34 protein-coding genes and 3 pseudogenes are annotated in these 40,600 nt (G+C 63.1%); 19 read left to right on the top strand and 18 right to left on the bottom strand.

Translation table 11 applies throughout. From position 1 onward, the window contains the following. Both LQR33_RS01255 and LQR33_RS01260 read right to left on the bottom strand, forming a co-directional pair. Positions 1-6,099: non-ribosomal peptide synthetase (locus LQR33_RS01255; protein ID WP_231467090.1), on the bottom strand; the 6,099-nt coding region annotated here is incomplete at its 3' end. A 123-nt stretch (positions 6,100-6,222) separates the two neighbouring features. Beyond that, complete coding sequence (locus tag LQR33_RS01260; protein WP_166438367.1) at positions 6,223-7,503, bottom strand: aspartate aminotransferase family protein; 1,281 nt, start codon at positions 7,501-7,503, stop codon at positions 6,223-6,225. 392 nt (positions 7,504-7,895) lie between these two features. On the opposite strand from LQR33_RS01260, the pseudogene LQR33_RS24355 reads away from it, so the two are divergent. The 4 genes and pseudogenes from LQR33_RS24355 to ampH form a co-directional block, all read left to right on the top strand. Next, positions 7,896-8,174, top strand: a pseudogene (locus LQR33_RS24355) (transposase); the annotation flags it as partial. Between the two features lie 117 nt (positions 8,175-8,291). Then, positions 8,292-8,405: pseudogene (locus tag LQR33_RS24360) on the top strand (IS3 family transposase); the annotation flags it as partial. 17 nt (positions 8,406-8,422) lie between these two features. Beyond that, positions 8,423-8,506, top strand: a pseudogene (locus LQR33_RS24365) (integrase core domain-containing protein); the annotation flags it as partial. A gap of 254 nt (positions 8,507-8,760) precedes the next feature. After that, positions 8,761-10,077 (top strand): D-alanyl-D-alanine-carboxypeptidase/endopeptidase AmpH, encoded by a 1,317-nt coding sequence (gene ampH / locus LQR33_RS01270; protein ID WP_166438366.1) that lies wholly within the window; start codon positions 8,761-8,763, stop codon positions 10,075-10,077. On the opposite strand, the gene LQR33_RS01275 is transcribed toward ampH, so the two are convergent. The 4 genes from LQR33_RS01275 to LQR33_RS01290 all read right to left on the bottom strand — a co-directional run bounded on the left by LQR33_RS01275 (position 10,049) and on the right by LQR33_RS01290 (position 12,699). Then, a complete protein-coding gene (locus tag LQR33_RS01275) occupies positions 10,049-11,023 on the bottom strand; it encodes a polysaccharide deacetylase family protein (protein WP_231467094.1) in 975 nt (324 codons plus the stop codon). The two genes, ampH and LQR33_RS01275, sit on opposite strands and share 29 nt — an antisense overlap. Before the next feature lie 12 nt (positions 11,024-11,035). Then, entirely contained in the window at positions 11,036-11,743 is a 708-nt protein-coding gene (locus LQR33_RS01280) for an SDR family oxidoreductase (protein WP_231467096.1), read from the bottom strand. After that, positions 11,740-12,267 carry an ester cyclase gene (locus LQR33_RS01285; RefSeq protein WP_221667787.1) on the bottom strand — a complete coding sequence of 176 codons (528 nt, stop codon included), beginning with the start codon at positions 12,265-12,267 and terminating at the stop codon, positions 11,740-11,742. The genes LQR33_RS01280 and LQR33_RS01285 overlap by 4 nt, the downstream gene beginning before the upstream one ends. A 264-nt stretch (positions 12,268-12,531) precedes the next feature. Next, a complete protein-coding gene (locus tag LQR33_RS01290; protein WP_021475965.1) occupies positions 12,532-12,699 on the bottom strand; it encodes a putative motility protein in 168 nt (55 codons plus the stop codon). Between the two features lie 141 nt (positions 12,700-12,840). Between LQR33_RS01290 and trxB the strand changes: the two genes are divergently transcribed. The 4 genes from trxB (at position 12,841) to LQR33_RS01310 (ending at position 16,437) form a co-directional block, all read left to right on the top strand. Beyond that, complete coding sequence (gene trxB, locus LQR33_RS01295) at positions 12,841-13,794, top strand: thioredoxin-disulfide reductase (RefSeq protein WP_104947403.1); 954 nt, start codon at positions 12,841-12,843, stop codon at positions 13,792-13,794. An 18-nt stretch (positions 13,795-13,812) separates the two neighbouring features. Further along, positions 13,813-14,448, top strand: coding sequence for a Smr/MutS family protein (locus LQR33_RS01300; RefSeq protein ID WP_166438361.1), 636 nt, complete (start codon positions 13,813-13,815; stop codon positions 14,446-14,448). Between the two features lie 71 nt (positions 14,449-14,519). After that, positions 14,520-14,975: a peroxiredoxin gene (locus tag LQR33_RS01305; RefSeq protein WP_221667788.1), complete on the top strand. Its 456-nt coding sequence runs from the start codon at positions 14,520-14,522 to the stop codon at positions 14,973-14,975. A gap of 58 nt (positions 14,976-15,033) precedes the next feature. Continuing rightward, positions 15,034-16,437, top strand: coding sequence for a PhoH family protein (locus LQR33_RS01310; protein ID WP_166438359.1), 1,404 nt, complete (start codon positions 15,034-15,036; stop codon positions 16,435-16,437). Positions 16,438-16,528: 91 nt separating this feature from the next. Here LQR33_RS01310 and LQR33_RS01315 read toward each other — a convergent pair whose 3' ends face one another. From LQR33_RS01315 to LQR33_RS01330, 4 genes are all read right to left on the bottom strand, one after another. Beyond that, the gene (locus tag LQR33_RS01315) at positions 16,529-16,837 is read right to left on the bottom strand and encodes a hypothetical protein (protein ID WP_221666467.1); all 309 of its coding nucleotides are present in this window, start codon (positions 16,835-16,837) and stop codon (positions 16,529-16,531) included. Between the two features lie 239 nt (positions 16,838-17,076). Beyond that, positions 17,077-17,937 carry a methionyl-tRNA formyltransferase gene (locus LQR33_RS01320; protein WP_231467098.1) on the bottom strand — a complete coding sequence of 287 codons (861 nt, stop codon included), beginning with the start codon at positions 17,935-17,937 and terminating at the stop codon, positions 17,077-17,079. Between the two features lie 118 nt (positions 17,938-18,055). After that, positions 18,056-19,417 carry an aspartate aminotransferase family protein gene (locus LQR33_RS01325; RefSeq protein WP_231467100.1) on the bottom strand — a complete coding sequence of 454 codons (1,362 nt, stop codon included), beginning with the start codon at positions 19,415-19,417 and terminating at the stop codon, positions 18,056-18,058. A gap of 121 nt (positions 19,418-19,538) precedes the next feature. Next, positions 19,539-19,754 carry a sigma factor-like helix-turn-helix DNA-binding protein gene (locus LQR33_RS01330; RefSeq protein WP_021475958.1) on the bottom strand — a complete coding sequence of 72 codons (216 nt, stop codon included), beginning with the start codon at positions 19,752-19,754 and terminating at the stop codon, positions 19,539-19,541. 414 nt (positions 19,755-20,168) lie between these two features. Between LQR33_RS01330 and LQR33_RS01335 the strand changes: the two genes are divergently transcribed. Continuing rightward, the gene (locus tag LQR33_RS01335) at positions 20,169-21,836 is read left to right on the top strand and encodes an ABC-F family ATP-binding cassette domain-containing protein (RefSeq protein WP_166438355.1); all 1,668 of its coding nucleotides are present in this window, start codon (positions 20,169-20,171) and stop codon (positions 21,834-21,836) included. A 103-nt stretch (positions 21,837-21,939) separates the two neighbouring features. On the opposite strand, the gene LQR33_RS01340 is transcribed toward LQR33_RS01335, so the two are convergent. Next, complete coding sequence (locus LQR33_RS01340; protein WP_231467101.1) at positions 21,940-23,376, bottom strand: nucleotide pyrophosphatase/phosphodiesterase family protein; 1,437 nt, start codon at positions 23,374-23,376, stop codon at positions 21,940-21,942. A gap of 300 nt (positions 23,377-23,676) precedes the next feature. On the opposite strand from LQR33_RS01340, the gene LQR33_RS01345 reads away from it, so the two are divergent. The 8 genes from LQR33_RS01345 (at position 23,677) to LQR33_RS01380 (ending at position 33,441) form a co-directional block, all read left to right on the top strand. After that, entirely contained in the window at positions 23,677-25,836 is a 2,160-nt protein-coding gene (locus LQR33_RS01345; RefSeq protein ID WP_231467103.1) for a hypothetical protein, read from the top strand. A 29-nt stretch (positions 25,837-25,865) separates the two neighbouring features. After that, entirely contained in the window at positions 25,866-27,077 is a 1,212-nt protein-coding gene (locus tag LQR33_RS01350) for a ferritin-like domain-containing protein (RefSeq protein ID WP_231467105.1), read from the top strand. A 65-nt stretch (positions 27,078-27,142) separates the two neighbouring features. After that, complete coding sequence (locus tag LQR33_RS01355; protein ID WP_269326172.1) at positions 27,143-28,426, top strand: 3-dehydroquinate synthase; 1,284 nt, start codon at positions 27,143-27,145, stop codon at positions 28,424-28,426. After that, a complete protein-coding gene (eboE, locus tag LQR33_RS01360; RefSeq protein ID WP_231467109.1) occupies positions 28,423-29,652 on the top strand; it encodes a metabolite traffic protein EboE in 1,230 nt (409 codons plus the stop codon). Before LQR33_RS01355 ends, eboE begins: the two co-directional genes overlap by 4 nt. Then, positions 29,642-30,583 (top strand): UbiA family prenyltransferase, encoded by a 942-nt coding sequence (locus LQR33_RS01365; protein WP_231467111.1) that lies wholly within the window; start codon positions 29,642-29,644, stop codon positions 30,581-30,583. Before eboE ends, LQR33_RS01365 begins: the two co-directional genes overlap by 11 nt. 83 nt (positions 30,584-30,666) lie before the next feature. Next, a complete protein-coding gene (locus LQR33_RS01370; protein WP_231467113.1) occupies positions 30,667-31,539 on the top strand; it encodes an EboA domain-containing protein in 873 nt (290 codons plus the stop codon). A gap of 21 nt (positions 31,540-31,560) precedes the next feature. Next, positions 31,561-32,634, top strand: a complete 1,074-nt coding sequence (locus LQR33_RS01375) for a TatD family hydrolase (RefSeq protein WP_231467115.1) — start codon at positions 31,561-31,563, stop codon at positions 32,632-32,634. A gap of 27 nt (positions 32,635-32,661) precedes the next feature. After that, complete coding sequence (locus tag LQR33_RS01380; protein ID WP_231467117.1) at positions 32,662-33,441, top strand: VOC family protein; 780 nt, start codon at positions 32,662-32,664, stop codon at positions 33,439-33,441. A 103-nt stretch (positions 33,442-33,544) separates the two neighbouring features. Here LQR33_RS01380 and LQR33_RS01385 read toward each other — a convergent pair whose 3' ends face one another. After that, positions 33,545-34,036, bottom strand: a complete 492-nt coding sequence (locus LQR33_RS01385) for an Lrp/AsnC family transcriptional regulator (protein WP_231467119.1) — start codon at positions 34,034-34,036, stop codon at positions 33,545-33,547. A gap of 125 nt (positions 34,037-34,161) precedes the next feature. Between LQR33_RS01385 and LQR33_RS01390 the strand changes: the two genes are divergently transcribed. Further along, a complete protein-coding gene (locus LQR33_RS01390; protein ID WP_231467121.1) occupies positions 34,162-34,779 on the top strand; it encodes a LysE family translocator in 618 nt (205 codons plus the stop codon). A gap of 70 nt (positions 34,780-34,849) precedes the next feature. Here the strand turns inward: LQR33_RS01390 and LQR33_RS01395 are convergent, their stop codons facing one another. From LQR33_RS01395 to LQR33_RS01405, 3 genes are all read right to left on the bottom strand, one after another. After that, entirely contained in the window at positions 34,850-35,965 is a 1,116-nt protein-coding gene (locus LQR33_RS01395) for an alkene reductase (protein WP_231467123.1), read from the bottom strand. A 68-nt stretch (positions 35,966-36,033) separates the two neighbouring features. Beyond that, positions 36,034-36,840, bottom strand: a complete 807-nt coding sequence (gene dkgB, locus LQR33_RS01400) for a 2,5-didehydrogluconate reductase DkgB (RefSeq protein WP_231467125.1) — start codon at positions 36,838-36,840, stop codon at positions 36,034-36,036. Between the two features lie 105 nt (positions 36,841-36,945). After that, positions 36,946-38,148 (bottom strand): MFS transporter, encoded by a 1,203-nt coding sequence (locus LQR33_RS01405; RefSeq protein WP_231467127.1) that lies wholly within the window; start codon positions 38,146-38,148, stop codon positions 36,946-36,948. A gap of 102 nt (positions 38,149-38,250) precedes the next feature. Here LQR33_RS01405 and LQR33_RS01410 point away from each other — a divergent pair, with 102 nt between their 5' ends. Beyond that, on the top strand, positions 38,251-39,183 hold the full coding sequence (locus tag LQR33_RS01410; RefSeq protein WP_231467129.1) for a LysR family transcriptional regulator: 933 nt from the start codon (positions 38,251-38,253) through the stop codon (positions 39,181-39,183). A gap of 66 nt (positions 39,184-39,249) precedes the next feature. On the opposite strand, the gene LQR33_RS01415 is transcribed toward LQR33_RS01410, so the two are convergent. The 3 genes from LQR33_RS01415 to LQR33_RS01425 form a co-directional block, all read right to left on the bottom strand. Continuing rightward, positions 39,250-39,696 (bottom strand): hypothetical protein, encoded by a 447-nt coding sequence (locus LQR33_RS01415; RefSeq protein ID WP_231467131.1) that lies wholly within the window; start codon positions 39,694-39,696, stop codon positions 39,250-39,252. Between the two features lie 292 nt (positions 39,697-39,988). Continuing rightward, positions 39,989-40,213: a hypothetical protein gene (locus LQR33_RS01420; protein WP_231467133.1), complete on the bottom strand. Its 225-nt coding sequence runs from the start codon at positions 40,211-40,213 to the stop codon at positions 39,989-39,991. After that, a partial coding sequence (locus tag LQR33_RS01425) for a hypothetical protein (RefSeq protein ID WP_231467135.1) occupies positions 40,210-40,600 on the bottom strand: 391 nt, incomplete at its 5' end. The genes LQR33_RS01420 and LQR33_RS01425, both read right to left, overlap by 4 nt.

The following is a 40,600-nucleotide window of genomic DNA, read 5'->3' on the forward strand; positions in this document are numbered from 1 at the left end:
CGGCACCATGTACTCCGCCAGGCTGGCCGACAGCTGCGCCCGCAGCGATGATGGCTCTAATTCAGCGCCCGGCTGCGCCGTCAAATAGGCCACCAGCCGCTTGTCGCCCGGCGCGTCTTCCCGCGCCAGCACCACCGCCTCCTTCACCCCGGCGCAGGCCGCCAGCTTGGCTTCGATTTCACCGAGCTCGATCCGGAAACCGCGGATCTTGACCTGGAAGTCGTTGCGGCCCAGGTATTCGATGCTGCCGTCCGGCAGCCAGCGCCCCAGGTCGCCGGTCTTGTACAGCCGCGCCTGCGGATCGGCGCTATACGGGTCGGCGAGGAAGCGTTCCGCCGTCAGTTCCGGACGGTTCAGGTAGCCGCGCGCCACGCCGACACCGCCAATATGGATTTCCCCCGCCACCCCGAGCGGCGCCAGCTGGCCATCGCCGTCCAGGATGTGGATTTGGATATTGGAGATCGGCTTGCCGATCGGCACGAAACTGCTCGGCCCCGTAGCGCTACACGGCCAGGCCGTCACATCGATCGCGGCCTCCGTCGGACCGTACAGATTGTGCAACTCGCTGTGCGGGAAGTGGCTCAGGCATTGCGTCTGCAAGGCGTGCGGCAGCGCTTCGCCGCTGCACAGAATGCGCTTGAGCGTCGGGCAGCTGCCGCGCGGCACCAGGCTGACAAAGCTTTGCAGCATCGACGGCACAAAGTGCAGCGTGGTGATGCCGGCCGCCTCGATCAATTGCCTCAAGTAATGCGGATCCTTATGTCCTTCCGGATCGGCCATCACCAACCGCGCCCCCGCCAGCAACGGCAGGAAGAATTCCCAGACCGAGACGTCGAAACCGAACGGCGTCTTTTGCAGCACGCGGTCAGCCGTCGTCAAACGATAGGTCTCTTGCGCCCACCAGAGTCGGTTAACCACGCCCTCGTGTTCGTTGACCACGCCCTTGGGTCGGCCGGTCGAGCCCGAGGTGTAGATCACGTACGCCGCCTTGCCGCTGTCCAGCCCCGTTACCGCCGGATTCGCCTCGCGCTGCGCCGCTTGCTTCGCTCGCTCTTCCAGCGCGTCCAGCAATAGCCGCGGGGTCGAACCCGACAGTTTCTCCGCCAGGCTCGCTTGCGTCAGCACCACGACCGGCGCGCTGTCTTCCAACATGTAGCTCAGCCGCTCCGCTGGATAGCTCGGGTCCAGCGGCACATACGCGCCGCCTGCCTTCAAGATGCCCAGCAAGCCCACCACCATGTCCAGCCCGCGCTCCACGCAAATGCCTACCCGCGCTTCCGGCCCCACCCCCAAGCCGATCAGACGATGCGCCAGCTGGTTGGCCCGCCGGTTCAAGTCGCCGTAACTCAGGCTCGCCTCGCCGTGACGCAACGCTTCCGCTTCCGGCCGCGACGCCGCCTGCGCTTCGAACAAGCGATGGATCAGTTCGCCGCGCGGGTAGTCCGCCGCCGTGTCGTTGAACGTCTCCAACAGTTGCCGGCGCTCCGCCGCCGGCAGCACGTCCAGCCGGCGCACCGCCTCGCCGCTGTCCGACTCCAGCGCCGCCGCCAGCGACGCCAGCGCCGTCTCCATCATCGCGCACACCCGCGCCGCCCCCACGCTCGCCAGCGTCTGCGCCGTCAGCGCCAAGCCGATGCCCAGGTCATCCACCGACAGCGTCAGCGGGTAATGCGTGCTGTCCTGACTGGAAACAATTTCAATGCCATCCCAAACTGTTTCCATCACATCGTCATCGGTGCTGCGGCGGTAGTTCAGCAAGGCGCTGAACAGAGGCTGCGGCGCCGCCACCCCGCTGCAGCGCTGCGCCAGCGCCAGCGACGCGTGTTCGTGCCGCAGCAGCGAAGTCAGCGCCTGCTGCGTCTGCTTCACCGCCTCCCGCGCCGTCGCCGCGCCGATCTCCAGCTTCAGCGGCAGCGTGTTGATGAACAGTCCCAGCGCCCGATCCGCCCCCGCCCCGCCTTGCAGCCGACCGAACAGCACCGTGCCGAACACCACTTGCGTCCGCCCCGACGCCCGCGCCAGCACCTGGCCCCAGGCCAGGTGGGCCAGGCAGGCCACGCTGACCCCCAGACGCCGCGCTTGCCGCCGCAATTGCTCCGCCAGCGTTGGCGACAGGCTGAGCCGCGCCTCTTCGAGCTCGCCGACCTCTCCCCGGTTGCCTTGCAGGCCGAACGGCAGCGTCGGTTCGTCCACCTCGCCCAGTTGCGCGCGGAAGTAGGCTTCGTGCTCGGCCGCGCCCACGCCCAGCCGCGCCTGCGCCACGAACTGCCGGAACGGCAGCGGTGATGGCAACGCTTCGCCTTGCCCCTGCTGTAGTTGCCGGATTTCGGACACCAACAAGGCCAAACCAACGTTGTCCATGATCAGGTGATGAACCAGCAGCAGCATCCAGCACTCGCCTGTGCCGGACTCGGCGATGATCGCCTTGATCAACGGCGCCTGGCGCACGTCGATCCGGTAGCGCCGCGGGTGGTAGCGCGCTTCCAGCTGTTGCGCCAGCGGGCCGTCCGCCGGGTCCAGCGCCACCGTCTCCACCTGCACCGGCGCCTGCCGCCACACCACTTGCACCGGCTCCGGCAGGCCTTGCCACAGCACCCCGGTGCGCAGGATGTCGTGCCGGTCCACCGCTTGCTGCACATTCGCGATGAAATGCCGCGCCTTTTCTCTGTCAGCCAAGCGAATCAAAGTCGGGACCAAATAGGCATCGCCTTCGCCGCCCAGCAGGTGGTGGAACAGGATGCCTTCCTGCAACGGCGCCAGTGGGTAGATGTCCTGGATATTGGCCATCCCGCCCGGCACCTGCGCGGCGATCGCGTCGATCTGCGCCTGGCTCAAGGCCGTCAGCGTCACCATCTCCGGCGTGATCGCCTCGCAGCCCTCGGCCGGGATGCCGTTGGCCGGCGCCGCCACCAGCGCCGCGTCGCCGCTCAGGCTGGCCGCCAACGCCGCCAGGTCGGCCGCGCCGAACAGTTGCCGGATGTCGCTGTGCCAACCCGCCTGCCGCATCCGCTCCACCAGCGTCACCGCCAGCAGCGAATGTCCGCCCAGTTCGAAGAAGTTGTCGTGGCGGCCTACTTGCTCCACCCCCAGCAGCTCGCGCCAGATCGCCGCCAGCGCCGTCTCCGCCTCGCCTTCCGGCGCCGCGTACGCCCGGCTCGACAGCTGCGAGCCGTCCGGCGCCGGCAGCGCCTTGCGGTCCAGCTTGCCGTTCGGCGTCAACGGGAAGGCCTCCAGCACCACGAAGCCGCTCGGCACCATGTACTCCGCCAGGCTGGCCGACAGCTGCGCCCGCAGCGATGATGGCTCTAATTCAGCTCCCGGCTGCGCCGTCAGGTAAGCCACCAGCCGCTTGTCGCCCGGCGCGTCTTCCCGCGCCAGCACCACCGCTTCCTTCACGCCGGCGCAGGCCGCCAGCTTGGCTTCGATTTCACCGAGCTCGATCCGGAAACCGCGGATCTTCACCTGGAAGTCGTTTCGGCCCAGGTATTCGATGCTGCCGTCCGGCAGCCAGCGCCCCAGGTCGCCGGTCTTGTACAGCCGCGCCTGCGGATCGGCGCTGAAAGGATCGGAGATGAAGCGTTCCGCCGTCAGCTCCGAACGGTTCAGGTAGCCGCGGCCCACCTGGACGCCTGCAATGTACAGCTCTCCGCTCACGCCTATGGGCACCGGTTGCAACTTGCCATCCAGGATATACATGCCGGTATTGGCGAATGGTTTGCCTATCGTGACATTGACGCCCTCCGGCTCGCCTGCCAATCGCGTCGCCGTGCAGGAAACCGTGGCTTCCGTCGGTCCGTAGGTATTGATCAAGCCGGTAGACTCTGGACGAATGCTTTCCCAAGCGCGCACTTTTTGCGCGGATAGCGCGTCGCCGGTGACATTGACCAAGCGCACGCCTTGCAAATATTGCAAAGCTTGCAAGGGCGCATCGCTCCATTGTCCAACGAGGGTGTGCCAATGGGCGGCCGTCATATGCACGAAACTGAGGCCCAGCTTTCGATGCTCGGACAACGGCGCGGAACCAAACAGCTCGGTCGCCAGGACCAGGCATGCGCCAGAGAGCAGCGCCGGCAGCATTTCTTCCAGCGAGAGGTCGAAATTCAGCGAGTTCTGCTGCAAGACGCGATCGGAAGGCGTCAATTCGAACCAGCGAATCGCGTCCAATACGTAGTTGACCAGGCTGCGATGCTCGATCATCACGCCCTTGGGATGACCGGTAGACCCGGAGGTGTAAATCACATAGGCGAGATCGCTGGAATTCAGATGCAGGCAAGCTGGCGCCTCTGCCGACAGCGCCGCCCAAGCCTCGCCCTGCCGCTCAAGATTGATCAGCCGGGTCGCGAGCTGCAAGGGCTCCAGAATGGCCTGCCCGGCGTCGTCCGCCAGGATGAGCAAAGGCTGGCTGTCTCCCAGAATATAGGCCAGCCGGTCCTCGGGATAGGCGGTGTCCAGCGGGATATAGGCGCCGCCGGCCTTCAGGATCGCCAGCAGTCCCACCACCATGTCCAGGCTGCGCTGCGCGCACAGCGCCACGAATTCGCCGGCTTGCACGCCTTGCACGCGCAAGTGCCGAGCCAAACGATTGGCTCGGCAATTCAACTCGTGGTAGCTCAGCGTGACACCCTTGTGCTCAACCGCCGGCGCGTCAGGCGTGCGTGCGGCCTGAGCCTCGAATAATTGATGGATCAGGGCCTCGCGCGGAAAATCCCTGGCGGTGGCATTAAAGCCATTCAGCACTTGTTCGCGCTCAGCCGGCGACAGCAGCTGTAACTCGCCCACCGTTTGCGAGTCGTCATCCGCAAATGCCTCCAGCAATGTGAAATAGTGCCGAATCATTTGCTGCATCAAGGCTTCATCCACTTGCGCGGTATCGAAGCGGAAAGGGCAGCGCATGCGGTCGCCGATCACCAGCACATCCAGGGTGAAAGCCACGGAGGAATCGCCGATCAGCGGATAGGGGAAGCGCCGAAGCTCTCCGCCCCCCCAGGAAACGGCTTCTTCGTCATTCTCAGCCACCCACAGCTTGTCCAGCCCGCCCTCCATACGGGTATTCTGAAACGTCATCATGGCCTGGAAAACAGGCGACACTTCCGGATTGCGTGCCACGCCGAGGCTTTCCAGCACTTTGGCGAAGGGATATTTTTGGTTTTCGATGCCTTGCCGAATCAGCTTTTGGGTATGGCGAATGTGTTCGCGTATGGTCAGCGCACCGTCAATCTGACATCTCAGCGCCACCGAGTTCACGAACTCCCCGACCACGCGCCCCCATTTGCTGCGCGTTCGTCCCGGCAAACTGGAACCAATGATGATGTCGTCCAGACCGCTGTATCGATGCAATAAGACTTGATAGGCGGACAACATGATGGCGAATAAACCGCTGCCTTGCCTGTCCGCCAAGTCGTTCAACCTTCTGGCCAAGGACTCGGGCACGACAGGATCGATCACTTGGCTACCCTTGGCGCCCCTCTTGCCGACAGGAAACTGCAAAACCGGCAATTCGCCGGATAAAACCTCTTGCCAATGCCTGCGCTGGGCCTGCGCAACCGGGCCTTCCAGCCACTTCTGCTGCCACTGGACATAGTGCGCGAAATCCTGCGGCGGCAACGCTTCCAGCGGCTCCCCCGCCAGCACAAAGCCCAACTCATCCAACACCACCCAATATGACCAGCCATCCACCGCCAAATGTTCGCAAAAGATCAACATTACGGGGTCTTGGCCCGCGCGCACATACCAATAGGCCGCGAGCAAGGGCGGACGGGTCACATCGAAGGCGCGCTCGCAATCTCGCACCACGCGATGCCGAAGCGCCTCGTCGCTTTCCGCGCCGACATCCACCACCGTCACCCTGACCGAGACATCTTCTAGAATCCGATAAGCCAACTCCCCCTGATGAATTTCGAATGCCGCGCGTAACATTGGGTGTCTGCGAACTAGAAGATTCAACGCCTCCTCCAGACGGTCCGGCGTCAGACCGCGCACACGCGCGCAAAATGGCGTATTGGATTCCCCGGCGGATTCCGGTTTCAACTGATACTGCAGCCAACGACTTTTTTGTGTTTCCGAAAGAGGATAGATTGTGAGCGATTGGGGCTGATGCATTTTTCTCTTCGTTCTTAATAAAGTGATATGCCATCAAGGGAACGGCTAACTGTGTGAAGCAGCCGTGACGACAGAGGGGCCGTCGCGTCGCGCGGGCCCTCGTCAAATTTAATAGGTGGAGAATCAGGCCGTTTCTGATTCGATCGAGCGGCTTAGCAAAGCCTGGGCGCAGGCAGCGATGCGCGATGCCGCCGCTAACATAGCTTGCCTATCCATGGTCAAGACAGGCATCAACTTGAGCACCTCATTGCGAGGACCGCATACCTCAATCAGCAAGCCCGATTCGAATAAACGGCGCGAGGCTTCGCGGGCGTGCTCGGCATGTTGGAAACGCAAGCCTATCATCAGCCCCTTGCCGACTACGCGAACCTGGCCATCAAAGGCTTGCAGCTCATTTTTCAAGCAAGCGGCCACGGCCAAGCCCTTTTCTTCGACCTCATGGGCAAAGTGCGGGGTCGCCCAATATTTCCGCAGCGCGGCGGTCGCCATGACCATGGCAAGATTGTTGCCGCGGAAGGTCCCATTGTGCTCACCCGGATTCCAGATATCGATCTCAGGCTTGATGAGATTGAGCGAGAACGGCAATCCGCCGCCACCCAAGGATTTAGACAAGCAAATGATGTCCGGCTCGATGCAGGCGTGCTCGAAACTGAAAAAGCGCCCGGTGCGGCCGCAGCCGGTCTGAATTTCGTCCACGATCAACAAGGCGCCTAGCTTGCGGGCGAGCGCTGCCACCCCCTGCAGCCACTCTGCCGACGCGCAATTCACTCCGCCCTCGCCTTGCACGCATTCCAGCAGGAACGCGGCCGGCGGATCGATGCCGAAGCCGGGACGGCACAGCATGTCTTGCAAAACTTTCAGCTGGCTGGCGACGCTGCCCTCAATCGCCCCCTCGTACGGCAAACGCACCACCCCAGGCACCTGCACTACCAGCGAAGCCCGTTTGACGGCATTAGCCGTCACCGACAACGCCCCCAGTGACATGCCGTGGTAGCCGCCCGAGAAGCAGGCGATATCGGGTCGTTGCGTGACTTTCCTGGCCAGTTTCATGGCCGCTTCCACCGCGTTCGCGCCCGTCGGCCCGGTGAATTGAAGCTTATAATTTAGATCACGAGGCTGCAGCACCAAGGTGCAGAATGTTTCGATGAACTCCGCTTTAGCCGAAGTATTTAAGTCCAAACCATTGAGAACGCCATCTTTACGCATATAGGATATGGCGGCCTCAATCATATCGTCATCATTGTGGCCGTAGTTGAGCGATCCCGCGCCAGCAAAGAAGTCCAAAAACTTCCGCCCATCTTCAGCAAGCAGATACTCTCCTTTGGCGCGCGAAAACACTGCGGGGAACGCTCGGCAATAACTACGCACTTCCGATTCAAACTCACTGAAGATTGTTACAGACATGGCTCATACCCTTAAGAATATACTTATCATTAAATATTTACTCAAAGACAAAAACGATTATCACATAGAAAATCAATCCGACAAAGAAATATTAATGACAAATGGATTTAAATGATTATACAAATACCCGATTAGAATTTATTCTTGATGACTTTCTGAACTGAAATTATTTTCATAGGAATAATTTAAGAACAGATATCTCAAAACACACAACTTGTTGATTTTATTTAGATTAATTGCAAACACGCCACTCAAAACAAATAATCATTCAAACAAAAAATAGACACAGCTCAATTAATAAAATCGGCCAAGCAAATAAAAAATTTATACTAATTATGAAAATCACTATTAATTATTTAACACCACCAAAAACGTAGCGATAAAAAGTAGAGATTTCTGGTAAATCAAGCCCATCCGGGCAGAAGGTTTGTCATGAAAAATCGAAGTTTACGGAAGAGCAGATCGCCTTCGCCTTGCGCCAGGCGGAGTCCGGCACCACAATCGCCGAGGTCTGCCGCAAGATGGGCATTTCAGAGGCTACAACTGGAAGAAAAAATACAGTGGCCTGGGTGTCAGCGAACTGCGCCGCCTGAAGCAATAGGAAGAAGAGAGTGCTCATCTCAAGCGCATGGCCGCCGACCTGAGCCAGGACAAGCAAATGCTGCTGGAAGCCATCCCAAAAAGCTGTGACGCCGGCTCGCAAACGCGAGCTGGCCGACTTCCGGATCGACGCACACCGCGTCAGCATTCGGTGCGCTACCGCAGTGATCCAACTGTGGCAAGGCCCCTATTTTTATCGGCTCCACCCTTGTGACGATCATGCGGAGCGGCAGCAAATCCGTGAAATCGCCGCCACGCGCATTCGCCATGGCGCGCGCCGCATCCATGTTCTGCTGCGGCGCGGAAGATCCAACATTGACGGCAGGATTACAATGAATTCAGGCCGCACAGTTCGCTCGGCGACCGGACCCCGAGCGAGTTCCGACTTGCTCACCTTGAATGACCTCCTCCCGCAACACGCCTAATCCCGGCCGCCAGGCTTCGCAGCCTGTCCGCGCACGCGGCGTCCGGCCTGGGTTTGTATCTCGCGGCGCAGCCTTTGGCGATCTTGCGTTTTTGACGCCGAAAAAATCGCTCCTCGACCTCCGGTTAGCAGGTATTAGCAATCTTTCCGTACCGTTCGAGCCAAAGCGGCAATACAATGCAGCGCAAAGATTCATCGGCGCCGCTCGCGCCCAACAGCAACACGGAACAATAATGAGAATTATCCCCCTGCTAAGCCTCGGCCTGCCTCTGTTTTCCACCCTGGCCCAGGCCGCCGCGCAACCAGCCGAATCCCCGATAGACCGTTACGGCCAGCAGATTTTCAAGAACAGCAGGGCCATCGGCATGACCATGGTGGTCATCGACAAGAATCAAACCCAGATGCGCTTCTACGGCGAGACTCGGTCCGGCAGCCGCCAGACGCCGGATGCGGACTCTCTGCTCCGCATCGCCAGCATCAGCAAGGCCATGACCGGCGAAGTGTTGAGCGCGCTGACGCTGGACAAAAAAGTGAAGCTGGACGACCCGCTGCAGAAATACGCGCCGGCCGGCGTGGCGCTGCCGCCGGCGGGACAATCGATCACCCTGCTCAACCTCGCCACCCACACCAGCGGCGTGCCGCGCGAAATGCCGGGCGAAAAGCCCAAGGACACGCCGGTTTTCGTCTGGCCCAATGTCCAGCAACGCTGGAGCTGGCTGTCCGGCACCAAGAACAAACTTGCGCCCGGACAGCGCGCCCAATACTCCAACCTTGGCTTCGACCTGCTGGCCGACGCGCTGTCCCGCGCCTCCGGCAAGCCCTATCCGGTCCTGTTCCGGGAAAAAATCACTGTCCCGCTGGGTATGAAGGACACCACCTTCAGCCCCAGTCCCGCCCAGTGCGCGCGGCTGATGGAAGGCTACGGCTCCAGCCCCTGCGTGGACACCACGGCAGCGATAGGCAGCGGCGGTATTTATTCCACTCCCCGCGACATGCAGCGCTGGCTGCAGGAGCTGCTCCACCCGCAGAACGAGGCCCGCCGCCAGCTGCGCGACCAGACGCTGCGCATGCATTTGCAACGCGCCGACCTGAGCAGCCTGCGCGGCATGGACGTGGCCGGCCAGGCGGACCAGTTGGGCCTGGCGTGGATACGGATGGAGCCCAGCCCCAACTCGCCGGAAATCATCCAGAAAACGGCGGGCGGCGGCGGCTTCCTGGGCTACGCGGCGCTGGCGCCGCGCAACGACGTGGCGGTATGGGTCGGCCTCACCCGCAGCGGCGGCACCCGCTACCAGCACCTGAGCAACGGCGTGAACAAGCTGGTGGCCGAGCTGAGCGGCTACAAGCCGGTTGCCGCGCCGATGCCCAAACCCACCCTGGCCAAAGGCAAGGCCGCCCGCGGCAAGGCGGCGATCGCCCAGGCGGCTCCGGCCAAGCCGCGCGCGAAAAAGGCCGCGCGGAAAGCCGCCGGCCCCAAGGCTGCCGTCGCGAAGAACGGCGCCAAGAAGAAAACCCACTTGGTCAAGACATCGGCACACCGGGCGCAGTGAGTGCGAAGCGCGCGATCTCGTCCTTACGCATGAAGCGCACGCCAGAATGGCCCTGCGCGTAGCGGATGAAGGTCTCCAGCGCCTTCACCCGCGCCGGCGTGCCGGAGATGCGGTCGTGGGTGCTGATCGACATCATCCTGCGGCGATGGCCAGCCTCCTGGTACAGCAGGTCGAACTCGGCTTTCAGGTCGGCCAGATAGCCGTCAACAGTCAGCGCCGGCGAGTCGTAACGGACGATGTCATTATTGCGCAGCGTGTACGGCACCACCATGAACGGCTTGCCGTTCACCGGCACCGTGAACGGCTCGTCGCGGCTGATGTCGTCGATGTGGTAGACGAAGCCCAGCTCTTGCAGGATGCCCAGCGTGCTGGGCGTGCCGCGCAGCCAGAAGGCGTTGAAGCCGATCGGCTGCGTGCCGGTGGCGCGCTCGATGCTGGCGATGCTGGCCAGGTAGCCCGCGCGCTCCTGCGCCGGCGTCATCGAGTACTGCGGCTCCCAGGTCTGGCCGTGGCCGGCCGCCTCGTGGCCGCGCTCGACGATTTCCCGCGCCAGATGCGGATTGCGGTCAACCGCCTGCCCCACCATGTGCGAGGTCACTTTCACGCCGGTGCGGTCCCACAGGTCCAGCATGCGCGGGATGCCCTCCTTCACGCCATAGTCGTACCAGGTCTGCATCGGCAGATCTGGATACTTCGGATCCAGCGGCGGAAACGGCCCGCCGGCGCCCCGCTCCGGCTGCGCGCCGGCCTCGAACTGCATCGAGATCGAAATCACCAGCCGGGTGTCTCCCGGCCAGAACCCGGTTTGCTCATGCTTGCTTTGCGTCATTTTTCCTGCCCTTCCCGTTGCCGCCCAGGCCTGCCCTTGTCCCATGGCCAGGCTCGCGCCTCCGGCCGTGGCGCTGGCCAGAAACTGGCGGCGGTTGATTGCTAGCGTTCTTTTCATCGCGTCCTCCGGCTACAGCAAACCGCCGCCATCCACATCCAGCACCGCGCCGGTGAGAAAGACGTTGCCCATCGCGAACAGATAGGCCTGAGCCAGATCCTGCGGCCTGCCCACCCTGCCCAGCGGCAGGCCGGACGCGATCCGCGCCATCTCCGCCCCGCGCCCTTCCGCGCCGGCTTCGCCCCACAGCTCGGTGTCCACCACGCCGGGACTCACCGCGTTTACCCGGCGCGGAGCCAGCTCCTTGGCCAGATTCCTGGCCGCCGCCTCCAGCGCCGCGTTGACCGTACTCTTGAGCAAGCCGCCGGCGCCGTATTTGCGCGACAGCAGGCCTGACGTGAAAGTGATGGAGGCATCCGCGGCCAGATAGGGCAAAGCCTGCTGCGCCGCCAGAAGATTGCCGAACAACTTCACCTCGAAGGTCTGGCGCAGATCATCGCCCGTCATGTCCTCCAACCTCGGCGAGCCGACCCGCGCGCCGGCGGTCAGAATCAGATGGTCGATGCGGCCGATGCCGGCGAAGGCGTTGCGCAGACTGTGCAGATCGGTGACATCGGCCCGCAGGCTCTGCCAGGGCCCCGGCTGGGCGACGGAACGCCCCAGCACGTAAACCTGGGCGCCGGCGTCAGCCGCGGCCTGCGCCACAGCCCGCCCGATGCCGGAGGTGCCGCCCAGCACCGCCACCGTTTTTTGCCGCAGAAAATCCGTGGCCGCGCTCATGGCTTCAGCGCTCCCAATTGCTTCAACAGGGTCAGGTTGTCTTCCAGATGCCAGTTTTCGGCGATGCGGCCGTTTTTCACCCGGTAAAGGTCGAAAGCCTGGAAATCCACTGCCTGGCCTGCGCCCTGGATATCGCCGAACTTGCCGCTGAAATGGCCGGTGAAATGCAGGCGCAGCGCCACCCGGTCGGCGGCCAGCACCATATCGGTGACTTCCACCTTCAGATCCGGCACCGCGGCGCGGAAGGTTTGCGAAGCCTGCAATGGCCCGGCCGTACCCTGGCGCCGCCCCTCGGGCAGCGTGCGGTCAAGAAATTCCGGGTCCAGCGCCAGCTCGGCGTAGCGCGGATCGCCGGTGTTCCAGAAGGCGGCGTAACGCAAGGCCGCCAGTTTCACCGCGGCGGCATTTCCGCCGTTGCGTTCGGAAAACACCCGCGCCGGTTGCGGCAACGCATCGGCGGCCATCGCGGCGCAGGAAACGAACGCCAGCAGGCTGGCGCTTATCAGATTGGGAAGACGGTTCATATCGGCTCCTGGTTGCTGGTTTGCTTGGGAGTCGATTATTGTCCTGACAGGATAAATTGATAATTAGCCTGAAGATTGGATGATTTTACAGTTAGATTTGAAAATAAGCCCAAACCAATGCTAGGAACCGCTCAAACCGGCTATGGCGGCAAATGCTCGGGCGCTGCGCCATTCCTGTGAAAGAGACCCGGCACGCCCCGTTCCGTCAAAACGGAGACAATAAAAAAGCGACCCCAAGGTCGCTTTTTCGCATGCGGCGCCAGCTCAGGCGCGCACGTCGAGATTTTGTCCCAGATGGGCGGGATTGGAAGCCTGGATCTGCTGTGCGGACTGTTCCGCGCCCTGCAGCAGGGTCATGGCCGCCTGCGATTGCGCCTGCATCGCCTTTTTCAGCACCAGCGCCTGCGCATTGGTGCTGACATTCGCGCTCACTTGACTTAATCCATCCATACCCCAACCTCCACGTTTGACATGCTGCCATTGCTTGCAGTGTAGCGGCCCGCAGGCCTGCTGTCACAACAAAACTGCTAGAATGTCAGCCAATCCACCCCTTTTGACGACAGGAAAACACACATGAGCGCACCCCGTCACAGCCCTCTGCTGATTCTTGGCTCCGGCCCCGCCGGCTACACCGCAGCCGTCTACGCCGCCCGCGCCAACCTGAAGCCGGTAGTCATCACCGGCATGGCCCAGGGTGGCCAACTGATGACCACCACCGACGTGGACAACTGGCCTGCCGACGCGGAAGGCGTGCAGGGTCCGGAGCTGATGCAGCGCTTCCAGCAGCACGCCGAGCGCTTCGGCACTGAAATCCTGTTCGACCACATCCACACCACTCACCTGAGCGAGAAGCCGATCCGCCTGGTGGGCGACGCAGGCGAATACACCTGCGACGCGCTGATCATCGCCACCGGCGCTTCCGCCCAATACCTGGGCCTGCCGTCCGAAGAAGCTTTCTCCGGCAAGGGCGTGTCCGCTTGCGCGACCTGCGACGGCTTCTTCTACCGCAACCAGGACGTGGCGGTGGTCGGCGGCGGCAACACCGCGGTCGAAGAAGCGCTGTACCTGGCCAACATCGCCAAGCATGTCACCCTGATCCACCGCCGAGACACCTTCCGCGCCGAGAAAATCCTGGTCGACAAGCTGATGAGCCGCGTCTCCGAGGGCAAGATCAGCCTGAAGCTGAACGCCACGCTGGACGAAGTGCTGGGCGACAACACCGGCGTGACCGGCGTGCGCGTCAAGCTGAACGACGGCGCCAGCGAAAACCTGGCGCTGACCGGCGTCTTCATCGCCATCGGCCACAAGCCCAACACCGACATCTTCAAAGGCCAGTTGGAAATGGACGCAACCGGCTACCTGATCACTAAGGGCGGCCGCGACGGCAACGCCACCCTGACCAGCATTGACGGCGTTTTCGCCGCCGGCGACGTGCAGGACCACATCTACCGCCAGGCAGTGACCAGCGCCGCCTCCGGCTGCCAGGCCGCCCTGGACGCCGAGCGCTATCTCGACAGCCTGAAGTAAGCGCCGGAACCCTGCATCATGAAGACCTTCAAGGACACTCTGAAGGGCCTTCGCCAGACGCTGCGCCAGGCCGCCCCGCCGCGGGCGGCCTTGCCGCAGCCTGCAGTGCCCGAGGAGGCGGATTTCCGCCAGTCGGTCGGCAAGGTCAGGCCGCTGAAGCCTGACGACCGCCACCACCCTCAGCCTCCCAAGCCCAGCCCCCGTCCGCGCAAGCCCAGCCAGGGGCCGGCGCTGCACGCTGCTGCCTGCCAGGAAATCCTGCAGCATCAGATAGGCTGGTTCGAACCCACCCACCAGTTGCAGCAGTACGCCCGACCCGGCATGCCGTCCGCCACGCTGAAACGGCTACGCCAGGGCAACTGGCCGGTTTGCGCCCAACTGGACCTGCACGGCTATACCCGCCATCAGGCGCAGGACGCGCTGGCGCTGTTCATCCACCGCGCCCGCCACCGCGGCCAATGCGTGAAAGTGATCCATGGCAAGGGATTCGGCTCGCCGCAAGGAGAGCCGGTGCTGAAAAAACTGGTGCGCAGCTGGCTGCAGCACCACCCCGACGTGCTGGCTTTCTGCGAGGCGGAAGCCGGCGGCGCGGGCGGCTCGCTGCTGGTGCTTTTGCGCCGCCCCGCGCCCGGAGAAATCCGCGACGAAGGATAACGTGACAACCGCAATGATAATCCGCTAAGCTCAAAACAAGGCGGACCCCTGCACACTACCAGGAGTTATGCATGACAGGCACACCCTGCCCCGACTTCACCCTGCCCGGCACCGCCGGCGCCGATTTTCAGCTCTCCTCCAGCCGCAAGCCGCTGGTGATCTACTTCTACCCCAAAGACAACACGCCCGGCTGCACCAATGAAAGCATGGCCTTCCGCAACCTCCATCCGGAATTCGCCGCGCTGGGCGCCGAAATCGTCGGCATCTCCCGCGACAGCCTGAAGTCCCACCACAACTTCAAGGCCAAGCTGGAGCTACCGTTCGAGCTGCTGTCCGACGCCGAGGAAACCGCCTGCGGCCTGTTCGGCGTCATCAAAATGAAAAACATGTACGGCAAACAGGTGCGGGGCATCGAACGCAGCACATTCGTCATCGATGCCTCCGGCATGGTGTCGCGCGAATGGCGCGGCGTGAAAGTGCCCGGTCACGCAGAGGAGGTGCTGGCGTACGTCAAGACGTTGAAGTAGCAAGCCGTAGCCGCCCGGCCGACCGGCCGGGCCAGAACATGAACAAGGGGACCACATCATGGCCGGCCGTAAAAAGACCACCGCGTGCAAACTGTTCGTACTGGATACCAACGTACTGCTGCACGACCCCACCTGTCTGTACCGCTTTGAAGAACACGATGTGTTCATCCCCATCATCACGCTGGAAGAACTGGACACCCACAAGAAGGGCATGTCCGAAGTGGCGCGCAACGCCCGCCAGGCCAGCCGCTTCCTCGACGACATCATCAGCGGCAAAGAGTTGGACATTTCCGAAGGCATCCCCCTCAAGCACGCCAGCCGCGACGCCGCCAGCGGCAAGCTGATCCTGCAGACCCAGGCCATCAACGGCACTCTCCCTTCCTCGCTGCCCATGGGCAAGGCCGACAACCAGATCCTCGGCATCGTGATGGCGCTGAAAAGCCATTATGAAGGCCGCGCCGTCATCCTGGTGTCCAAAGACATCAACATGCGCATCAAGGCCCGCGCGCTGGGCCTGGAGGCGGAAGACTACTTCAACGACAAGGTGCTGGAAGACACCGACGTGCTGTACACCGGCACGCGCGAAATCGAGCAAATCTTCTGGGAACGCAACAGCAAGGACATGAAGTCGTGGCAAGACCACGGCCGCAGCTACTACCAGTTGGCCGGGCCAGACTGCAGCGGGCTCTATGTCAACCAGCTGTTGTGGCAAGAGGGCGAGAAGCCGTTCCAGGCGCGGGTGATCAAAGTGGAGGGCAAGACCGCGGTTCTTGAGACGTTGAAGGATTACAGCCACAACAAGAACAACGTCTGGGGCATCACCGCGCGCAACCGCGAACAGAACTTCGCGCTCAACATGCTGATGGACCCCAACGTCGACTTCATCACCCTGCTAGGCCAGGCCGGCACCGGCAAGACGCTGCTGACGCTGGCGGCTGGGCTGGCGATGACGCTGGAGCAGAAGATCTACAGCGAAATCATCATGACCCGCGTCACCGTGCCGGTGGGCGAGGACATCGGCTTCCTGCCCGGCACCGAGGAGGAGAAGATGGCGCCGTGGATGGGCGCGCTGGAAGACAACCTGGACGTGCTGAACAAGAGCGACGACGATGGCGGCGACTGGGGCCGCGCCGCCACTCGCGACCTGATCCGCAGCCGCATCAAGGTGAAGAGCCTCAATTTCATGCGCGGCCGCACCTTCCTCAACAAGTACCTGATCATCGACGAGGCGCAGAACCTGACGCCGAAACAGATGAAGACGCTGATCACCCGCGCCGGCCCCGGCACCAAGGTGGTCTGCCTAGGCAACGTCAGCCAGATCGACACGCCCTACCTCACCGAAGGCAGCTCCGGCCTGACCTACGTGGTGGACCGCTTCAAGGGCTGGGGACATTCGGCCCACATCACACTGCAGCGCGGCGAGCGCTCGCGGCTGGCCGACTACGCCGGCGAGGTGCTGTAAACGCCAAGGGCGCGGCGAGCGCCTCCGCCCGCCGCGCCCCGAATGGCGAAACGGCGTCCGCCTCGCCGCGGACGCCGCTTACCTACAGTCCCTACCAGTCTTCCTGTTCGCGCATGCCGCGCAGATAGCCCAACAGGCACAGCACTGCTACGCCAAGCACCAGCAGGTCCAGCGCAAACCACTTCTTCGCGTCCCGCATGCTCTCGCTGCGAGACATCAGCTCGGCGGCCAGCGCCAGCCTTTCCACACTATCCCGCGGCTCCGCGGCCGCGGCCCGCGCGGCCGCCTTGTCGGCGCACACCACGCATACGCGCGGCGGCAGCTCATTCCCCAACTCATGCCAACTCGCCGCCAGCACCACGGCGCAAAACGCGCAAAACAACAACAAAAACCTGATCATTCCCCTTCAGCGCGCTTCCGCGCCGACCTCATCCGCCCAGCCATAAAGACAATCGCCGCCAGGCTTGTGCCCATGCGGCGATTTCCGGCCGGCGTTCACTCGCCTGCCGCCCACTCCCCAACTATTCACATTTTTTAACAATCATCCGGCAGGGTCAATCAATCGATCCCGCTCAGGACAATCCCGCAGCATTCCCGCCACAAAAATGACATAAAGATCAAACAAACACCATTGACCGCTCAGCGCCGGCCGCGCCCCGTCACCGCGTCCGGCCCGTACAGGCTCCACTCGCTGATCAGCAGCATGCCATCCCCAGTCGCCACCAGCAGCTGTTCGGCTTGGGAATAAATCAGGCTACCCGGCGCAAAGCCATGCGACTCCACCCAACCCTCAGCGCGATGAATGAAGAACGTAACGTTATTGACGACCGCCGCGCACTCGAAATCGCCGAAGGCCCGCACCTGACGCAACAGCTCCGCCGTGGTGCGGCTGAAATCCAGCATTCGGTCGCCGTCGGTCCACAGCGGCCAATAGCTGCCGCCCTCCCCTTGGGACCTCGCCCCGCTCCACAGGCGCTCGAAATCATGGGCCAATTTATGGCTCAGCCGGTGCAGCGCCAGTTGCAGCTTGATGTCCAGCATCTGATGGCTGTCGCCCTCTCCCAGCGCGAAACGCTCCTGCGCCAGGATGTCCCCGGCATCGAACTCAGGACTCACCTTATGGCAGCTGCAGCCCCATTCGCGATGGCCCTCCAGCAAGGCGCGCACCTGCGGATACGGCCCGCGGCCCATCGGCAGCAGAGAAGGATGAAAATTGATCGCGTATTTCAAATATGGGGTCCAGTCGGGTATGCGCCAGTTGTAGCTGCCCACCAGCAATGCCTCGCATCCCAGCTCAGCCAGCTCTTCCAGATCCCGCGGCCGCATCGGCGACAGCTGCAGCGGTAGCTTGTGCTGCTCGGCAAAACCTACCGACATCTTATTGTGATGCATCCGGTGGTCCACCGGCGTGCAGAACACCTTCACTGGCTGCCAACCCGCCTGCAGGAATACATCGAGCACCGGTTTGAAACGATCGGAAAGGGTAATCGCGAAACGCATGGCATCCACTCAGGGCAAGCAGGCCCACCCGGCCCGATGGCTTGGTTATACCATTCGCCCTGACCGCGCCTTCGGCGATGACACGCAAATTAACAGAAGCCGGCATCCTCCCACACACTCAGGCCACGGTCCCCTCCAGCCATGCGCTGAAAGCTTCCAGCAAGCGTTGCCCATCGGCCTCCGAGGTATGCGGACTGAACAGCAGCATATTGTGGAACGGCGTGATCAGCAGGCCTCGGTTCAACAGGTACAGATGAATGCAGCGCTCCAGTTCCTCGTCCTGCCCCGCCTCTGCCTCGCTGCCATTGCGCGGCGGCCTGGCAGTGAACTGAAACTCGCAACGAGCACCCAGCTGGGTCACGCACCAGGGCAAGGCGAAACGGGCGAACAGCTCGCGCAGCCCCTGCGCCAGCTGGCCGGCGCGCTCGAACATGATCCGGTAGTTGTCCTCGGTCATCACCTCGGCCAGATTGGCGCGCATCGCCGCGCAGGCCAACCTGTTGGCGCTCAGCGTGGTGCCGATGCCGGAATGCCCGGGCGGCGCGGCGCGCTTGGCCTGCTGGGCCCTCGCCGCCAGTTCGGCGCTGAAGCCGTAGGCGGCGGCCGGCAGCCCGCCGGCCAGCGGCTTGCCCAACACCAGCATGTCCGGCCGCAAGCCATGCGCGGCGGCATAGCCGCCCGGACCGCAACTGATGGTGTGGGTTTCGTCCAGCAGCAACAGGCTGCCGTAGCGCCGGATGATGGCCTGCGCCTGTTCCCAATAGCCGGGATCGGGCAGCACCATGCCGATATTGGTCATCGCCGGCTCAGCCAACACGCAGGCGACGCGGCAGTCGACGAGCGCATCCTCGAGCGCGGCCAGATCGTTGAATTCCACCACCCGGGTGTGTTCGGTCAAATCGTAAACCTGCCCCAGCAGGCTGGATCTGGGCGTAGCCTGGCCGCCTGCCAGGTCAACGAACACATCGTCCACCGTGCCGTGGTAACAGCCGTTGAACACCAATATCCGGTCGCGTCCGGTAACGGCCCGCGCCCAACGGATGGCGAAACGGTTGGCGTCGCTGGCCGACAACGCAAACTGCCACACCGGCAGACCGAAGCGCCGCGACAGCTCTTCCGCCACCCACAGCGCGTCCTCGCCAGGCAGCATCGCAGTCAAGCCACGCGCCGACTCGCGGGCGATGGCCTCCGCCACCGGCGCCGGCGAATGGCCGAACATCGCGCCGGTATCGCCCAGGCAGAAATCAGCGTAGACATGGCCATCCACATCTGTCAGCCGCGCGTTCCGCGCCACGGCCAGAAACAGCGAGCGCGGCGTCGGCCAATCATCCATCCAGTGCAGCGGCACGCCGAACAGCAAATGCCCTCCGGCCCTCACCGCCAACTCAAGCGAGCGCGAGTGTCTCGCCAGAAAATCCTCCGTCTCGCGCGCATGCAGCGCGCGCGCCTTGTCCAGATCGATGCCGTGCCGAATCGCCATGCTCGCCGCTCCTGTTGCCCGGGATGCAGACAGTATGCCAAATCCGTCAGAATCCTATCCACCGCGACAAAAGGCCCGGAGGAAACACGCTCCGGGCCAATGTGCTGCAATGAACGGTTATTCAGCCTAGGGGCAAATGCCCCGACAGGGTATTGAGCTTGCCGACCGCGCGGCGGAAACGCGCGTGGGCGCGGGAAACGGTGGATTCGCTGATGTCCATCTGCTGCGCGGCGAAGTAGCCTGTCATGCCTTCCACCTCCATCAGCCACACAGCCTCGCGCGAACGTTTTTTCATGCCGATCAGGTCGGCCACCACATTGAAATCGTCCAACTTCATCTTATTGCCTCCCCATGTAGTCTCGGTTTCCGGCCTGCGCCGGAGAGCAAAACATGTCCTTGCACCTCCATCATAGATGCTTGCAGGAAAAATGCAGGTAACGCGGGAGAATTGGCACCCGCCAAGCAGCCGGAGCGGCCGCGAATCATAGCCAGCATGGATGGCGATCCAGGAGTGCGGCTGTTTGCATGCTTTTCTCCATGCCGGGCTCGGAATGCTTCATGCAATTGAAAATCGCCGGCCTACAAATGCAAGCCGCCCGCCCTCCGGCGGCTTGCATCTGCGTATAATCCCCGCGTGCCTTGGAATTTTGTCCGAAGGCGCTATTGATTCATCGCATTCCATCGGGACGCAAGCAGTCGCCAGGACTGCTATTTCCTCGCTCCCTAAAATTTTGCAGCACGGCTATTCCCAATGATCATTCTGAAAAACGTGGCCTTGCGCCGCGGCACTAAAGTCTTGCTGGACGGCGCGACCGTCAGCATCAATCCCGGCGAAAAGGTCGGCCTGGTAGGGCGCAACGGCGCGGGCAAGTCTTCGCTGTTCGCGGTGCTGAATGGCAGCCTGCACGAAGACGGCGGCGATTTCTCCATTCCCAGCCAGTGGCGCATGGCGCAGGTGGCGCAGGACATGCCGGAAACATCGCAAACCGCCACTGAGTTTGTGGTGGAGGGCGATACCTTCTTGCTGGCGGCGCGGCGCGAAGTGGCCGAAGCCGAAGCGGGCGAAGATTACATGCGCATGGCGCATGCCTACACCGCCCTGAACGATGCAGGCGAGCACGACGCCCCCGCCCGCGCCCAGGCGTTGATCCTGGGCCTGGGCTTCAGCGTGGCCGAATTGCAGCAGCCGGTGAACAGTTTCTCCGGCGGCTGGCGCATGCGCTTGCAGCTGGCGCGCGCGTTGATGTGCCCGTCGGACCTGCTGCTGCTGGACGAGCCGACCAACCACCTCGACCTGGACGCGCTGGTCTGGCTGGAAGCCTGGCTCAAGCAATACACCGGCACCATGGTGGTGATCAGCCATGACCGCGAATTCCTGGACGCGGTGACTAATGTCACCCTGCACATCGACCACGGCAAGCTGGTGCGCTACGGCGGCAACTACAGCAAGTTCGAGGACATGCGCGCCGAGCAGATGATTCTGCAGCAGGCCGCGCTGGCCAAGCAGCAGGAAAAGATGGCGCACCTACAAAAGTTCATCGATCGCTTCAAGGCCAAGGCCAGCAAGGCCAAGCAGGCGCAAAGCCGCGTCAAGGCGCTGGAACGGATGGAGAAGATCGCGCCGGTTCTGGCCGATGCCGAGTTCCAGTTCGAGTTCAAGGAACCGGGCAGCTTGCCCAACCCGATGCTGACCATGTCGCAGGCTTCGTTTGGCTATCCGGCGCCGGAAGACGCCGCGGCAGGCACGCCGCCCACCGTGATTGTCAAAGGCGTGAACCGCTCGGTGCTGGCCGGCCAGCGCATCGGCATTCTGGGCGCCAACGGCCAAGGCAAATCCACGCTGGTCAAGACGGTGGCCGAAGCGCTGGCGGCCACCAGCGGCGAGATCATCCGCGGCAAAGGCCTGAATATCGGCTACTTCTCGCAGCAGGAGCTGGACGTGCTTCGGCCGGAGGACGATCCGCTGCAGCACATGCTGCGATTGGCGCGCGAAACGCCGGCGCAGCTGCGCCCGCCAGCCAACGACTGCCGCGAACAAGGCCTGCGCAACTTCCTGGGCACTTTCAATTTCAGCGGCGACATGGTCAAGCAGGCTGTGGGCAGCATGAGCGGCGGAGAAAAGGCGCGGCTGGTGCTATGCATGATCGTCTGGCTGCGCCCCAACCTGTTGCTGCTGGACGAACCCACCAACCACCTGGACCTGGCCACGCGCGAGGCGCTGAGCGTGGCGCTGAACGAGTTTGAAGGCTCAGTGATGCTGGTCAGCCACGACCGCGCCCTGCTGCGCGCGGTATGCGACGAGTTCTGGATGGTGTCGCGCGGCGGCGTCAGCGACTTCGATGGCGATCTGGACGACTACCAGGTCTACCTGCTGGAGGAGGCCAAACGCCGGCGCGAAGAGGCAGCTGGCAAGAGGTAAGCGGCGGCGGGCCGTGGATTGGCTCCTGGCCTGCCACGGATTCGCGCCCCTCGGACGGCGAAGCTTTCTTTAGTTCCTTAGCCTCGCCGCTCCGGCTTGCGCTTCAGGCGCTGCCCACCAGCCCCCGCGCTTTCGACCCCGCCTGGGCCGCATCCACGCCGAACATCGCCTGCAAGGCCAATGCTTTGACGTCGGTGACGGACAACTCCACTTCGCAAGCGAAAGCGCAGTCGCTGATCAGCAGCGGCGCGTCCGCGGCATCGCGCGCGGGCAGCCCATGCGATCCCTTGACCACGCTGGCATCCAGGCCGATCACATCCATCAGGCTGCGCATGCCCAGCGCGCGCTTGGCCAGCCGGCTGGCCACGGCCAGCTTGGGGAAGCGGATGCTCGGGTCGATGAACAGCTCCGCCGGGTCGTAGCCGGGCTTGCGGTGGATGTCCACCGTGCGCGCGAAATCCGGCGCCCTGGCATCGTCCAGCCAATAGTAATAACTGAACCAGGCGTCATCCTCGGACAACGCGACGAAATCCCCGGCGCGCTCGTGATTCAGGCCCAGCTCGCCGCGCGCGCGCCCTTGCCACACCCCCGCCACGCCCGGGATGGACCGCAGCGCCTCCTCCACTTCGGCGGCCTTGCGCGCGCCCAAACCGGGCTGCAAATAGACATGAGCGATCTGGTGGTCCGCCACGGCGAACGCCTGGCATTGGCTGGGGTCCAGAATCTCCGCGCCCGCCTCATGCCGCACCTGCAGCAGGCCCGCTTCGCGCAGATGGCGGTTCAGATGCACCGCGCGTCTCACCGGGGTGATGCCGTACTCTGACACCACCATCACCTGATAGCCCCGCTCTCGCGCATGAGCGATCAAATCCCCCGCCACCGCGTCGATGTCCCGCAAGGACTGCCGCACCGCGGGATGCCCCAGATCCGGTCCGTAGCGCTGCAGATCGTAATCCAGATGGGGAAGGTAGCTCAGCAACAGGCTGGGGCGAAAATCGGCCATCGCCAGCTTGCTGGCTTCGGCGATCCAGCGGCTGGACGCGATGGAGGTGGCCGGTCCCCAGAAATGGAACAAGGGAAACGGACCCAGCTCCGCCGTCAGCCGGTCCCGCCATTCGGCGGGCCTGGTGTGGCAATCGGGCAGCTTGCGGCCATCAGCCTTGTAAATGGGACGCGGCGTCGCGCCGAAATCATGGCTGGACGCCATGTTGTACCACCAGAACAGGTTGGCGCAGGAAAAGTCCGGGTCGTGCCGCTTGCCCGCCTCCCACAAGCGCTCGCCGTGGACCAGGCGGTTGGACTGGCGCCAGAACCAGACCTCCGCCAGCTCGCGGAACAGCCAGCCATTGCCGACGATGCCGTGCTGCTCCGGCATCAGCCCAGTCAACATGCTCGCCTGCACAGAACAGGTCACCGCCGGCACTATGCTGTTCAAAGTCCTGACTGCGCCCTGGCCGGCAAACTCGGCCAAGCGGGGCGTGTGCTCCCCGATGAGGCGCGATGTCAGGCCAACGATATCGAGCAGAAGCAGCGGTTGCATACATCCACCTTTCCCTTATCACGCGACTTGCGGCGGCCCGGACAAGAAACGCGCGGCGACACGGCCTAATCTGCCGTCTGGCCCGCCCCGCCCGGAGACCACCGCCCTGGCCTAAGCTGCCGATATAGGCATTTAGATACCAATAAACTCCACAATAGGATCAAAACAGCCAATCGTCATTGAAATTATTGAAACCCTCCCCTAGAAATACAGCTGATGCTCGCATCCTTCCCGTATTCGCCGTCCCGCCGCATCGCAAAGCCGCTCAAGACCGTAGCAACCTTATCGAGGAGCTATCGCATGAGTTATCTCCAGTACCCCCGCCTGGCCTTCTCCGGCCTGTTCCAATCCGATGTCTCCACCGTCAACAACGATCCGCGCCATTTCGACAACGCCACCTTTGAACAGCGCTTCCAGGAGCCGCGTTACCAGCCCCCCGTGCAGGAAGACGCCGGCGGCGCTCAGGTCTCGATCAACAACGGCTGGTGGAACCCTTGGGGCACCGGCATCTTCGGGCTGAAGAATTGCGTGGTGCAATCGGCGCTGGGACCGGATGGCCAGGAAATCCTGAGCAGCGGCGAAGACGCCGCTGTCGGCCTGCTCGTGGGCAACGCCAACGACCAGCCTTCCGGCAAGATGGTGGACCTGGACCCGGACTGGCAACTGGCTTCCTGTATTTACGGCCAAGTGATCACCCTGCGCTCCGCCAATGGACAAGTGCTGATGCGCGGCCAATACGCGCCCAACCCCTTCCGCGACCTGTGGTTCAACCGGGTGGGGAATATATCGGGCGACAGCGCGGCCTCCGCCATCTGGCAGACTCAGCTCACCCATGTGGAATGGGATCTGGACAAGATCGACAGCCCGGTGCTGCATGCCCTGAAAGCCATCTGCGAGCAACAGGGCAATATCCTGTCGTTGCGGCTGACCACTTACGGCTACGACGACGACTTGGGCGAAAGCTTCTTCTCCTACGGCATCCTGCTGGGCGCCATCGGCCCCGCTTATGAGACCGAACCGGAATCCTTCATTCTGGGCCGCCGCTTCATTCCCGCCAATAATCTGCTGCCGTCCGACGCTTACCAGCCGCAAGACTATGTTCCCAATGTCGGCTGGTTCAGCGCGCAAGTGGTGACAAACGACAAAACCCAAAGCAGCACTCTGTACGTGGACCTCAGCAACGCGCTGCCCTTGGTCTACAAACCCTCCCAAACTCCGCCAGACGGCAGTCGCCCAAGGCCTGTAAGCACGCCGGAAACGACTTACGAGGTAGACATTCTCTGCGGCAGGGGCAGCGGCAATCCAGCAGCCCCTAAAGAAGGCAATAGCCAACAGCTGTGGCAGCAACCCCTGATCATCGCTCAATTGACGTCGCAGACGCTGCCGACCAGTCCTTATCTGCAGCCGGGACAAACCGTTCCGGCTCCCGCAGCTGCGCAATATCAGCCACTGGCGACCATCGACATCAGCAATGCCAATCTGCTCAGCCGCAGCGGCATTGTCGCAGTGCCGATTCCTGCATCCATGCAACCGAGCATCAACCAACTGCCGCTGGCATTGCTGACTTCAGCCAATCCCAACACCGGCATCGCCTTGCTATTGTGCTGCGAAGGAAGCGGCGGCTGGGAAGTGCGCGCCGACCAATTCGCGCTGCGCCTTGACCCCAACGACGCGGAGGCCAACGTTTTGGACTCCGACGTTTACGTCGCGCAATATGGCGTGCCGCTGGCCAATGGCGACGTCACCCTGGCCGTCACCTCCACCGGTCCCCAAGTGGATGTGGGCGACTGTCCCTCCGACACCCCGCCGGAAACAACGCCCAAGGCTCCGGCTCCCACCTTCAACGTGCCGGCGGAGCAAGTCCGCTTCGCCCAGAACACTGCGCGCACCGATGCCAACGGCATGGTGAAGCTTACCTTCAATGGCCCGCTGGCCCTGGGTTACCCCCGCTATTACATCGATGGCCAGCTGTTCAACTATGCCTACAACTTCGCGTCCGATCCCTCCCCCCCCAAGTCGGCGGCGCCGCAGCCTACGGTACAGCAGATGTTCGACCAGTACGTGATCGTCGTCCGCTCCACCTATGTGGTTCCCGATACGGTCACCTGGGAAGACGTGCAGCCCATCCTGCAACAATACGCCAACCTGTATCCGGTGATGAGCCAAGGCCTGTTCGACTTCTCCAAGAAGGAACAGGCGGACGCCAACGCCTTCATCCTCAAGTTCGTGCTGGACAAACCGGATGACGACCCGGACCAGATGCCGGTCACGCGGGATCTGTCCAGCAGCAAGCGCCAGGCGCTGATCAAGTATTTCGACAGCGTGCTGCAGGAACAAGGCCGCCCTCCCAGCATGCTGGACATGTTCGGCAAGCGTTGCCCCACCCGAGGCGGAGGTTCTCAAAAAGACTGCCCTCAAGGCTCCGTCAGCTACGGCAAGCCCGACTGCCCGGCTAAATAACCGAGCTTCCACTTCGAAAGGGTACCAATATGCTGCGCATCAAACAGAGCATCATCAATCAATTGCTGAAGGGCTGTAGCCTGGATGAACTGAAGAAAGCCGTGACTACCGCGATCGCGCTTGAGTTCTCCACCATCCCCCCCTATCTGACCGGACTGTTTTCCATCATGCCCGGCAGCAATCAAAGAGCCTCCGCCCTGATTCAATCCATCGTCACCGAGGAAATGCTGCACCTGACGCTGGCCTCCAACATCCTGATCGCCATCGGGGGCAATCCGGACATCGTCGCCATCGGCCGCTCCCTGGTTTATCCGGGACCCTTGCCGGACCAGATCGACAACGATCTGCAAGTGGGGCTGGCCGCGCTCAGCAAACCGCAGCTGAAAAAAGTGTTCATGGCGATAGAACGCCCGGAAACCAAACCGGGGGAAATCCTGCCTGGCGAGGAAGCGCCGCAACCCACGCCGGTCGACCCCGGCGAGTTCGGCTCCATCGGCCAGTTCTACAAGGCTCTGCTGACCGCCCTGGCCATCGCCAACGCCAACAATCCGGGACTGTTCTCCACCCCTAGGCTGGAACAGCAGCTCGACATCAGCAAGTGGTTCCCGCCGGTCCCCACCGCGCCGGCGAATGGTCAGATCCGCAATCTCGACGATGCGGCGATGGCGATCAACACCATCATCATCCAAGGCGAAGGCATCGAAACTGGAGGCGAGAGCCAGGGGAATCTCGAAGGCCAGAGAATCGAGGGCAAACTCAGGAAGGCAAATCTGAATGAATCGATCCTGCCGCGGCATCGTCACGGCGGAAACGGAGGCGTGTCCGTCGAGAATGTCAGCCCTGGCGACGGTGACGGCAGCTACGCGCACTATTTTAAATTCGGCGAGATCTTTTACGGCCGCGAGCTGATGCCAGACCCCGAAGCCGTATCGGGCTGGTCCTACAACGGCGCGCCGGTGCCGCTGGATGAAAGCCAGATCTACAACTTCCTGCCCAACGCCGCCGTCAGCGATTACCTGCCCGGCTCATCCGCCTCCGTCGCCGCCCAACGCTTCTACGATGCCTACCAAATGCTGCTGACCAGCCTGAATCAGGTGTTCAACGGCAAACCGGCAGCCATGGACCGGGCGATGGGCCTGATGTACCAGTTGAAGCTGCAAGCACAGCAGGTCGCGCAATGTCCGGTCGGCGGCAATGCGTCCAACCTGATGGCGGCCCCGCCATTCATGCTGATCCGTTGATCCCCCGTGGCTACGCGCTCCCGCCAGCCTTCCGGAACGCGTAGCCTTCGAACAAGGAGATGCCGATGAAACTGGCCGGAACAGACCCTGTTCGCCTACTCCCGACCTCCCGCGACGCAGCAGCGGATGCCCGACCGGATTCGCATCAACGTTTGCAACTAAACCATGACTTCAGCGTGATCCACACCCGCGACGCCTTCGCCGCGGACAACCCCGCCCTGCTTCAGGTCCTGCGCCGCCGCGAGCCCGCCAAGCGGCATCGCCTGGCGGTTTTCATCGACGACGGCGTGCTGCGCGCCTGCCCGGAACTGCCGCAGCGCATCCGCGGCTACGCGGACACCCACGCCGCCCACCTGGAAATAGCCGGGGAGATCGTGCCGCTGCCGGGCGGAGAAGCCTGCAAGAACGATCCCCTGCACCTGTGGTTGCTGCTGCAGGCCCTGGCCGACCGCAATATAGACCGCCACTCCTACGCGCTGGCCATAGGCGGCGGCGCGGCGCTGGACACAGTCGGCCTGGCCGCGTCGCTGTTCCATCGCGGCGTGCGCCACATCCGCCTGCCGTCCACGGTGCTGTCCCAAGCCGACAGCGGCGTCGGCGTGAAAAACGCCATCAACTGGAACGGGCAGAAAAACCTGATCGGCAGCTTCGCCGTGCCCTGGGCCGTGATCAACGACGCGGCGCTGATCGATGGTTTGCCCGCGCGCGAGAAGCGCGCCGGCATGGCCGAGGCGGTGAAGGTGGCGCTGATCCGCGACGCGTCATTCTTCCGCTGGCTGGAAGCCCGGGCCGACGCGCTCGCCCGCTTCGAGCAGCCAGACCTGGAGGAACTGATACAACGCTCGGCGGCGCTGCACCTGCGCCAGATCACCCAGGGCGGCGACCCATTCGAGCAGGGCTCGGCTCGCCCGCTGGACTACGGCCATTGGATCGCCCACAAACTCGAGCGGCTGAGCGCCCATGCGCTGAACCACGGCGAAGCCGTGGCCATAGGCATCGCCTGCGACGCGCGCTATTCGGCGTTGGCCGGACTGCTGCCCGCGGGAGACGAGGCCCGCGTCTGGCGACTGCTGCGCGCGCTGGGCTTCGAGCTATGGCACGAACAGCTGCTGGCCCAAGACGAGCATGGCCGGCTGGCGCTACTGCAAGGCCTCGGCGAATTCCGCGAACACCTAGGCGGCGCTCTGTGCGTGACCCTGCTGGAAGAGCTGGGCCGCGGCCGGGAGGTAAACACCGTAGATGGCGAGCGCGTCATGCAAAGCATCCTCTGGCTGCAGCAACGGCACGCCGCCCCTTCGCCCGATGCCCGCGCCGGCGTCAACGAAACGGTCTGCGGAGCCGGAAGATGAAGCTGGCGCACCTGCCCCTGCCCGCGCATCTTTCCTATTGCACCAATATCCATGCCGGCGACAGCCTGGCCGAGGTCGAGGCCAGCCTGGATGATTTCCTGCCGGCGATCCGCGCCCATCTGGAGGAATGGCGGGCGCTGGCCCCCGACGCGCCATTCGGCCTGGGGCTGCGGCTGTCCGCCCAGGCGGCGGAAAGCCTGCTGCAGCCAGACATGCTGCGCGCCTTCGCCGCCCGGCTGGAGTCGCTGCATGCCTATGTGTTCACCATCAATGCCTTCCCTTGGGGAAACTTTCATCAGAAACCGGTGAAGCAGGCGGTCTACCAGCCCGACTGGCGCAGTGGCCAGCGCGCCGCTTACACCGTCCATTGCGCGCGGACGCTGGCCGCGCTGCTGCCTGCGGACGTGGAAGGAAGCATCTCCACCGTGCCCCTGGGTTTCGCCGAAAGGGACCGCGCGGCGGCGATGGCGGACTCGCTGCCGCAACTGCGGCTAGCCGTGCTGGAGCTCAACCGGCTGATGCGCGAAACCGGCAAGGAAATCGTTCTGGCGCTGGAGCCGGAGCCCGCCTGTCTGCTGGAAAACGCCGCCGACGCATTGCATTTTTTCCAGCGATATTGGTTTGCCGAGGACAACCTGGCGCAACTGGCCCGACAGGCTGGCTGCGCGCAGCCCGAAGCCCGGCGGCTGGCGCAGCGCCATCTGGGTGTCTGCTACGACGTCTGCCACGGCGCGATTGAATTCGAAGACCCATGCGCGGCGCTGGCCGGGCTGCTCAACGCCGGCATCCGCATCGCCAAGATCCAGCTATCCTGCGCCCTCAGGGTGGAGGAGATGGATGCGCGCGCCGCGCTTCAGCTGCAGGCCTTCGACGACGGGGTTTACCTGCATCAGGTGGTCAGACGCAATGCGTCCGGCCTGCAGCGCCACCCGGACTTGCCGCAGGCGCTGAGCCTGCCGCTCGACGCCATCCGGCGGGAATCATGGCGCGTGCACTGCCACGTGCCGCTGTTTTGGCAAGCACAGCCGGAAGCGGGCCTAGCCAACACCCGCGACAGCCTGGACGCGGTGCTCGGCCTGCTGCGCCGGCAAGCCATCAGCCCCCATCTCGAAGTGGAAACCTACACCTGGGACGTGTTGCCGCCCCAATTGCGCGAAATACCCAAGGCCCAGGCGATCGCGCTCGAATTGCACACCGTCATGAAGGAGCTGCGCCATGAGCGCTGACGCCATTTCATCGATGCCGGCCTGGCTGCGCCTGGGCCGCGTTTCCAACCTGCCCACCGTGCTCAGCAACGCGCTGGCCGCCGCGCTGCTGGGCGCCGCGTCCGGCGGACAAGCATTAAGCTCGGCAAACCTGGCGGCCCTGCCCCCGTTGATGCTGTCGATGTGCCTGTTTTACATGGGCGGCATGTACCTCAACGACGCCTTCGACCGCGAAATCGATGCCCGCGAACGTCCCCAGCGCCCCATTCCATCCGGCGAAGCCCGCGCGCAAACGGTTTTCGCCTGCGGCTTCGGCATGCTGCTGGCCGGCTGGCTGCTGCTGGGGCTGTACGGCAACAATCACAGCCGCTTTTACGGCGCGCTGCTGGCATCAAGCATCGTGCTCTACAACGTCTGGCATAAGGACAATCCCTGCAGCCCGCTGCTGATGGGCGCCTGCCGCGCCCTGCTCTGCCTGTGCGTCGGCTCGGCCTTCGCCGGCGGCACCCCGCCGCTGCTCTGTCTGGCGGCTGCCCTGCTGCTGGCGCATATCGTTGGACTCAGCCACGCCGCCAAGCAGGAAAGCCTGGACCGCATCGGCGCCCTCTGGCCGCTTGCTGTGCTCGGCCTGCCGCCATTGGCTTACTTGCTGCTGGCCCTGGTCCGGTTCATCACCGACGAAACCGCTCAAGCCTGGCATGCCTTGGCGCTGGCCGCGCTGCTAGCCGCCGCTCTGGTCGCCGCGCTCGCACTCGCCGTGGCGCGGCTGATCAAGCGATCCGCTCCCGGCGCGGTCGGACAGGCGGTGGCGCGGATGATCGCCGCCGTCAGCCTGCTGGACGGCCTGGCCCTGGCCGCCTGCCTGCCGCAGCCCGCGCCCGCGGCCATCCTCGGCTGCGTGGCGGCCTATTTCGCCACGCGCTTCCTGCAAACCTATATCCCGGGAACCTGAACATGCGCAGCGACACTCAAGACCCGACTCTCGCCCCCCACACCCTTCCCGCCTCAGACGCATGGAGCGCCTGGCAACCCCGCATGCGCGCCTGGCAAGAGCTGCTGCAAGGCTGGCTGAGCGCCCGAGCCGACGGCGACTGGTACGCGCGGCAATGCCAGGATCTGGCCCACGCCACCGCGGGCGACCGCCCGCTGAACCTGCTGTTCAAAGCGATGGGCATCGCGCCGCGCAAGCTGGGCAAACAAGACCTGGCGCTCAGCGAGGCGGAACAGCGCCAGGCCCGCGCCTTGCAGCCCGGCTTCGACTCCATTCGCTGGAGCGTGGATCAGGCGGCCCGCGTCGGTTTGATACTGGCCGCGTCCGGCAATCTGCCCGATGGGGCGGCCTTCGCAGCCCTGCTCGACGAGCTGGCGAATCAGGGCGACATCCAGGAACAGATCGCCCTGTATCAGGGATTCGCCCTGTATCCGCAAGATCCCGCCTTGCTCGCGCGCGCCGGCGAAGCCGTGCGCAGCGGCATCCGTCCGGTCTTCGCCGCCTTCGCGCTGCGCGATCCCTGGCCGCAAGCGATGCTGCCGCAAGCGGCGTGGAATCAGATGGTGGTCAAAACCTTCTTTCTGGACTTGCCGCTGTGGCCGATTCAGGGGCTGGCTGATCGCGCCAATCAGGATTTGGGCGAAATCCTGTGCGACCTGGCGGCGGAGCGCGCCGCCGCCGGCCGCGGCCTGAACCTGGAACTCTGGCGCCTGCTGGCGCTATGCCCCGGCGAGCGCGGACACGCGCTGCTGCGCCGGCAATACGCCGACACCCGTCCCGGCACGCATGAGATGTACGCCTTGCAACTGGCGGCGAGGGAAAGCCCGCATGCAGATGTCCGGGCACTGGCGCCTGTCGGACTACCCGGCATCGAATTCAGCGACGAATGGGAACGGCTGGCCCAGTGGCGGGAATGAATCCAACAAGGGGGAAACCAGATGAGCGACATCCAGCAAGCAATCGAAGAAATGTTTTCCGACCGCAGCGCGGCCTGCCCCTGCTGCGGGTCGACATTGAGTCCGGAAATGCTGCGAGGCCTGCTGCGGCAAGCCTCGCAGCGGCAACAGGAGCGCCAGTCGCGTCACCACCTCTCTCCGGGCGCGAGCGGCATGCTGATAGACCCGCACGCCCACATGATCGCGCGCACCACCGACGACTACGAGGCGATGGCCGCCAGCGGCGTCGTCGCCGTGATCGAACCGGCATTCTGGCTGGGGCAGGCGCGCACCAACGTGGGCAGCTTCATCGATTACTTCTCTACCATCGCCGGCTTCGAGCGCTTCCGCGCCGCGCAGTTCGGCATCCGCCACTACTGCGCGATCGGCCTGAATCCCAAGGAGGCCAACAACCGCGAACTCGCCGACGCCGTGCTGGATCTCCTGCCGCGCTACCTGGGCAAGGAAGGCGTGGTGGCCTTGGGGGAAATCGGCTACGACGAGCAGACCGAGCAGGAAGACCGCGCCTTCCGAGCGCAAATCGAGCTGGCCCAGGAATTCGACCTGCCCATCATGATCCACACGCCGCACCGCGACAAAAAACGCGGCACCAAGCGGACGATGGATACGCTGGAAGCCTGCGGCTTCGATCCCGCGCGCTGCGTGATCGACCACAACAACGAGGAAACGGTGCAGGAAGTTCTGGATCGCGGCTATTGGTGCGCGTTCACGATCTACCCCTCAACCAAGATGGGCAACGACCGTCTGGCTGCCATCGTCGAGCGCTACGGCCCGGAACGCATCATTGTCGACTCCGCCTGCGATTGGGGCGTGTCCGACCCGCTGGCCGTCGCCAAGTCGGCGCGCATCATGGCCGCCCACGGCCTCGACGAAGCCGTGATACGGCAGGTGGTCTACCACAATGCGCTGGCGGTCTACGGCCTGAGCGGCGAAATGAGCGAAACCGACTGGCTGGAACCCGCGCCGGTGGATCAGCGCACGCTGTACGGCGGCAATTCGGTATTGCGCGGCCAGGCGCCGCGAGTGGACCAGGACAACCCCGACCGCATCGTGTGACGGCGGAACCTTCCCAAAGGAAACGGCATGACAAGCAGACAGAGCAACCCCGTGAGCCTGGTTTCGCAATGGTTCATCCGCCACGGCTGCGTCGAACAAGTGCTGTCGGCGCTGCCCGCCTATGTGCAGGAAGTGATGGAGGAGCCGGGAACGCTGATCTATCTGGTTCACGCCCCGCTGCCGGAAAACAATCCCAATCCCTTGCTGCAATCGCTGCCGCCCGCCGTGCGCCCCAGCCTGCTGTTCTTCGAAGAATATGCCAGCGAAGACGCTTTTCTGGCCCATGTCAAAGGCCCGGCCTTCACCGCTTTCGTCGACAAATACGGCCAGTGCTTCATCAGCAGCGATGGCCATCCCTATAACACGGTCACCTTCCTGCGCCGCGAACAGGGCTTCATCCGCGGCCTGGACAGCCGTTCTCCGCAAGCCGAGCAGATCGGCAGCCTGAACCGGCACCCGGCGGTGATGTTTGAAATCATCGCCAGGGATCAGGACAAATCCAAGGCGTTCTATAGCGAGGTGTTCGGCTGGCGCTACCAGAACGGCGGCTCCGGCTTCGCCTATGTGCACTTCCCGCTGCAATTGCGCACCTTGCTGGGCGGCATCGGCCAATCCGAGAAAGGCGTGCCCGGCATGGAGCCGGGACACAGCTTCTATTTGCTGGTGGAAGACTTGCCGCTGGCGATAGACCGCGCGCTGGCCGCCGGCGGCAGTCCGCACATGCCGATCACCAGCGTGGACGGCTACACTTTCGCCATGGTCAAAGATCCGGAAGGCAACCCGATCGGCCTGCTGCAGGCGGTCTGAACGCGGGCGGCCTTCGCGCCCCAAGCCCTGTCCGCGAGGCGCGAAAACGGAACCGCCGGTACTGGCCGCGCGGCGCTTCAAACTTGCCTCCCCCCGCCTCCTGCTAGCGGCGCGCTTCCGGTCCCACCGGCAGCCGGCCCGACATCTTCACTTCGCGCAGCGACAGGCTGGAGCGGATGGACGACACGCCTGGCAGTTCGCGCAGCACGTCGCGCACGAAGACGCCAAACGCCTCCAGATCCTCGGCGACCACCTGCAGCAGGTAGTCGCACTCGCCAGTCAGGTTATGGCAGGACAGTACCTCCGGAATCGCCTGCACCCGCTCCTCGAAACGCAGCGGCGCTTCGCCGATGTGGCTGCCGAAGCCGATCTGCACGAAGGCGAGTACCCCGTAGCCCAGTTTCTTGCGGCTCAGCACCGCCTGATATCCCTCGATATAACCATCGGCCTCCAGCCGCTTCAGCCTGCGCCAGCACGGCGTCTCGCTCAGCGCCACCTGCTCGGCCAGCTTCGCATTGGACAGCCGTCCGTCCTTCTGCAACAAGGCCATTAGAGTGAAATCCACATCATCAAGGTCTGATTTTGGAAGATTCATTTATTCACAGCGCTATTAATAAAAGAGTCTTTTCAAATCTAACGCGACAACGCAAGAGAAAGCAAAGCAATTTCACCTCGCCGGGCGCACACTAGCCGCATCGCCTTCCTGTGCCGGAGCCCGCCATGCTGTCCTTGTCCGTGTTGTCGCTCTACCTTGCCGCCCTTGTCGCCGTCTACATATTGCCTGGCCCGGACATGGCGCTGGTGATGGCCACCTCGGCCAGCCGCGGCGTCGGCGCCGGCTTGCTGACCGCGCTCGGCATCGCCGCCTCCCGCTTTCTGCATGTGATGATGTCCGGCCTGGGGCTCGCCGCGCTGATGGCCACCCATCCGCTGCTGTTCGACGCGGTGCGCTGGGTCGGCGCCGGCTATCTGCTATGGCTGGCATGGAAGGTGGTGCGCGCCAAGCCGGCGCCAGAAGATGCGCCCCAAACGACCGAGTCAGGCCGCGCGGCGATCGCGCGCGGTTTTCTGACCAATCTGCTCAACCCCAAGGCGCTGATGTTCTGCGCCCTGTTCCTGCCCCAGTTCGTCTCGCCGGCGCACGGCGCGGTGCTGCCGCAGTTCGCGCTGCTCGCGGTCATTCTGGTTGCGGTGGGACTGTGTTTCGACACCGCCTACGCCTTCGCCGCCTGCGGCATCGCCCGCCGTCTGAAGGGCCGCGGCCCGGCGGCGAAGCTGCAGAAAGGCCTGCTCGGCGGCGTGTTCGTGCTGATGGCCGGCCGGTTGATCTTCGGCTGACGCCGTTGAACCACGCCGCCACCTGCCGGGGCGATGACAAAGAGCCATCCGAGGATGGCTCTTTGTCCGTTCAAGTCGAGGATGCGGCCAAGGCCGGATAGTCGGTCAGCCCGCGCGCGCCGCCGCCGAACAAGGTCGCGCGGTCATGCGCCGCCAAGGGCGCGCCGGTGCGCAAGCGCTCCGGCAGATCCGGGTTGGCGACAAAAGGCCGGCCGAAGGCGATCAGATCGGCCCAACCGGCGGCTATCGCCTCCCTCGCCCGCGCCGCGGTGTACTTGCCGGCATAGATCAACACGCCGGGAAAGGCCGCGCGCAGCTTCTGCTTGAAGGCCGCCGGCATCAGCGGCGCGTCGTCCCAGTCCGCCTCGGCGATGTGCAGATAGCCTACGCCCAGCTCGCCGAGCAACTTGGCAGCGGCGAGATAAGTGGTTTCCGGATCGTCGTCGACGCAGCCGTTCAGCGTGGTCAGCGGCGCCAGACGGATGCCGACGCGCGACGCGTCGCCGCAGCCGTCTATCAGCGCCTGCGCGACTTCGCCGAGGAAGCGCAGGCGGTTCTCCAGCGAGCCGCCGTACTCGTCGGTCCGGCTATTGGCGTTCGAGTCTATGAACTGGTTCACCAGATAGCCGTTCGCGCCGTGCAGCTCCACGCCGTCGAAACCCGCGGCCATCGCGTTGCGGGCCGCCGCGCGGTACTGGTCTACCACATCGCCGATCTCATCGACGCTCAAGGCGCGCGGCGCGGAAGCCTGGACGAAGCCCGGCGTGCGGCCGTCTTCGCCGGCGATGAACACGTTCACGCCCACCGCCTGGATAGGAGACGACGACACCGGCTGTCCGCCGCCGAGCAGGCTCGCGTGGCTCAGCCGACCGACGTGCCACAGTTGGGCGAAGATGCGGCCGCCGGCGGCATGCACGGCGTCGGTCGTCTTGCGCCACCCAGCCACTTGCGCCGGCGTGTGGATGCCCGGCGTCCACGCATAGCCCTTGCCTAGCGGCGCGATATACGTGCCTTCGCTGACGATCAGGCCGGCTCCGGCGCGTTGCGCGTAGTACTCAGCCATCAACGCATTGGCTTCGTCGCCGGGCTGGCTGGCGCGCGAGCGCGTCATCGGCGGCATCACGATGCGGTTAGGCAGCGCCAGCGTACCCAGCCGCAGCGGTTGAAACAAAGGGTCTTGCATCATGGTGCTTGTCCTGTCGATGCCGCGGCCCTCCGGCCGCGGGCGGGTGGATTCAGGTGGGCGCGGCGCGCTCAATCCCATTGCGGCGCCAGGCCGTCGGGGCTCACTTCGCGGCCGTTTCGCTCCAGCGCGGCGATCTGCGCCATCTCCTCCTCGCTCAGGCGCAGGTTTTGCGCCAGCAGATTGCCGGCCAGATTCTCGCGTTTGGTGGACGACGGAATCACCGAGTAACCCAGTTGCAACGCCCATGCCAACGCAACCTGGGCCGGCGTGGCCCCGCGCCGCCGCGCGATGGCGGCGATCGCCGGATCGCCCAGCACCTTGCCGTAGGCCAGGGTCATATAGGAGGTGACATGGATGCCTTCGCTTTGCAGGAAGTCGGCCAGCTTGCGGTTTTGCAGATACGGGCTCAGTTCGATCTGGTTAGTCGCGATCGCGTCCTTGCCCACCGCGGCGATGGCCTGCCGGGTCAGTTCGATATTGAAGTTGGAGATGCCGATCCGGCGCGTCAGGCCCTTGGCCTGGGCGTCGGCCAGCGCGGTCATGAATTCCTCGACCGATACGCCATTGCCCGGCGCCGGCCAGTGGATCAGCGTCAGATCGACATAATCGGTGCGCAGCTTGGCGAGGCTGTCCTCCAGGCTGGGCAGCAGCTTGTCCTTGGCATAGTGGTCCACCCAGATCTTCGTCGTCAGGAACAGATCGTCGCGACGCACGCCGGAAGCGGCGATCGCCTCGCCCACCTCGGCCTCGTTACCGTAGATCTGGGCGGTGTCTATCGCGCGGTAGCCAAGCTCGAGGCCGTTGCGGACCGAGTCGATGACGACCTGGCCTTGCAGGCGGAAAGTGCCGAGGCCGAAAGCGGGGATAGTGCTCATAGTGTGTTTTCCCTGGAAGTGATGGGTCGAAAAAGCCGATGGGCGCTTGCGCGTTTCCCATCGCGAAAGGTGGCGAAAATCAGCATTGCGTTTGAAAGACCGCGTCTAGGCGGCAGGAGCGTCCGCCAGCTGGCCATGCCCGCGCAGGCTGTCGCGACGGTCCAGCGCGCCGCTCAGCGCAGTCAAGGCGAACGCGCCCAGCGTCACCGCCGCCGCGATCCACGGCGTATGGCCCAGCCCGATGCGCTCGACGATCAAACCGCCCAGCGAAGAGCCGCCTGCGACGCCGAGATTGAACGCGGCGATGTTGAAGCCCGACGCGACATCCGCGGCCTCCGGCGCGAAACGCCGCGCCTGCTTGACCACATAGACCTGCAGGCCCGGCACATTGCCAAAGGCCACCGCGCCCCAAGCCAGCATCGTCAGCACCGCCAGCCAGGCGATATGGACGGTGAAGGTCAGCGCCAGCAACACCAGCGCCAGCAGCAGGAAGATCCGCTTCAGCGCCTTGACCGGGCCGGCGCGGTCCGCCAGCCTGCCGCCCCAGACATTGCCGAAAGCGACCGATGCGCCGTAGCCAACCAAGGCCAGGCTGACTTGCGTCGGCGTGAGGCCGGCGATCTGTTCCAACAACGGCGCCATATAGGTGAAAGCGATCAAGGAACCGCCGTAGCCGACCGCCGTCATCGCGTACACCAGCAACAGGCGCGGCTGCATCAGCGCGCGGAATTGCCGGGCCAGCGGCGCGGACACGGTCTGCGCGAGCCTGCGCGGCATGAAGGCCATCACGCCGGCCAAAGCCAGCAGGCCGAACAAGGCGACGATCAGGAAAGTGGCGCGCCAGCCGAAGTGCTGGCCGATGAAGGTGCCGAGCGGAATGCCGGCGACGAAGGCGACGGTCATCCCGCTGAACATGGTGGCGATCGCGCTGGCGGCTTTCTCTTTCGGCACCAGCGTGGTGGCGATGATGGAGCCCACCGAGAAGAACACGCCGTGGGCGAGGCCGGTGAGAATGCGCGCGACGATCGGCGACTCGTAGCCGGGCGAAAGCCAGGCGACCAGGTTGCCGACGGTGAACAGCGCCATCAGCGCGGCGAGCAGCGTCTTGCGCGGCACGCGGCCGGTCAACGCGGTCAGCAGCGGCGCGCCGACGGCGACGCCGAGCGCGTACAAGCTGACCAGCAGGCCGGCGGAAGGCAGGCCCACCTGGAGATCGGCCGCGATGGTCGGAATCAGGCCGACGATGACGAACTCGGTCGTCCCGATGGCGAAAGCGCCGATAGTCAGCGCGAGTAGAGCGAGTGGCATGTTGAACATCCATTGGTCCGGAAGGAATGGATGCAGTGTGCCCGCTTTACTTTTGCGCAAAAACCGGCTTATAAACGAAATTATCTTGAATTAAATTCAACAATGAAAGTCACGCTCGACGAGCTCCAGGCCTTCGCCACCGTCGTGGACACCGGTTCCATCACCGCGGCGGCACAGCAACTGGACCTCACCGTCTCGGCGACCAGCCGCTCGCTGTCCCGGCTGGAAGAGAAGCTGAAAACCACGCTGTTGCGCCGGACCACGCGCCGCCTGGAGCTGACCGAAGAGGGACGCGCCTTTCTGCAGAACGCGCGGGCCATCATCGATTCGGTGGACCGCGCCGAGGAACAGATGCTCGCGCGGCGCGACCAGCCATCCGGACGGCTGCGGATCGACGCCGCGTCGCCGTTCATGCTGCACGTGATCGTGCCGCTGGTGCGCGGCTATCGCGAACGCTATCCACAGGTGGAGCTGGAGTTGAACAGCAACGAAGGCATCATCGACCTGCTGGAGCGGCGCACCGACGTGGCGATACGCATCGGCCAGCTGAAGGACTCCACGCTGCACAGCCGCCTGATCGGCCACAGCCGGCTGCGCGTCCTGGCCAGCCCCGCCTATCTGCAAGCCCACGGCCAGCCGCGCGCTGTAGAAGAGCTGGGCGGGCACGCGCTGCTGGGCTTCAACCAGCCCGAGACGCTGAACACGTGGCCGCTGCCGGGCGCGGACGGCGAAGCCTGCCGGATCGAGCCGGCGGTGCGGAGCTCAAGCGGCGAAACGCTCCGGCAACTGGCGCTGGACGGCGCCGGCATCGTCTGCCTGTCGGACTTCATGACCGAACAGGACCGCGAATCCGGCCGCCTGACGGAAATCCTCGCCTCCGACACCCTGGACATGCGCCAACCGATACAGGCCGTCTATTACCGCAACACCGCGGTGTCGTCGCGAATCGCATCCTTCATCGATTACCTGGTCGAGGCGCTAGGCGGCAAGCTTCCGGAACAGCCAGCCGCGAAATGGGCGACCGCCGCGAAATGAAAAAAAGCCTTCCTGAACGGGAAGGCTTTTTTTCATTTAAACAAATTCGTGACACGACCGCCGCTGTCAAATATTCTTACCGCCTACTTCCAGTCCAGCCAGGACCTTATTGCAACGCTCTAGCACATCCGAAGCCTCTTGCGCTCGCTCAGGATATTTAGTAGCAATATTCGTTACCGCCACCTTTACCCATTCAATTACTTCCTTTTTGCTATACATTACCTCACAGGGTTCAATTCCACTTATTTCTTGTAATGCCCAGCAACGCAACGCAGGGACTCCATACTGATCAACAAGCTCATCTCCATCCTCACCTAGCCCATCTATCTCCCAACCGGGATCTCCACCGCAATACCCTCCCAAAGCTGGGTCTATAATACCTCTAATGAAATCATCAAGAGGATTTCTCCCCCAATGCACAGCATTGCCTATGCAATAAAACAAGAGCTCCAATCGATCACCACACTCCACTCGCGGCAAATCATCAGACGGTATATATGAATTGACCATCATCTAGGCTTCTTTGATGGAAACACAGTTCTTACCTGAGCTTGTCCAGTCTTCGTATTAATAGGAACCGGCTTTGTTGCATAAATCAGTCACAGGTGACTTTGTTGCATAACTAATTTTTGTGCCACTGCACGAAAAAGAATCCTGATAAAATTGTCGATAGTGATGTGAAATTTCCCGCCAAAAACCTACGGTGTTTTAGCACAATTTTGCGTTATGCAATAAATCCGCAGCGGCGATTATGCAACAAAGCCCATCAACTATGCCATTTCCTTCTAGTAGGTTAAAATAAAATTTAACAATTCACCAAATTGCTTTTGGCCTTAATCAAGGCTGAAATAAAATCTGTGAGATCCAAGTCAATCACCCCATCCTTCAATGGGAATATTTGAATTCTAACACCCTCCTCCTCAGATTCATAATAAACCTCAGCCAACTGCCGATCACTTTGAAATATTTCAAACACTACATTATCTCGATCAGGCAGACTAGCTATTTGCACCAATAAACTATCACTCATCGCGGCGGCTCCAAGAAACCAATTAATCGACCATTTGAATCATATCGCAAACCTACCCCACTTGACGATACGATATCAGTAACTTCTCCGTACCTTCCTGTGTTTTTAACTACAACTGTCTTATTTGGATCATTCAAAATATCTTGTACAATTTTTTTCCCCTGCTCATTAATTTGCTCAGGACTTCCTTTTGCCTGAGGAAAAGCGCTACCCTCTCGGCTTCCATGCTTCTGCAACGCTCGGCCTGCTAGAGTCAAGTCTCCTTTTTTTGATGCCGGGTCAATAATTGATGCGCCCTCGATAAGCTGATTTTTTGTTTTACCACCAATTTTTACCGGCAGGGTAGGATTAACTCCTTTAATTGTGCCAACCGCAACAGTCAACAGC

Origin of the sequence: Chromobacterium piscinae, assembly GCF_021129175.1 — a bacterium.
Classification (GTDB): domain Bacteria; phylum Pseudomonadota; class Gammaproteobacteria; order Burkholderiales; family Chromobacteriaceae; genus Chromobacterium; species Chromobacterium piscinae.

Bases quoted from the DNA above. Each gene is read 5' to 3' on its own strand.
- LQR33_RS01260 (WP_166438367.1), bottom strand. From the start codon at position 7,503: ATGTCTGTAACAATCTTCAGTGAGTTTGAATCGGAAGTGCGTAGTTAT.
- ampH (WP_166438366.1), top strand. From the start codon at position 8,761: ATGAGAATTATCCCCCTGCTAAGCCTCGGCCTGCCTCTGTTTTCCACC.
- LQR33_RS01275 (WP_231467094.1), bottom strand. From the start codon at position 11,023: ATGAAAAGAACGCTAGCAATCAACCGCCGCCAGTTTCTGGCCAGCGCC.
- LQR33_RS01280 (WP_231467096.1), bottom strand. From the start codon at position 11,743: ATGAGCGCGGCCACGGATTTTCTGCGGCAAAAAACGGTGGCGGTGCTG.
- LQR33_RS01285 (WP_221667787.1), bottom strand. From the start codon at position 12,267: ATGAACCGTCTTCCCAATCTGATAAGCGCCAGCCTGCTGGCGTTCGTT.
- trxB (WP_104947403.1), top strand. From the start codon at position 12,841: ATGAGCGCACCCCGTCACAGCCCTCTGCTGATTCTTGGCTCCGGCCCC.
- LQR33_RS01300 (WP_166438361.1), top strand. From the start codon at position 13,813: ATGAAGACCTTCAAGGACACTCTGAAGGGCCTTCGCCAGACGCTGCGC.
- LQR33_RS01305 (WP_221667788.1), top strand. From the start codon at position 14,520: ATGACAGGCACACCCTGCCCCGACTTCACCCTGCCCGGCACCGCCGGC.
- LQR33_RS01310 (WP_166438359.1), top strand. From the start codon at position 15,034: ATGGCCGGCCGTAAAAAGACCACCGCGTGCAAACTGTTCGTACTGGAT.
- LQR33_RS01315 (WP_221666467.1), bottom strand. From the start codon at position 16,837: ATGATCAGGTTTTTGTTGTTGTTTTGCGCGTTTTGCGCCGTGGTGCTG.
- LQR33_RS01320 (WP_231467098.1), bottom strand. From the start codon at position 17,937: ATGCGTTTCGCGATTACCCTTTCCGATCGTTTCAAACCGGTGCTCGAT.
- LQR33_RS01325 (WP_231467100.1), bottom strand. From the start codon at position 19,417: ATGGCGATTCGGCACGGCATCGATCTGGACAAGGCGCGCGCGCTGCAT.
- LQR33_RS01330 (WP_021475958.1), bottom strand. From the start codon at position 19,754: ATGAAGTTGGACGATTTCAATGTGGTGGCCGACCTGATCGGCATGAAA.
- LQR33_RS01335 (WP_166438355.1), top strand. From the start codon at position 20,169: ATGATCATTCTGAAAAACGTGGCCTTGCGCCGCGGCACTAAAGTCTTG.
- LQR33_RS01340 (WP_231467101.1), bottom strand. From the start codon at position 23,376: ATGCAACCGCTGCTTCTGCTCGATATCGTTGGCCTGACATCGCGCCTC.
- LQR33_RS01345 (WP_231467103.1), top strand. From the start codon at position 23,677: ATGAGTTATCTCCAGTACCCCCGCCTGGCCTTCTCCGGCCTGTTCCAA.
- LQR33_RS01350 (WP_231467105.1), top strand. From the start codon at position 25,866: ATGCTGCGCATCAAACAGAGCATCATCAATCAATTGCTGAAGGGCTGT.
- LQR33_RS01355 (WP_269326172.1), top strand. From the start codon at position 27,143: ATGAAACTGGCCGGAACAGACCCTGTTCGCCTACTCCCGACCTCCCGC.
- eboE (WP_231467109.1), top strand. From the start codon at position 28,423: ATGAAGCTGGCGCACCTGCCCCTGCCCGCGCATCTTTCCTATTGCACC.
- LQR33_RS01365 (WP_231467111.1), top strand. From the start codon at position 29,642: ATGAGCGCTGACGCCATTTCATCGATGCCGGCCTGGCTGCGCCTGGGC.
- LQR33_RS01370 (WP_231467113.1), top strand. From the start codon at position 30,667: ATGCGCGCCTGGCAAGAGCTGCTGCAAGGCTGGCTGAGCGCCCGAGCC.
- LQR33_RS01375 (WP_231467115.1), top strand. From the start codon at position 31,561: ATGAGCGACATCCAGCAAGCAATCGAAGAAATGTTTTCCGACCGCAGC.
- LQR33_RS01380 (WP_231467117.1), top strand. From the start codon at position 32,662: ATGACAAGCAGACAGAGCAACCCCGTGAGCCTGGTTTCGCAATGGTTC.
- LQR33_RS01385 (WP_231467119.1), bottom strand. From the start codon at position 34,036: ATGAATCTTCCAAAATCAGACCTTGATGATGTGGATTTCACTCTAATG.
- LQR33_RS01390 (WP_231467121.1), top strand. From the start codon at position 34,162: ATGCTGTCCTTGTCCGTGTTGTCGCTCTACCTTGCCGCCCTTGTCGCC.
- LQR33_RS01395 (WP_231467123.1), bottom strand. From the start codon at position 35,965: ATGATGCAAGACCCTTTGTTTCAACCGCTGCGGCTGGGTACGCTGGCG.
- dkgB (WP_231467125.1), bottom strand. From the start codon at position 36,840: ATGAGCACTATCCCCGCTTTCGGCCTCGGCACTTTCCGCCTGCAAGGC.
- LQR33_RS01405 (WP_231467127.1), bottom strand. From the start codon at position 38,148: ATGCCACTCGCTCTACTCGCGCTGACTATCGGCGCTTTCGCCATCGGG.
- LQR33_RS01410 (WP_231467129.1), top strand. From the start codon at position 38,251: ATGAAAGTCACGCTCGACGAGCTCCAGGCCTTCGCCACCGTCGTGGAC.
- LQR33_RS01415 (WP_231467131.1), bottom strand. From the start codon at position 39,696: ATGATGGTCAATTCATATATACCGTCTGATGATTTGCCGCGAGTGGAG.
- LQR33_RS01420 (WP_231467133.1), bottom strand. From the start codon at position 40,213: ATGAGTGATAGTTTATTGGTGCAAATAGCTAGTCTGCCTGATCGAGAT.